Genomic DNA, 51396 nt, shown 5'->3' on the forward strand with positions numbered 1-51396 from the left:
AGATCACCGTGTACGTGTCCGCCGAGGAGCTCATGGACCTGGAGCACGCCCGGCTGGTGCTGCGCGGTGAGCACGGCCTGGCCGTGGACCGCGGGCGGATCGTCCGGGAGGCCATCGCGGTCGTCCTGGCGGACCTGGAGCAGCGCGGTGAGGCCTCCATCCTGGTCCGGCGGTTGCGCGGCCGCTAGGCCCCTTCCCGGGCGTCGGCAGTGCCTCTGGTGCTGCCGGTGCGGTGCCTCCGGTGCGGCGGTCCCGGTGTGGCATCCCCGGCGCGGCATCCCTGGTGTGGCGTGTCGGCGTCCTGCGGTGTCGACGGCGTGTCGACGGCCCCGGGGGCGGGGCGGGCGGCCGGGCCGGGTGAAGATGGACCGTCATGCCGAGCACCGCCGAACCACCCACCACCGCCGTGAACGCGACCGAGGAACAGCCGCGGGGCGGTTTCCGGGTGCGGCTGGACAACTTCGAAGGCCCCTTCGACCTGCTGCTCAGCCTGATCGCGAAGCACAAGCTCGACGTCACCGAAGTGGCGCTGGCCACCGTCACCGACGAGTTCATGGCACACATCCGGGCGATGGGCCCGGACTGGGACCTGGACGCGGCGACCGAGTTCCTGGTCGTCGCCGCGACCCTGCTCGACCTCAAGGCCGCCCGGCTGCTGCCCGCCGCCGAGGTCGAGGACGAGGAGGACCTGGCGCTGCTGGAGGCCCGCGACCTGCTGTTCGCCCGGTTGCTGCAGTACCGGGCGTACAAGCGGGCGGCGGCTCTCTTCGGCGAGCGCTGGGCCGCCGAGCTGGCCCGACGCCCGCGCACCGTCGGGCTGGAGCCCCGGCATGCCGGGCTGCTGCCCGAGGTGGTCATCACCATCGGCCCGGAGCGGCTCGCGGAGCTGGCGGCCAGGGCCATGGAACCCAAGCCGAAGCCCGTCGTGTACGTCGACCACATCCACAGCCCGCCGGTCAGCGTGCGCGAGCAGGCCGGGCTGGTGGTCGGGCTGCTCACCGAGCTCGGCGAGGCGTCGTTCCAGCGGCTGGTCGCGGACGCGCCGGACGAGCTGGTGGTCGTCGCCCGTTTCCTGGCGCTGCTGGAGCTGTACCGGGAGCGGGTGCTGGCCTTCGAGCAGCCGGAGGCGCTGGGTGAACTGCTGGTGCGCTGGGTGGCGGAGGCGGACCGGGGCGCGGTCGAGGTGACGGACGAGTTCGACCGGCCGGTGGGCGAGCGGGAGCGGGAGGAGAGCCGATGAGTGGTGGGAGCGGGAGCCCGAGTGGGAGCGGGAGCCTGAGTGGGAGCGGCGGGGGCGGCGGGCGGCCGGTGCGGCGCCCGCTCGGGCTGCCGGGGCGGCCGCGGGCCGGGGAGTGGCTGGAGCCGGCCTTCGAGCTGCTGCCGGAGCCGGTGGCGGGGCCGGTGAAGCCGGTGGCGGCGTCCGTGGGTGTCTCGTCGGAGGGCGAGGCCCGGGTCGTCCACCAGAAGTCGGCCCCGTCGACTTCCGGCGTCGCTGATCTGGTCGGCGTCGCCGATCCGGCCGAGGGTGCTGACCGGGCCGAGGGTGCTGATTCGGCCGAGGGCGAGGAGGTGGCCGGGGCCGGACTGAAGGCCGAGCTGGAGGCGATCCTGATGGTCGTCGACGAGCCTGCCGGGGAGGAGCGGCTGGCCGGCGTGCTGGAGCGGCCCCGGGCGCAGGTGGCCGCGGCGCTGCGCGAACTGGCCGCCGAATACACCGCCCAGGGCCGCGGATTCGACCTGCGGCTGATCGCCGGCGGGTGGCGGTTCTACAGCCGGGACACCTGCGCTCCGGCCGTCGACCGCTTCCTGCTGGACGGCCAGCAGACCCGGCTCACGCAGGCCGCACTGGAGACCCTGGCGGTCGTCTCCTACCGGCAGCCGGTGTCCAGATCGAGGGTTTCCGCCGTCCGCGGTGTGAACTGTGACGGCGTGATGCGTACCCTGGTACAGCGAGGACTGGTGGAAGAGGCCGGATCCGAGCCCGAAACAGGTGCGATCCTGTATCGGACGACGAACTACTTCCTGGAACGGATGGGGCTCCGCGGCCTGGACGAGCTGCCGGAGCTTGCTCCCTTCCTGCCCGAGGTCGACGACGTGGAAGCGGAGTCCCTGGAGGGCACGATGATCGCGGAGGCGGTCGCCGCCGCTGCCGTGAAGGCCGTGGACGGCAGTGGCGAGGCCGGTCGGGCTGCGCCTGATCGGTAGGGGGCGGTGAGGTCGGCCGAAACGACCGCACATCCCAGACGGTAACGACGTACGGACACTTTGATGCGTAGCAGTGGCAACGGCAGGAACGGCAGCGGCGGCGGCAGCGGTCGCAGCGGACAGGGCGGGGGCCGGGGCGGCGGCTCCTACGGCGGCAGCGGCAGCGGCAGCGGTCGCAGCGGCTCCGGCTCGGGCTCCGGCTCGCGTGGGGGTTCGTACGGCGGCGGGTCCGGCTCGGGTTCGCGGAGCGGCTCGTACGGCGGCGGGTCCGGCTCGGGCTCCGGCTCGCGCGGCGGCTCCGGCTCGGGCTCCGGCTCGTACGGGCGTGACAGCCGCCGGGACGACCGGCGTGACGACAACCGGTACCCGGACCGCCCGCTGCGGCCCGAGGAGCGGCGCTACGACCGCCCCGAGTACGGCGGCGGCCCCAACGCCACCCCCGCCCGCGGCGGCTTCTCCGGGCGTCGCCCCAGCCCGGCCCCGCGCCCGCGCCGTGAGGGCCAGGGCGCCCCGGGCGACCCGCGCCGCCAGCCGCAGCGCTCGCGCGAGCTGCAGGCCAAGATCGAGGACGCCGTCCTCGCCCGGCACGACAAGCCGGCCGTCAAGCTGCCCAAGACCTTCGGCGAGCCCGAGGGCGAGCGCCTGCAGAAGGTGCTGGCCCGGGCGGGCATCGGCAGCCGCCGCGCCTGCGAGGAGCTGATCGAGCAGGGCCGGGTCCAGGTCAACGGCAAGCTCGTCACCGAGCAGGGCAAGCGGGTCGACCCGCAGAACGACGAGATCAAGGTGGACGGCCTGACCGTCGCCACCCAGTCGTACCTGTTCTTCGCGCTCAACAAGCCGGCCGGCGTGGTCTCCACCATGGAGGACCCGGACGGGCGCCAGTGCCTCGGCGACTACGTGACCAACCGGGAGACCCGGCTGTTCCACGTCGGCCGTCTGGACACCGAGACCGAGGGCATCATCCTGCTCACCAACCACGGCGAGCTGGCCCACCGTCTCACCCACCCCCGGTACGGCGTGACCAAGACCTACCTGGCCGCCATCCAGGGCCCGATCCCGCGCGACCTGGGCAAGCAGCTGGCGCAGGGCATCGAGCTGGAGGACGGCTTCGCGCGCGCCGACAGCTTCAAGGTGATCTCCAACGTCGGCAAGAACTACCTGGTCGAGGTGACCCTGCACGAGGGTCGCAAGCACATCGTCCGCCGGATGCTGTCCGAGGCCGGCTTCCCGGTCGAGAAGCTGGTGCGCACGCACTTCGGCCCGATCGCGCTGGGCGACCAGAAGTCGGGCTGGCTGCGCCGTCTGACCAACCCCGAGGTCGGTCAGCTGATGCGCGAGGTCGGTCTGTAGACCGGTCGGTATATTCCGTTCGGGCTATATAGACCGGTCGGTATATTCCCGCTGGAGTCTGTAGACCGGTCGGTATATTCGGGCTTCTGTCGAGGGCCTCCCCGTCGAAAGGCGGGGAGGCCCTCGGTCGTCCGGCGGGGGTGGGCGGGGTGCGAGGCGGGCCGCAACCCCTGGTCACGGCCTTGTCAGTGCCATGATCTGTGGCAGAGGATTGCCACCGGACCACCACCCGCCCAGTGGCGGGACTGCGCCAAGGCCGGCGCCGGTGGGGGGCGAACGGGGGAGACGGCGTCGTGTCGGATGCACCACTCAGCGCACTGGGACTGGCCGAGCCGGACGGACAGGTCTACGCGGCGCTGGTGGCCAATCCGCAGTCCACCGCGGAGGAACTGGCCGAGGGCTGCGGCCTGACGCTCCAGCAGAGCGTGCGCGCCCTGGACCGCCTGGCGCAGCAGGGCATGGCGACCCGGGCGCCGGTGGACCGGCAGCGCTACCTGCCGGTCGCCCCCGACGTCGCGATCGGCACCCTGATCGGCCACCGAGAGTCCGAACTGCGGCACGCCCGGGCCGAGATGCACCGCCTGATGGACGCCTTCCGGGAGGCTTCGCGGTACACCGATCCGGCGCACTCGGTGGAGGTACTGACCGGTGGCGAGGCGATCGCGCAGCGGCTGGAGCACATCACCGAGACCAGCCAGTACCAGGTCCGTGGCTTCGACCGCCCGCCGTACATCCAGGATCCGGTGACCCCGATCCCGTTGCAGCGGCGGCGGTTGCGGGAGGGGCTGCGGCTGCGGACCGTCTACGACCGGGACGCGGTGGCCTGGCCGGGCCGGCTGGAGCGGAACATCCTGGCCGGGGTCGCGGACGGCGAGGAGGCCCGGGTCCGGCCGTCGCTGCCGATGAAGATGATCATTTCGGACGACCGGATGGCGATCATCCCGATCAGCGTGGGCGACAGCGTCCTCGACGCCGCGTACGTCATCCACCCCTCCGCGCTGCTCCAGGCGCTGGACACGCTGTTCGAGGCGGAGTGGGAGCGCGCCGTCCAGTTGCAGGCCGCGATCGGCACCGGGGACGCGACGCTGGAGCCGGAGGCCGACCACCGCAAGCTGCTGGGCCTGCTGGCGGCCGGCCTCACCGACGAGTCGATCGCCCGGTCGCTGGGCTGGAGCGCCCGCACCACGCAGCGCCGGTTGCAGAGCCTGATGCGCTCGCTGGGCGCCACCACCCGCTTCCAGGCCGGTATGGCGGCCCGGGAGCGGGGCTGGTTGTGAGCTGGCTGACCGGCTGGTTGTGACCGGGGCTGGTTGTGCACCGGGCCGGGTGGGCCGTCGGGGTCGGCCGTCGGGGGTGGGCCGTCGGGGGTTGGGCGTCAGCTCCAGGGGGTGAGGGTGGCCCAGCGGCCGTCCGGGCCGCGTTCGACCTTCAGCAGGCCCTTGACGGCGGAGCGGTTGAGCCGTCCGTAGACGTGCGGGAACAGCAGGCCGGGGGTGGCCCCGGGCGGCGGTGCGCCGTGCGGGGCCTCCCACTTGACCATCGGTTCCACCTGTGACTCCTCGATCAGCAGCGCCATCAGTGGGTCGGGAGTGTCGGCGAAGAAGGCGTTGGCCACCGCGAGCGCCGTCTGTTCGTCCGCCGAGCAGTGGATGAACCCGTCGGTGAGCAGCGACGCGGTGGTGTACGGCCGACCGGGGTCGGACAGCCAGTCGTCCAGGGGTGCGAGGTGGAGGATCATGTTCCTGTTCTACCCGGTTTGGTCCTGAGCGGTCGTCACGAGCGGACCGGTGTTCGGACGGCGGCGGAGGCCGGGCTCCTCAGAGCCCGGCGACCTTGGCGGTGGCGGAGACCTCGTAGACGAGCGTGACCGTCCGACGGGCGCCGGGCCCGAGCGGGACGTCCCAGCGGAGGATGCCCTCGGCGTCGAAGGCGTCCGGCGACGGGGAGCACTCCTCCTTGCGCAGCCGCACCTCCACCGCCGACACCTCGGAGACCGGCACCCGCTCGCGGACCGCGACGACCTGCTCGTCCCGCTCCTCCGGGCCGGAGAAGCGGGAGAGGTGCAGCCGCACCGTCCGGGTGGTCGTCTGGCGGCCGGTGAGCCCGGCGGTGGCCTGGCGCTCCTCGGCCTCGCGGACCACCCGGTAGCCGTCCGAGCTGCCGAACGCCAGCTCGGCGTCGGCCCCGGCGGCGGTGAAGCCCAGCTCGCCCCGACCGGTGAAGCCGCTGCCGCGGACCAGTTCGACCGGACCCGCCAGCAGCGGGTGCCCGGCCGCGTTGCGGAACCGGACCACCTGGGTCACCAGCGGGGACAGCTCCGGCGCGCACGCGTACTCGCTGCTCGCCTGCCCGGTGAAGGTGCCGAGCGGCACCCGGTGCGCCCGGCCGTCGGAGGGCACGGTGGCCGGGGCGGGCGCGGGCAGCACCCGGACCTCCCCGCCGTCGTCCACCCCCGGTACCCCGGCGGCCGGGCCGAGCGCGCTGATCGCCTCCTCGCGCAGCTCCACCTCGACCGTGCGGCGCTCCTCCGCGGTGCGCTCGCGCAGCATCAGGACGTCCTCGGCGACGGCGGGCGGGTCGGTGGCGAGGGCCGAGCGGGCGGTGGAGAAGGTGAGCCGGACGCCGGTCCAGTCCTCGCCGGTGCGCTGCCAGACCACCGCCTCCGACTCCAGCCGCAGGCTCCCGTCGTCCAGGGTGGCCCGGTACGAGGGGCGCCAGAGGGCGCACGGCACCAGGTGGGTGACGGCCAGCCCGCTCGGGCCGGGCTGCGCCGCCTCGACGGTGAGCTCCAGGTGGGCGACCAGTTCGGCCGGTTCCTCCTCGGCCTGGTCGAGGGCGATCAGGGCCTGCGAGCGCTCCTGGTCCAGGCGGCGCAGCCGGGAGTGGGTGGTCCGCAGCTCCTCGCCGTGGCGCTCGCGTTCGGCGTCCACCCGGTCCAGTTCGCGGGCCCAGCGGGTGCGTTCGAGCTCGCCGATCCCGGCGCCCTCGCCGATCTCGCGCAGCAGGTCGGCGGAGAGCTGGGCGAGCAGCGCCAGCCGGGCCTCCAGGCGGGCGCGGGTCTGGCCGGCGAGGCGGCTCGCGGTCTCCAGCTCGTGCAGCCGGTGGCGCAGCCGGGAGTCCTCCGGGCCGGGCGGCAGCGGGGCGCGGGGGATCCAGTCGCGGACGATCCGGGCGTCCAGCACGCGGGTGCCGGGGGCGGTGGTCTCGACGCGCAGGGTGCGGTCGACGGCGAGCGCGGTGAGCGGGCCCAGGCGCAGCCGCTGGACGCCCGCGGCGAGGTCGACGCTGGCGGTGCGTTCGACCTGGCTGCGGTCCTCCAGGCAGGTGACGGCGGTGACGGGGAGGGGGATGGTCGTTCCGGTCATCGTTCAGTTCCTCCGGTTTCCACCGACGATGGCCTTTCCGGCCGGGATCTTGATCTGGTAGCCGCCGTCCAGGTCGGTGCGGCCGCCGGGCGGCAGCTCGACCCGCCAGAGCCGGGTGCTGGGCGGGCAGTCCGGCGTGGAGACCGCCGGGGCCTGCCAGTCGGCCCGCTCCTCGATCCGGATCTCGGCGTCGGAGGTGACCGGCACGCGCTCGCGGACCTCCACGGTGACGGTGCGGCCGAGCCGGTTCGCCAGCTGGACGTGCACCCGGTGGTCGAGCACGGTGCTGCTGCTCAGCATGCCCGCGGTGGACTCGTGCAGCTCGGTGCGGCGCGCCACCTCGATGCTCTCGGTGACCCCGATGCCCAGGCTCCGCAGCCCGCCCGGGGCGAGGGTGGGCAGGGCGGCGGTGAGCAGGAACTCGTCGTCGACGGTGACCTCGACCGGGCCGGCCAGCACGGCGCGGTCGGTCCGGTTGGCGAGCACCAGGGTGGCGTACACCTTCTCCTCGACGGCGGGGACGGTGACGTACTCCGGGCGGACGGACACCGGGATCTCGTCGATCGTGACGGTGTGCCAGGTGCCGTCGGACGGGATGTCGGCGGGGGCGGCGGAGTCGAAGCGGTGGTCGAAGGAGCCTGCCGACTCGCGGGGCGGGACGGCGTGCCGGGGGAGCGCCAGGTGGCGTACCCGCTCGCCGCCGGTGCCGCCCGGGACCATCGCCGCCGGCCCGTAGTGGTCGGCCTGCTCGGCCTGGGGGTGCAGGGTGCCGCGGTGGGTGGCGGGTGCGTCGGGGCCGGCCAGGACGAGGCCGGGGTAGTCGAGCAGGGAGGCGTCCGGGGCGAAGCCGATGCCGGGGGCCTCGGTGCCGCCGCCGCTTCGGCGGGAGCGGCGGGCGAGCGGGTGCAGGTCCGGCGGGGGTGCGCCGCCCGGCGCCACGGGGGCGGGCGGCGGCGCGGAGGCCTGGGGCATCGAGGCTTGGTACATCGAGGCTTGCGGCAGGGGGGCTTGGGGCATCGGGGCGGCGGCTGGCGCACCGCCGTATCCGGCGAAGCCGCCCGGGGCGGGCGGGGGCGCCGGGACGGGTTCGTCGATGTCCAGGGTGCCGCCGCGCCCGGCGGGGGCGGCCAGCCGGGCGGCGTCGGCCACGAGGCCGGCGTCGGCAGGCCGGGGACCGGCGGGCCGGGCGCCGCCGAGGCGGTTGAGCCGGGCGGCGGATCCGTACGGGCCGGGCGCCGAGGCGGCGAGCGGGGCCTTGCGGCGCGGGGCCGAGCGGGCTCCGGCGCCGGCGTCGTCGTAGCCGGTGAAGAGGTCGGCCAGGCCGGCCGGGGGCTCGCGCCAGCCGGACGGCGGCGGGGCGGGCTGGCTGCGGCCGATCCGCAGCGAGCGGAGCCGGGGCAGGTCGGTGCGGCGGTCGAGGTCGGCGGTGGAGAGGGCGAGCCGGACGCCGGTCCAGTCCTCGCCGGTCTGCTGGGCGACGGAGGCGCGCAGGACGAGCCGGCCGGTGTCGGCGCCGTGGCGGTAGGAGAGGCGGTAGGCGGGCACCCAGCGGGCGGCGGGGACGCCGTACTCCAGCTCGATGTCGAGCCGGGCGGGGGGCTCCTCGGGGGCGGGGGCGGGGGCGGGGGCCGGGGCCGGGGCTGGGGCGGGGGCGACGGGCTCCCGGGCGGGTTCCGGGGCGGGCTGTGTGGTGAGTGCCGGGGCGGGCTGTGCGGTGAGTGCCGGGGCCGGTGCGGTGGTGAGGGTGAGCAGGACGGTGGCGGCGGTCCCGACCGGGTGGGCGGGGCCGGCGGTGGACGCGCGGTCCAGTCGGTCGGCGGCCAACTCGCGTTCGTGGTCAGCGAGTTCGACTTCCCGGGTGAGCTCCTCGGCGCGCTGCTGGAGCCGGGTCAGGCGCTCGTCGACGAAGTCGGCCAGCTCCAGCCAGGCGTCGGCGGGCGTCCGCCGCAGCGGCTCCTCGCGCCGCCGCTGTGGCGGTACGGCGCGCAGGGCGGAGGTCTCGGCGATCGCGGTCAGGACCAGTCGGCGGCGCTCGTTGAGTGCGCCCTGGCGCTCCATGGCCTCGTCCAACTCGCGGCGGAGCCGGGGGAGTTCGGTCGGCTCGTGGAACTCGGCGAGCAGCTCCAGCCGGGCCTCGGTGACCGCCGTCCCGCTCGGGCCGTCGAGCACCCGGGCGCGCAGCGAGCGGCCGTCCAGGGAGGAGGGCAGGCCGGTCAGCCGCAGCCGGCCGTCGGCCGGGAGCGGGACGCTGGCCCGGCGGCGGCACACCGCGCCCTCGGCGTAGACCACGACGGAGTCCAGGACCGACGGGTGGGCGGGGACGGCGGGGGGCTTCGGGGGCCCGGCCTCGCTGACGTGGCGGTCCTCGCCGTTCTGCTGATCGTCGCCGCTGTGCTGATCGTCCATGCGCAACCCCTTCGTTCGCGTGCCGTGTTCCGCGTGTCGCCCGCGCCGTGCCCGGGCGGCCAGTCTGCCCCGCTTCGGTGCGGGCGTCGCCGGATTTCGCGGGGTGCGGCGTGTGTGCCCGTTGGCGGGTCTGGCGGGCCTGACGGGTCTGGCGCGTTCGTGGTGCCTGTGGTGCCCGCCGTGCCCGCCGTGCGTCCGCATGGTGTGGGACGGGGGCGGGGCCGCCGTGGTTGCCCAACGGGTGGGCGGTGGGGGCGTGGGTGGGGCGGATGCGAGAGGATGGGGCGCGGGTGCTCCCGGCCCGTGCCGGGGCGCCGACCGGACCGAGAACCGCGAAGTCCCGCGAGGCCGGGTGGCCCGGGAAGTCCCGCGAGGCCGGGCCGCCCGGGAGACCCGGAACGCGAAGCCCAGAACGCGAAGCCCGAGAATTCGAGAAGGAGCGCGACCCGCCATGCGCACTGCCGTCGTCGTCGGTACCGGACTGATCGGCACCTCCGCCGCGCTCGCCCTGGCCGGCCGCGGGCTGACCGTCCATCTGGAGGACGCCGACCCGGACGCCGCCCGGACCGCCGCCTCCCTCGGCGCCGGCATCACCGAGCCGGCCGACGGCCCGGTCGACCTGGCGATCATCGCCGTGCCGCCCGCCCTCGTCGGCAAGGTGCTCGCCGACTGCCAGCGCCGCAACCTGGCCCGCTGGTACACCGACGTCGCCAGCGTCAAGGCCGGCCCGTGCATCGAGGTCGCCGCGCTCGGCTGCGACACCGTCCACTACATCGGCAGCCACCCGATGGCCGGCCGCGAGCGCTCCGGCCCGCTGGCCGCCCGCGCCGACCTGTTCGAGGGCCGCCCCTGGGTGCTCACCCCCACCGACGACACCGACACGGAGACGCTCAACGCCGCCCTGGAACTGGTCGCGCTCTGCGGTGCGATGCCGATCGTGATGGACGCGGCCGCGCACGACCGGGCCGTCGCCCTGGTCTCGCACGCCCCGCAGCTGGTGTCCTCGTTGGTCGCCGCCCGGCTGGAGCACGCCGACGAGACCGCCATAAGGCTCTCCGGGCAGGGCGTCCGGGACGTCACCAGGATCGCCGCCTCCAACCCCGGCATGTGGGTCGACATCCTCTCCGCCAACGCCGGCGCGGTCGCCGACATCCTGGAGGAGGTCGCCTCCGACCTCGGGGAGACCGTCACCGCGCTGCGCGCCCTGGACGCCCCCGAGGAGGGCGAGCGCCGGGCGGGCGCGGCCGGGATCGAGGCGGTCATGCGGCGCGGCAACACCGGCCAGGCCCGCATCCCCGGCAAGCACGGCGCGCCGCCCACCCGGTACGAGACGGTGGCCGTGGTGCTCGGTGACCAGCCCGGCGAGCTGGGCCGGCTGTTCGGCGAGGTCGGCGCGGCCGGGGTCAACATCGAGGACGTCGTCATCGAGCACTCGACCGGCCAGCAGGTGGGCTTCGTCCAGCTGTCGGTGGCGCCGGGGGCGGTCAAGCCGCTCACGGTGGCGCTGCGGGCGAGCGGGTGGAGCGTCCGGGACTGATCGGGCTGCGGGGGGCCGGTCGGCTTCCGGGACTTCGGGTGAGGGGTTCGGCCGAGCGGTTCGGTTGAGGGCTTCGGGTGAGGGGTTCGGTTGAGGGGGGAGCAGGGGTGATCATCGAGTTGCCGCTGGGCGAGACCCGGCACGGGTCCTACGGCCGGCCGGTGGACCTGGGGAACGAGCGGTTCCTGCGGGCGGTGGTGGGTGGGGACTTCCGGATCCACCACCGCAGCGTCGAAGCGCTGGTCGAACTGCCCCGGCCGACGCCGCCGGGCCCGGAGCCCGCCGAGCCGGAGCCGACCTGCAGCCTGCTGGTGCGGGCGGTCCACGCCGCGTTCGCGGAGCACCTGCCGCTCAGCCTGTCGCCGGACGTGCTCTGGTACGCGGTGGTGCACGAGGTGGCCGTGCACGCGCGGATGTACGCGCCGAGGTACCGGGCGCTGTTCGGCGGCGCCGAGGGGCGCCGGGAAGCGATCGTGGTCCGCCACGACACCCTGGCGGCGCCCGGGCCGGACTGGTCGCGGTCGATCCGGCTGGTGCGGGAGCCGCTGGCGGCGGCGGTCGGGGCCGAGCTGGTGGAGCTGTTCCAGCCGGCGTTCTCGACGACCACGCCCGACGACGCCTCCTGCGCGCTGGTGGCGCTGATGGACGTGGTCAGCCCCTACTACGCCTTCCGCTGGGAGACCCGCTGCGGCATCCCGCGGATCCGGCTGGAGGGCACGGCCGAGGACTGGGCGCTGCTGGTGGCGCGGGTCGCCGGGCTGGCGGAGCGCTTCGACTGGCTGGCGCCGTGGTTCGCCGAACTGCGCCCGGTGCTCGACGAGATCGCGGCGACCGCGGCGGGCGGGGCGGTCGACGACGAGTTCTGGCGCTCGCTCTTCAAGTGGCGGTCGATGTCCGGCGGCCCACGGGTGACCGGCTGGCTCACCGCCTTCCTCGCGCACACCCAGACCCCCGACGGGCCACGGCTGCGCCAGTCCTTCGGCTGGCGGGAGGCGGACGCCAACCCGTACCACCGGGACTCCTTCGCGGTGAACGACTTCCCCTCGCACGTCTCCAAGGTGCCGTTCGTCTGGGACCTCCTCGGCCGCGAGATCCCGATGGCCTTCACCGCCGGCATCCTCGGCATCGAGTGGGACGGGGAGTACCTGCGGCCCCGGCTGGGCAACGCCGTCCTGCAGGTCCTGGGCCCCGACCAGGGCTGATACCGGGCCTGGAGCCGGGGCTGAAGCCCGGGGCTGATACCGGCGCCGGTACCGGGGCTGATCCCGGGGCCGAGGGGGGCTGGCAGGGGGCTGGTACTGGGCTGATCGGGTGGCGGAGTGGGTAGGGCGGCGGTCCATTAACCTTGAGGGAGACAATCCCCTGCCGTCTGCCTTCCCAGGCCCCGGCTTTCACGCCCAGAGAGAGGTTCGGCCCCGTGGACACTGCCGACCGAGCGCACGCCCCGGTCGTCGTCGCGATCGACGGACCCTCCGGTTCGGGCAAGTCGACCGTCTCGCGGGCGGTGGCGGCCCGGCTGGGTCTGAGCTTCCTGGACACCGGCGCCATGTACCGGGCGATGACCTGGTGGATGCTGGCCAACGACGTCGACGTGGCCGACCCGGAGGCGGTGGCCGTCGCGTGCGGCAAGCCGGTGATCGTGTCGGGCACGGACGCGGACGGTCCCACCATCACGGTGGACGGCCAGGACGTCTCCGGACCGATCCGCGGCCCCGAGGTGACGGCGCAGGTCAGCGCCGTTTCCGCGGTGCCGGCGGTGCGGTCCCGGCTGGTGGAGCTGCAGCGCGGCTGCGCCGAGGTCGCCGAGCGCGGCATCGTCGCCGAGGGCCGGGACATGGGGACGGTGGTGTTCCCGAACGCCACCGCCAAGGTGTTCCTGACCGCCTCCGAGCAGGCCCGGGCCGAGCGCCGGGCGGCCGAGCTGCGCGCCAAGGGCGTCGACGAGGCGACCATCACCGCGATGGCCGCCGACCTCGCCCGCCGGGACGCCGCCGACTCCTCCCGGAAGACGGCCCCGCTGGCCCAGGCCGCGGACGCCGTCCTGGTGGACACCAGCGAGCTCACCCTGGAGCAGGTGATCGACCGGATCGCCGCGCTGGTGGAGGAGCGGGCCGGGATGTCGTCGGTCTGAATGGACGGACAGGCCTGAAGGACGGACCGGTCTGAAGAACTGACCGGTCTGGACGGCCACAATGGTCTGAACGGCCGGAACGACCGAAATGGTCTGAACAACCGGAACGACCGGAACGACCGGAACGACCGGAATGGTCGGAACGGCCGAATGAGCTGCGGTGCCGCCGAGGTGCCGCGGAGACAACCATCGCGCTGCCCCGAGCGGGGCAGGTACGCACGGCGCGCCCCTGGGAAGGGCCGCGCCGGGAAACGGAACAGACGAACATGACCGCAGAGCACTCCGACACCGGCCACGGTGGACTGGACGCCGCCGACTACGCCGAGTTCATGGCCATCGCCGCCGAGGAAGGCTTCGACGTCGACGGCGTGGACGGCTTCGACGGCGCCGAGCACGTACCGCTGCCGGTGCTGGCCATCGTCGGCCGCCCGAACGTCGGCAAGTCGACCCTGGTGAACCGCATCATCGGCCGCCGCGAGGCCGTCGTCGAGGACAAGCCGGGCGTCACCCGCGACCGGGTCACCTACGAGGCCAGTTGGAACGGCCGCCGCTTCAAGGTCGTCGACACCGGCGGCTGGGAGATCGACGTCCTCGGCCTCGACGCGATGGTGGCCGCGCAGGCCGAGCTCGGCATCGAGCAGGCCGACGCGGTGCTGTTCGTGGTCGACGCCACCGTCGGCGCCACCGACACCGACGAAGCCCTGATCAAGCTCATCCGCCGGGCCGGCAAGCCGACCGTGCTGTGCGCCAACAAGGTCGACGGCCCCTCCACCGAGGCCGAGGCCGCCTACCTGTGGTCGCTGGGCCTGGGCGAGCCGCACCCCGTCTCCGCGCTGCACGGCCGCGGCTCGGGCGACCTGCTCGACGCCGTCATGGACGCGCTGCCCGAGGCCCCGCCGCAGACCTTCGGCGACGCCGCCCCCGGCGGCCCGCGTCGCATCGCGCTGATCGGCCGCCCGAACGTCGGCAAGTCCAGCCTGCTGAACAAGGTCGCCGGCGAGGAGCGGGTGGTCGTCAACGAGCTGGCCGGCACCACCCGCGACCCGGTCGACGAGATGATCGAACTCGCCGGCAAGACCTGGAAGTTCGTCGACACCGCCGGCATCCGCCGCCGGGTCCACCTGACCGCCGGCGCCGACTTCTACGCCTCGCTGCGCACCTCCTCCGCGCTGGAGAAGGCCGAGGTCGCGGTCGTCCTGGTCGACGCCAGCGAGACCCTCGCCGAGCAGGACACCCGGATCATCTCGATGGCCGTCGAGGCCGGGCGCGCCGTCGTCATCGCCTACAACAAGTGGGACCAGATGGACGAGGAGCGCCGCTTCTACCTGGAGCGCGAGATCGAGCGCGACCTCGTCCAGGTGCAGTGGGCCCCCCGGGTCAACGTCTCGGCCAAGACCGGCCGGCACATGGAGAGGCTCGTCCCGGCGATCGAGACCGCGCTGGAGGGCTGGGAGACCCGCATCCCGACCGCGCGGCTGAACGCCTTCCTCGGCGAGCTGGTGGCCGCCCACCCGCACCCGATCCGCGGTGGCAAGCAGCCGCGCGTCCTGTTCGGCACCCAGGCGGGCATCCGTCCGCCGCGGTTCGTGCTGTTCGCCTCGGGCTTCCTGGAGGCCGGTTACCGGCGCTTCATCGAGCGCCGGCTGCGTGAGGAGTTCGGCTTCGTCGGGACGCCGATCTCGATCTCGGTGCGGGTCCGGGAGAAGCGCAAGCGGAAGTAGGACGTCGTGATCCACCGGCAGTAGTCGGTGGGTGCCGGCAGTAGGTGTGGGCGAGGGCCCCGTCACGGTGGTGGCGGGGCCCTCGTCGTGTGTGCGGGGTCGTGCGGGTGGTGCGCAGGCGGGCGGTTCAGTGGTGGTCGCCGTTGCGGCCCGGGGGGAGGGAGAGCATCTGGCGGTGGCGTCCGCCGGTGGGCGCGGCGGTGGCGACGCCGGTGGCGGTGCCCATCGCCGGGGCGGGGGCCGGGGGCGGCGCGGGCATCGAGTGCGGGATCGGGCCGAGGTAGCCGGCGGCCACCCAGCCCTGGCCGTTGGTGAACTGGGGCGGCGGGGGCGGGGTGTGCTGAGGGGCGGTGGCCGCCGGGGCGGCTTGGCCGAAGCCGTCGCTGGTCGGGGCGGCGGGCTCGGAGTGGGGGTGCGGCTGAGGCTGAGGGGCGCTGTGGCCGGTGTGGCCCATCGCGCTGTGGTGGGTGTGGCCGGTGGTGCTGTGGTGGGTTTGGCCGGTGTGGCCAGTGTGGCTGGTGGCGCCGTGGCCGGAGTGGCCGGTGGCGTGCCCTGCGGAGTGGCCGTGCTGCTGGCTCGGCATGAACTGCGGCAGGCCGGGCGGCTGCCCCCCGTAGCTGTGGAAGGCCTGGTGCTGGGGCGGGTACGGGCGCGGTTCGCCGAGCACCGGGTAGCCGTCGCGGACCGCGAAGCCGGTGAACTTCAGGTCCTCCTCGCCCGAGCGGTCGCCCGGGAGCGCGCGGAACAGCCGCCGGTACTCGGAGTACAGCTCGTCGTAGATCGGCGTCGTCGAGTGCGGGTGCTCCGCGTCGTACGACGGGCGCATGCCGGGGATCGAGCGGGGGGCGGTGGTGGACCGGCCGGGGGACGCGGAGACGTCGTAGCTGTACACACAGGGGCCAACGAGTGAGGGGTCACGGGGATGCGGGGTGCCGGGGACCGGCCGGAAGGCGGCTTGTGCTGAGGGAGAGGCCGCCTTCCGGCGGGTGCTCCGGCGGGTGCTCCGGCGGGTGCGGAGCCGGGGTGCGGAGCCCGGGCGTGGAGCCCGGGTGCCGACGGGTCGGGGCGCGGTTGGGGCTGGGTGCTGAGGGGGCGGGGGCGGGCGCGCGCCTGGGTCGGGCGCGCGGCTGGGGCTGGGTGCCGACAGGGCGGGTGTCGGCGGGCCCGGGTGCCGAGGGGCTCAGGTGCCGGCGAGGGGGAGGGAGGCGGCGACCACCTGGCCCAGTGCCACCGCCCGCTCCAGCGCCTGGCGGAGCAGGTCCTCGCGCGGCTGGCGGCCCACCATCCCGGCCGGGACGGCGTACATGGTGACCTCGGAGAGCTGACTCGCGGCCATCCGCCAGGCGTCGGTGACCTGGAGCGGCTGGTGCGCCTGCCACCAGCCGGTGCTGCCGCCGGCGGCAGCGGGCTGCAGGATCGCGTGCAGCTTGCCCATCGCCACCAGGACCGACCAGCCGCCCAGTTGGTCCGGGGTCTCGTCGAGGTCGGTGATGGCCTGGAAGCCGGCGTCCTGGAGCAGGTCGAGGAACTCGTCCTCGCCCGAGGTGCTGCCGGGGCGCCCGACCGGGCCGGTCGGCTCGACGACCAGCGAGGCGTGCCCGACCTTGCCGTGCAGCACCAGCCCGCAGGTGATGCCGAGGATGGCGGCCTGGCCCGGTGCGCTGGGCTGGGCGGTGGGGACGGTCGCCGGGGTCGGCGCGGGAATGGGCACCAGCGGGTGCGCGGGCGCGGCCGGGGCGCCGGTCTGGGCCTGGCTGATGCTGCGGACGGCGCCGACCAACTGCTCCTCGGCCACCGGCACCACCTGGGACGGGATGCAGCGGGCGTGGGCGAAGGCGAGTACGGCGGTCTCCTCGCCGACGAACAGGACGGTGCTGGTGGGCTCCGCGTGGGTGTCGCCGGAGGTGCGGCAGGAGGTGCATTCGTAGCTGTCGGGTGCGCGGTCGCCGCCGAGGAGGCGGTCCGCCTCGTCGTCGCCGATCTCGGACCGGACCTCGTCGCTGACGTCGAGCATGCGCGGCACGGGTTCTCCTCTGGTGGGTGCGGTTGGCGGTCGGGGGCGGATACGGGGAGGTCGCCATGACCAACGGGCCCTTGTGTCAGGCGTCACGGGTGGTCGACGAGGCTGACGGGAATTGCCTCTGATCCGACCGCGCCGCGTGTTCTCGTGGTCGCAATGTGTCGATGTCGGTGGCAGGCCTGCCGGAATGAAACCGTGAGGTGAGTCACGCCACCGTGATGTTTGATCTACGAATCGACGGCTAAAACGGGCATTTCGGGCAGGATTGTGCGGGTACTACCGCCGGTAACCCTTGGCTGAGCTGGGCAGACCGGTGGAGTTTTGGTTTCCCCGCCGACCGGCTCGTAGCTTCATTGGCGGCGCAACGAGCGCCACCCGGGTTCACCCCCGACGCACCGCCCTTCCGGCTCCCCGCCGGATGCGGCAGGTGCCCGCCGACGCGATCGCTCGAAAAGGTCGCCGGTGAGCGGCTGGGTGGCCGGGGCGGCAAGCGGCACGTCCGACACGTGCACGGTCGCCCGACGGACGCGGCAAGTGAACGCGGCCCTCTCCAGGGCCTGGTTCCGCATGCCCGCCCGGGGCTTTCGAGAGGAACCCCATGACCTTCCGTCACGAGACCGCCGCTGCCACCACCTCCACGGCCACCAAGCGCAACCGCGTCCGGATGGCTGTCGTGGCGGGCGCCGCTGTCGCGGCCCTGCCGGTGGCCGGCCTCGTCACGGCCACCTCGGCCTCCGCCGCCTCCGTCTCCACCTGGGACTCCGTCGCCCAGTGCGAGAGCGGCGGCAACTGGGCCATCAACACCGGCAACGGTTTCTACGGCGGACTGCAGTTCACCTCCAGCACCTGGGCCGCCTTCGGCGGCACCGCCTACGCCTCGCAGGCCAACCAGGCCACCAAGGCGCAGCAGATCGCCGTCGCCGAGAAGGTCCTCGCCTCGCAGGGCCCGGGCGCCTGGCCCGTGTGCTCCGTCAAGGCCGGCCTGACCAAGGGCGGCACCCCGGCCGCCGTCGACACCTCGGCCGGTTCGACCGCCGGCTCGACTGCCGGTTCGACCGCCGCCAAGCCGGCTGCCCCGGCCGCCAAGCCGGCGCAGACCCAGGCTCCGAAGGCCGCCGCTGCGCCGAAGGCCGATGTCGCGCCGAAGGCCGCTGCTCCGAAGGCCGCCGCTGCGCCGAAGGCTGACGTCGCGCCGAAGGCCGCGCCGAAGAACGACGCCGCCAAGGGCGCCAAGGGCTGGACCGGCTCGAACGACGCCAAGCCGGCCAAGGGCGACAGCTACACCGTCAAGTCCGGTGACACCCTGAGCTCGATCGCCGCCGCGCAGGGCCTGGACTGGCACGACCTGTACAAGAACAACGCCAAGGTCATCGGTGGCAACCCCGACCTGATCCTCCCGGGCCAGACCCTGAGCGTCTGAGCACCTGAGCACCTGGGCCTCTGAGCAACTGAGTGTCTGAGCGTTTGACACCGGCTCTCCGGGGTCTGCCGCCTGATGTCGGCTGTCCGACGTCCCCGGCCTGAGGTCGGTTCAGCGGGCCTCCCGGCCCCGGCGGTGTGCTGACACCACGGCCGCTTCTCCGCTGTGCGGGGGAGCGGCCGTTGGCGTTTCCGGTGCTTCCGGTGTTCCCGGCGTTTCTGGTGTGTTCGGCGCGTTCGGAGTGTCGTTGGGGAGGGCCGTGAGGAGACCGGCCTAGGGTCGGCTGCTGTGCCGCTTCCCTGTGACGAGCGTATGTGCCGGGTCGTGCTTCGACTGGGCGTCGCCGTGGTGCTGCTGGCGGGGGCGGCGGCGATCCCCTGGGAGCGGGCCGGTGCGGCGGCCCGGGTCGCGGACGTCGTGTGGGACGGCCTCGCCGAGTGCGAGAGCGGCGGCGACTGGCAGGCCGACACCGGCAACGGCTACTACGGCGGCCTGCAGATCTGGCCGCCCACCTGGGAGGTCGCCGGCGGCTTGCGCTTCGCCGACCGGCCGGACCACGCGAGCCGCCGGGAGCAGACGACCGTCGGCGAGGAGATCCTCCGACGGCAGGGCTGGGAGGCGTGGCCGGACTGCGCGCGGGAGCTGGGGCTGATCGGCGGATCGCCGACCCCCAGTGGCGGTCCGGGCGCCGGTGGCGGTCCGACCTCCGGCGGCAGCCCGACCCCCGGTAGCGGTCCGGGCTCCCGAGGCCGGCCGGGTTCCTGAGGCCGGCCGGGCTTCGGCCGTGGCGGTGCGGGAGGATGGTGGGGTGATCCAGGGCGAACTGTTCGGTGACCTGCCCGGTGCCGTCCCGGGCGGCCGGTCGGGGTCCGCTGCCGCACGCGGGCGCGCCGAGCCCGCCCCCGGTGCCGTCCTCCTCCCCGGCTGGCTGGACGCCGATGCCCAACTGCGCCTGGTGGCCGCCTGCCGGGAGTGGGCCCGCCCACCGGCGGGCCTGCACGCCGTGCGGATGCCCACCGGCGGGATGATGTCCGTACGAATGGTCAGCCTCGGATGGCACTGGTATCCGTACGGTTATCGGAAGGACGTGGAGGACGGCACGCCCGTCAAGCCGTTCCCGCCCGAACTCGACCGCCTCGCCCGCCGGGCCGTCGCCGACGCCTACGGGACGGACGCCCGGCAGATCGCCGGCGCCGTGTCGTACGAACCCGACATCGCGATCGTCAACCACTACCCGCACGGCGCGAAGATGGGCCTCCACCAGGACCGCGACGAGCGGACCGACGCGCCCGTGGTCTCACTCTCGCTCGGCGACGCCTGTGTGTTCCGGCTCGGGAACACCGAGACCCGGACCCGCCCGTGGACCGACCTGGAACTGCGCAGCGGTGACCTGCTGGTGTTCGGCGGCCCGGCCCGGTTCGCGTACCACGGTGTGGTGCGCACGCTGCCCGGCACGGCGGATCCGGCGCTGGGTCTGGTCGGCCGGCTCAACATCACCGTGCGGCAGTCGGGGCTGGCGGCGGGGGAGGCCTGAGTCCGGGTGGGCGTTCGTCCGTCCGCCTGGTGACCGCTCTTCCGCTCTTCCCCTACTGCTCGCTTACTCGTTCGAGTGAATCGGCTCCTTCGGCCCGGTGAGCGGGAATGACCCCGGTCGCCGGAGAATTCCAGTGGGTTGGAGAATTCGATCAGGACGGGCGCCGGAGCCGGGCGGAAGACCTCCGCCGGGGCCGTGGGCCTGGAGAGGAAGCGCACGCATGGGTACCCCCGTCGACGACCTTGTCGACCTGCTCGACCTGGAGCAGATCGAACTGAACATCTTCCGCGGGCGCAGCCCCGAGGAGGCGCTGCAGCGGACGTTCGGCGGCCAGGTCGCCGGGCAGGCGCTGGTCGCGGCCGGGCGCACGGTGGACGGCGACCGCCCGGTCCACTCGCTGCACGCCTACTTCCTGCGCCCCGGGGTGCCCGGCGTGCCGATCGTCTACCAGGTCGACCGGATCCGCGACGGCCGCTCCTTCACCACGCGCCGGGTGCTCGCCATCCAGGGCGGCCGGTCGATCTTCGCCCTCACCGCCGACTTCCACCGCCCCGAAGAGGGCGGCATCGAGCACCAGCACCCCATACCGGACGTCCCCGCGCCCGAGGACCTGCCCAGCGCGCTGGAGGAGGTCGGTTCCCGGCTCGGCGAACTCCCCCCGTTCATCAGCCGCCGCCAGCCCTTCGACATCCGCTACGTCGACCGGCTGCGCTGGACGAAGGAGGAGCTGGCCGGGGTCGAGGCGCGCAGCGGAGTCTGGCTGCGGACGGACGGCCCGCTGCCGGACGACCCGCTGATCCACGTCTGTGCCCTCACCTACGCCAGCGACATGACGCTGCTCGACGCCGTCCGCGCCCCCGTCGAGCCGCTCTGGGGCACCCGGCACTTCGACATGGCCTCGCTCGACCACGCGATGTGGTTCCACCGCCCGTTCCGTACGGACGACTGGCTGCTGTACCAGCAGGAGTCCCCGATCGCCCACGGCGGGCGCGGCCTCGCGCGCGGGCAGATCTTCGACCGGAGCGGGCGGCTGGTGGTGTCGGTGGTGCAGGAGGGGCTGTTCCGGCCGCTGGGCGCCGGCAGCTGACGGGGTGGGCGCGTGGGCGAGTGAGCGCGTCGGGTGCTGGGTGCCGGCGGCAGGGTGTCGGCGGCCGGGTGTCGGCCGAGCGGGCCGGCCGTCGTCCTGGCGGGCGTCGTGTCCGCGGTGTTGCCGTCGTGACGCCGTGTTGCCGCCCTGTGGCGGTTCCGGCAGGCGGGAATGATCCGTCCGGGTGCGCGGCGTTGTGGTGGGTGACCGAGGTGGACGGCCCGAACAGCGGGCCGCCCGAGGACCGCAGTGGGAGGGTGTACCGATGACGGCTACGGCCGCGGAGGACTGGAAGCGCTGGAGCGATGGCCGGGCGGCGTCGGTGAGCTCGCCACACGGCCAGCTCGCACTCACCGGCACGCACTGGTTGGAGCCCGGACCCGTCGAGATCGTCGGCCTGCCCGGGAGCTGGTGGGCCGACGCCGAGGGCGTCCGGGTCCGGGCGGCGGCCGCGGACGGCATCACCGTCGGCGGCGCCGACGGGCCGGTCGACGGCGAGGCGCTGCTCCGTCCCGACACCGATCCGGCCGCCGACACCGCCACCCTCGGCGACCTCCTGCTCGTCCCGATCGAGCGCGAGGGCGAGCTCGCCCTGCGGGTCTTCGATCCGGCCGCGCCGCGCCGGACGGCCTTCGCGGGCATCTCCGCCTACCCGTACTCGCCGGAGTGGGCCGTCCCCGCCGTCTTCACCCCGTTCGAGGAGGACGGCGCCCAGTCCGTGCTCGTCCCCAATGCGGACGGCAAGGAGCGCCCGCTCGCCGTCACCGGGCAGATCGCCTTCACCGTCGCCGGCGAGCACCGCGAGCTGACCGTCAGCCGCTCCGGCGACCGCCTCACCGGCGTCATCGCGGACGCGACCAGCGGCATCGGCACCTACTGCTTCCGCTTCATCACCCTCCCCGCCCCGGACGCGGACGGCCGCACCGTCCTCGACCTCAACCGGGCCTACCTGCCGCCGTGCGCCTTCGCCGACCACTTCATCTGCCCGTTCCCGCCGCCGGGCAACCGGCTCGACTTCGCGGTGGAGGCAGGGGAGAAGCAGGTCCTGACCAGGTAGGACGGGCCGCTGTCCGGCCCCGGTGCGGGGAGCGGGGAGGCCGGGGCGGACCATGGAGGGTTGTGTCGACCAATCATCCTGCCAATCCCGCCCCGGCGTCCGATCCCGCTCCGACGCCTGCCCCTGCCTCGGCGCCTGCCCCTGTTCCGGCGTCCGATGCCGCCCCTGCCCCTGCCCCTGCTCCCGCGGAGGAGCCACCCTCCGACGTCTCCGCTCCGTCGGCCGGAACCGAGAACCTCCCCTGGTACCGGCGGGCCTTCGCCGACCTCAGCCCACTGCGCGACCACCCCGACTACCGCCGGGTCTGGTTCGGGCAGGCGGTCTCCTCCATAGGCCAGCAGATGACGGCCGTCGCCGTCTCCGTCCAGGTCTACGACGAGACCGGCTCCGCCTTCGCGACCGGCCTGGTCGGCCTCTTCTCCTTCTTCCCGATCGTCGCCTTCGGCCTGTACGGCGGCGCGATCGCCGACACCGTCGACCGGCGCAAGCTCGGCCTGATCGGTTCGGCCGGGCTCGCCGTCGTCTCCGCCGTCCTCGCCGTGCAGGCACTGGCCGGCCTCGGCCAGGTCGCCGTCCTCTACGCCGCCGTCGCCGCCCAGGCCGGCTTCTTCGCCCTCAGCTCGCCCGCCCGCTCCGCGATGATCCCCCGGCTGGTCCCCAGCCACCAGCTCCCCGCGGCGAACGCGCTGAACACCGTCAGCATGAACCTCGGCCTCACCGTCGGACCCATGCTCGGCGGCGTCCTCATCGGCGCCTACGGCACCCAAGCCGCCTACCTGGTCGACACCGTCGCCTTCGCCGGCACCCTCTACGCGATGTGGCGCCTGCCCGCCATGCGCCCGCTCGGCGACCGCAAGGGCCGCGCCTCCGTCCTCGACGGCCTCCGCTTCCTGCGCGAGCAGCCCAACCTGCGCACCAGCTTCCTCGCCGACCTGGCCGCGATGATCTTCGGCATGCCGCGCGCCCTCTTCCCCGCCATCGCGGTCACCTTCTACGGCGGCGACGCCCGCACCGTCGGTCTCCTGGTCGCCGCCCCCGCCGTCGGCGCCCTCACCGGCGCCCTCTTCTCCGGCTGGGTCGGCCGCATCCACCGCCAGGGCGCCGCCGTCCTCGTCGCCGTCGCCGCCTGGGGCCTCGCCATCGCCGCCTTCGGCGCGCTCCACAACCTCTGGCTCGGCCTCCTCCTGCTCGCGGTCGCCGGCTGCGCCGACACCGTCAGCATGATCTTCCGCAACACGATGATGCAGGTCGCCGCCCCCGACGAGATGCGCGGACGCCTCCAGGGCATCTTCATCGTCGTCGTCGCCGGCGGCCCCCGCCTCGGCGACTTCGAGTCCGGCGCCGTCGCCGCCCTCACCAACCCCGCCACCTCCGTGATCACCGGCGGCCTCGCCTGCGTCGCCGCCGTCGTCCTCCTCGCCGCCCGCCGCCCCGCCTTCCTCACCTACGACGCCCGCCACCCCACCCCCTGACCCGCCCCTGACCCGCTCCCGACCCACCCACCCCCAACCCGGCAGCGAGCACCCCTCCACGTGCTGTATTGTTTTCCACGTCGCCGGGACAATCGGAGACAAGGTCGAGAAGCCCACAGCAGAGCCCCCCAGGCCCTGCTACCGGGTACCGAGACCACGGGACGTGGCGCAGCTTGGTAGCGCACTTGACTGGGGGTCAAGGGGTCGCAGGTTCAAATCCTGTCGTCCCGACCGGCGTTTTCGCAGGTCGGAGGTCGTTCCTACCGCATGGTAGGGGCGGCCTTTTTGTTTTGGTGGTCGCAGTGTGGTCGTGAACGCTCGTTCACGTCGCCTCGGGGGGTGTTTTCGGCGTATCGCCGCATTCCTGCATGCCCGTTGTGCGCCTTTTGTTCGCTCGACTGTAGTGACTGAGCGTGTTCATCGGGCGATTGAGACCTTGTCCGTCGTTGAAGCGGGCGTGGTTCCGAATTGGGCATGGCTGTGGGGCCCGTGGCACCAGTTGTTGTGACGGGCCGTGTGGCTGGGTGTGTGTCAGTTACGGATCGTGATGCCGGGCAGTTCGAGTGGCATCGGTGGGCCTTCGGTGGCTTCGGTCGTGCGGGTGTCAGGCTGCGTGGCTGAACAGCGGGTTCGGCGCGGGGCTGTTCCGGGCGATGGCGTCGGTGCCGGCTCGGGAGCGGGCTTCGACGAGGCGGAGTCTGGCTTCGATGGTGTGGACGGCGGCCATGGCGACGTCCCAGGTCAGGTGGCTGTAGATGTTCGCGGTGGTGGAGAGTGTGGAGTGCCGCAGCGTCTTGGAGATGACGGCCATGGAGACGTTGCCCTCCAGGGCGAGGGTGGCGGCGAGGTGGCGCAGGTCGTGGATGGTGACGTGGGGCAGTCCGGCCTGCTTGCGCAGTTCGTGGAATCGCCGGCGGACCGCCGCGGGGTGGAGGGGCTTGCCGTCGGCGTCCTGGAAGACGTGGTCGTTGTCGGTGGAGGTGTTCCTGGCGATGGCGCGTTGGAGGGCTGTGGCGACGCGCTCGGACAGGGGTACCCAGTTGCGGCTCTTCTTCGTCTTGGGCGCGGTCAGGACGAGTTCGTGGTTGTCGATCGCGGAGAGCGTGTGGCGGATGAACATGACGCGGTCGTCGATCCGTACGCACGCGCGCTGGAGGCCGAGTGCCTCGCCCTTGCGCAGGCCGGTGCCGATGATCACCTCGATGACATCGGCGAAGGCGGGGTCCTCCTCGCGGCAGTGGGCGAGGAAGGCGACGGCCTGCTCGGCGCTCCAGGGGACGCGTTCGTCCGCGCGGGGTCTGCGGATCGGCATGGGCTGGGCGGCGTTGAACGGGAGCCGGTGGGTGCGCACGGCAGTCCCCAGGGCGCTGGAGAGGGTGGCGAGGCAGTGGTAGACGGCCTGGCGTCCGCGGCCGGCTTCGAGCTGCTGGTGGGCGTAGGCGGCGATGTGGTCGTGGGCGAGTTCCTCCAGGCGTATCTCTCCGAAGACGGGGATGAGTTCGCCGTGTACGTAGGTGCGGTAGCGGGCGTAGGTGGTGGGCTTGAGCAGGAACTCCATGCTCTTGAGCCACCGGGTGAGGTAGGCGGCCACCGTCTCGTGCGGGTCGGCGTCGAACCCCAGCCGGCGGCCTTCGAGGAAGCGCCGCAACGCGCCCTCCGCCGTCCACGCGTCCTCGAACCCTCCCCGGCGCACGGTGCGCCGCCGTCCGCTGAGGGAGGGGATGTCGACGGCGAACGTCCACGTACCGTGCCCCTCCTCGGCAAGACCCGGGCACCCGGCGCCGAGCTGGCGCCGATCCGTGTCACGGCACCCGCACCGGCGGTAGACCCGTCCACGTCCACGTCGTCCTGAACTGCGCACTTCCTCGGCCTCCCGTAGTCCCGGTTCCTTGATCAGCCGTGGAGGCTACAGGTCGCACGTGCGGGTGGCCGGGTGCGACCACCATGCGATCACCAATGCAGAACCAGACCTGTGACCTGCGTACTCTCGGTGAGAGCCCCCACCTGAACATGTGACTTGTGGTTCTCCCTTGGCCGGCGGCGAAGGGAGAAGCGGCCGGTCGCCGGTCGGTGGCGTGTCCCGCCCGTGGGGCCGCAGGTCAGATGAGGCGGTCGTGGTGGTGGGCGGCGGTTTCGCGGACGAGCTGGGCGAAGCGTTCACGGCTGCGCCTCTGGTGTTCCTCGGCCTGGTCGTCGTCCCAGTCCTCGGCGTCGCCGAGGTCTTCGTCCGTGTCGAGGTCCTCGTATTCGCTGTGGAGGAGCCAGCAGGCGTGGATGCCGGTGAGGAGGTCTTCGAGGAGGTCGCGGGCGGGGCGCTTGGGGTCGAGCGGGGTGAGGCGCAGGGCGATGTCGGCGAGGTCGGGTTCGTCCTCGCCGGTGTATTCGGCGACGGTCTCTTCCAGGTCGTCGAGTTGTTCGCGCAGGGCGGTGGGGTCGGGGAGCAGGCCGTCGGTGATGTGCATGGCGTGGCGGACGAGGCCGGTGACGGCATCGTGCGGGGTGGCACCGTCCTCGATGAGGCCGAGGACGAGGGTGGGGGTCTCGTGGGGGAGTGCCTCGATGTTGTCGGCCTCCAGGACGACCTGGGTGGAGTCGTGTCCCGAGGTCTCGGCGGTGACCTCGGCTGCGGCGGCGAGCCAGTGGGCGGCGGCGACGGCGGCGGCGGTGGGGTCGATGGTGGAGAAGAGCTCGGCGGGGCCGAACGGGTCGTCCTGGAGGAGGCGGTCGGCGGCGGCGACCTGGACGGGGGAGGCGTCCTCGCGGCTGAGGAGGACGGCTTGCTGTGCGCGGCCGGTGAGGTCGCCGAGCTCCGCGCTCTCGACGGCGGCGAGTTCGGCGGTTGCCTCGGCGAGCACGGCCGCGGTGAGGTCCGGGGTGTCGAGGTGGTGCAGGGCGCGTCCGACGCGGTTCGCGGACTCCAGCAGGCGGCTGTAGGAGATCATCATCGTGCCGCCGCTGGGGAGGGGCGGTTTGGTGATCGCGTCGGCGACCTCGGCGAAGGTCTTGCGTTCCTCCTCGCGGCGCCAGCCCTCGCTGTTGGGCCCCAGGGAACCGGCGGTGCTGGCGGGGTGGGTGTAGGTGTGCCAGGCGGCGTCGGACAGTTGGGTGAGGGAGCGGGCCAGGCTCAGGAGCGTACTGGTGGCCGTGTCGGTGGGGAGGCCGGCGACGTGGGTGGCGAGGTCGCCCTCGCCCGTTCCCCACGCAGCGATGAGCTCACGCCGGTCGGGGTCGATGCTGTGCCGGGTCACGGATTCGTACCTCCAGGACTGTCGCGGCGCCACAACGCACCGGCGTGGCCCATTCTTGCCGCCCGGCAGGGTGGGCAGACACGAGAGCGGGTCGGTGTGTTGCGGAGGCGGCAGGGCGGCGTGAAGTTTGCCGTCTCGATGGTCCGGTCAACGGCCAGCCGACCCGGGGGTGCACCGGTTCACCCGCACGGGCGAACAACCCGCCGCTCGGGCCCTGCTGGTGCCCCGTCAAGGAACAGGATTCGGGCCCTCGGCCGGCTGCGGGCCGACCTCACGTGGAGCGGACGGCTTCGACGTCGGGGCCGTCGCCCCGGTAGGTTCCCGGCGGGTGAGCCACGCCTGGCGTCGCATGGTGAGCAGGCCGAGGAGGTCGAGGTTCTTCAGGGCGAGGTCGATGGCGAGCTGGGCAGGCACGTGCCACCGCGGAAGGGCCCGCCGGCGAACGAACCTACGTGCCGCGCGGGCCCGGTGCTGGACACACCAGCCCGCGGCGATCGCCGGCACGAGCACATGCCCGTTGACGGCCAGCACGACGAGGTAGGCCTCGCACAGCCAGAACCCGCTGCGGGCGATGACGTCGGCAAGGGTGCCGAAGGCCAGGTAGGGGTGACGCCAGACCCAGCCCGTGACCAGGGCGGTGAGTCTCACCCGCCAGAAGTTGCGGGCGTTCCTCAGTCGCTGGCCGAGGAATTCCCGGCCGGTTCCCGGATACCGTGACCGCACCGTGGCGTTGCCCTGGAAGACGGTGCGGTAGCCGGCGCGCAGCGTCAGCTCGGTGAGCCGGGTGTCGTCCCCGACGACGCACCGGCGGCCGAGGAAGGTCTCGTCGACGAAGGCGTCGGCGGCCTCCACGAGTACGGATCGCCGGTAGACCGCGGTGCGTCCGATGAGGCACATCTGGGCCCGGCCCGCGACCGTGAACGCGGGGAGCCGGCCCTCCCCCTTGAAGCGGTCCCCCGCGAACTCCCAGATGCTGTGGGGGTCGAGGGCGCTCTGGGAAGTCGCCACGCCGCCCACCTCGGGGTCGGTGAACGGGGCGCGGACCGAGGCAGCCACGCCGGGCGCCCAGACGACGTCGGAGTCGACCAGTGCGACCAGGTCGGCGGACACGACCTGCCACCCCTGCCGCAGCGCCTCCCGCTTGTCCGCCCGGTCGGTGGTCAGGACGCGGACGGGACAGCGGCGTGCCACGTCGAGGCAGGCGAGGTCGTCCTGGTGGATGACGCAGACGATCTCGGACACGTCGTCGGCCAGCCACGATTCCAGCGCCCGCCGGAAGAGCACTGGATCCTCGCGGTAGACGGGCGAGACGACGGCGAGTGGCTGGTGGCACGGGGCCGTGACGGGCCGGTAGCGGCGGCCCACCCGCCGGTGGACCAGGTGCACGGCCCTGCTGAAGCCGGCGAGGGCGGCGAACGGCACGCCGGCCAGGAGGTGCGGTACGAGCGATGGCACAGAACGGTCCTCCGGCGCCCCGGCCGTGACGACGGCCGGCCGTGATCAGTTGGCCTACTCCGCCGTCAACGGTGCCCGTTCTCCGCGGGGTTCAACGCACTGTCGGTCCTCATGGCCGGATCTCGTCGACGGAACGGCCAGTAACCTTTGAACAACTGAGAGTCATGGGTCGGCGGCCGAACTTTCTGCCATGCTGGCGGCCATGGTCGGCATCTCATCCTCGCCCGGGCCGGAAGCGGACGGTGTTCCCGGGCCACGGGAACCGCGAGCGGCAGCCCGTATCGTGCTTCACGCCATCAACGGCATCGGAGCCGGTCACCTGGCCCGCCAGACCGCGCTGGCCCGGCATCTGCGGGCGGGGCAAACCGGGCTGGACCCGGTCATCCTCGGTTCCGGCCCCGCCGTGGACGAGGTCTGTGGCGAAGTACCGGTGATCGAGGTGCCGTCGATGGGAAGGGCAGGGCGGTACCGCAGCGAACCGGCCCATCCCGACATGCTGACCGCCATCACGGCGATGACGCACGCGGCACTGGCGGGCCTGCGACCCCGGGTGGTCGTCCACGACACCCTGGTGTGGCCGACGGTCGAACGGGCGGCGGCGCTGCTCGGCGCCCGCCAGGCGATCTGTCTGCGACCGCGCCGGGACCTCGCCGACTACCTGGCCCGACCGGACTGCCCGCTGCCGCGGATGGACCTCGTCTTCGTTCCCGACGACCCGGCCGCGCACCCGGAGTTCAGGGACCGGCTCGAAGCGGCCGGAATCGACGCGATCTGGACGGGACCGGTCTTCCGGACCGCAGCAGCCGATCCGGCGGAGACCCGGGAGAAGCTGGGCGTCTCCTCCGAGGAGCGGATGGTGGTGGTGATGTCCGGCGGGGGGCGCGGCAACGGGGCCGAGGCGCGCGAGCACTTCGATCTCGCTCTGGCCGCGCTGTCCCGGGTCACCGAACCGGGGCTGTCGGTCATGCTGGTGCTCGGGCCGATGTTCCGCCCCTGGGTGAAGATCCCCGTGGAATTCCCGCACCGCCTCACCGTGCTGCGCGGAGCACGGAACCTGCCGGACATCCTGTCCGCGGCGGACGTGGTGATCTGCCGCGGTGGCTACGGCTCGTTGCACGAGGCCACGGCGGGAGGCGCCAGGGTTCTCGCCAATCCCGCCCAACGGAACTTCGACGACCAGCGGGGCCGGATCGAACAGTTCGCCGCCCACCACGCCTGCGAGCTGGTGCGGAGCACTGCGCCGGAGGACCTGGCGGAGCAGATCGGCCGGGCGCTCAAGGCCGGCCCGGTCCGGGACCTGCCGACCCGCCCCCGCACCGAGTCGCTCGACCAGGTAGGAGAGCGCCTGCTGGATCTCGCCCTCCAGGACGGGGCCGTTCCCCGGGGCCTGGCCGAACAGTTCATGTACCGCTGAGCCGCAGGACGCATCAGGAGGCACGATGCCGGAATCCACGGGAAGGCTCTCCTACTGCACGACGTGCAAGAACCGCCTCTGGCAGCTGCGCGAGACCCTCCCCGACAACCTGCGGCGCGTCGCCGAGGACGGGAACAGCGAGATCGTTCTCGTCAACTACCACTCCGACGACGAACTCGACACCTGGGTACGCCAGTTCCAGCCCCACATCGACAACGGCACACTGCGCTACCTCCACCAGCGCACCGAACCCCACTTCCACGCCTCCAAAGCCAAGAACCTCGCCCACCTCGCCGCCACCGGCACCCACCTCGTCAACCTCGACGCCGACAACCACATCGGCGACACCATCCCCACCTGGCGCACCCACTGGACGGCGGACCCGGACCTGCTGATCCACGGTTTCAGCCCCGACAGGAACCGCCCGAAACGCTCCGCCGAAGAGGCGGCGCGGCTGCGCCCGGACAGCGGCAACGGAACCTACGGACGGATCGGACTGCCACGCACCCGGTTCCTCGCGCTCGGCGGGTACGACGAGCAGCTCCTGCCGTCGGCCCACGAGGACCGGGACCTGATGGACCGGGCCGAAGCCGCCGGTCTGCCCACCGTTCGCCGCCCGCAGCCGGGGAGCGCCGCGATCCGCAACAGCCACCGGGAGACCATGCGGTACTCCGGGATCGCCCTGGAGTGGTGGGACGCGAGGAACCTGAACAAGCAGAGGTCGGAGGAGAACCTCCGCCTCGGCAGACTCATCGCCAACCCCGGCCGGTCCCCGGTGAAGGTGCTGCTGAACTTCACCGAGGAGGCCGCGTTCTGATGCCGGTCACCTCGTCCCCGCCGGGGCGGCTCTCCTACTGCACGACGTGCAAGAACCGCCTCTGGCAGCTGCGCGAGACCCTCCCCGACAACCTGCGGCGCGTCGCCGAGGACGGGAACAGCGAGATCGTCCTCGTCAACTACCACTCCGACGACGAACTCGACACCTGGGTACGCCAGTTCCAGCCCCACATCGACAACGGCACACTGCGCTACCTCCACCAGCGCACCGAACCCCACTTCCACGCCTCCAAAGCCAAGAACCTCGCCCACCTCGCCGCCACCGGCACCCACCTCGTCAACCTCGACGCCGACAACCACATCGGCGACACCATCCCCACCTGGCGCACCCACTGGACGGCGGACCCGGACCTGCTGATCTGGGGCTTCAGTCCCAACCCCGACGGCAGACCGGACGGCGGCAACGGGTCGTACGGCCGCATCGGACTGCCCCGCGCGCATTTCGACGCACTCGGCGGGTACGACGAGCGGCTGCTTCCGATGGGCTGCCAGGACCTCGACCTGATGGACCGGGCCAAGGCCCGCGGAATGCGCGTCGTCCGAGCGCCCCAGCAGGCTCCGTTCGCCATTCGCAACACGGATGCCGACAAGGTCCGGCATACCGGAAGTCCACTGAGCTGGCACGACATGTGGCAGCAGAACCTCCGCCGGACCGAGGAGAACCTGCGCTCCGGCCGGCTCACGGTGAACCACGACCGCACGCCCGCCGCGGTCCTGCTCAACTTCACCCAGTGGGTGGAAGTCTGACCCGGGCGCGTCCCGCGTATCCGGCCGTCGGCAGCACCGGGGGCGGGGACTTCTGGGTCCAGGAGCGGGGCTTGTAGAAAACCTTGCCGAAAACCCTGACGCAGGGCTTCGGGCAGATTGAACAAACGCCCTGGTCAGGCGGTGGGCTGGCGCTCCGGGCGACACCTGGAGAAGGGTGGCGACCGTGTCCGCAGAGGGACAGCCGACTGACCGATGGCAGACTAGCGGATCGGACCGCCGGGATCTCCTCTGATCCGGGCAGGGCCATGGACCGAATGTTCGGTGCGTCCTGGACCTGCACCTATGTCGGCTTGCTCGGAGGCAGCCGGCCCTTCAGGCTCGACCATCCCCGGAACGCCCGCCGCCCAAGATATCCGTTCTGGGCGGATTGCCCGTACTCCACCGTTCCTCGGTCCTGACACCCGGGAGAAGGCACCCGTCAGTGCAGAGCCGCCCGTCACGGGCACTTCGCAGAAGTCCGGCGGAACGGACCCTCGCAGCAGCCGAGGCACCGTCCGGGGAGGGACTCATCGCACTTCGCTTCGGAGCCTGCCCCGTGCGGGTTGTCCGCTTCCCGTGCCCGGCAGGTCGGCACGGATGCGGACTGCGCACCGGCGATGATCCGGGTGTCCCGGGGCCGCTGGGCCCGGCGATCCGACCGATCGGAGTAGTCCGTGCACCTGTCCCTGCGCCGGGCGTCAGCGGCTCTACTGCTGGCCCTCATGCCCGTCATCACCCCCGCCTCGCACGCCGCCGCCGAGCCACCTGCTGCTGTGGTCGTGGAACACTCCGCCAGGGCCGTGCCCGGGCAGTACATCGTCACCCTCAAGCACGGCCGCGCCCCCGGCGAGGTCCTGCGGGCGCTCGGTATCACCCCGAGGTTCACCTACACCGACGCGCTGAACGGCTTCGCCGCCACCCTCGACCCGCTCCTGCTACGGGCCGTGCGCACCAGCCCCGCCGTCGAGGCCGTCGAGGAGAACACCGCCATCAGCGTCCCCGAACCCGCCCCCGAATCCGCCGTCCAGCCCGAGGGCCGGGCCGGCCGCGCCACCCGGGCACCGGCCGCCACCTGGGGCCTGGACCGGATCGACCAGAGATTCCTGCCCCTGGACGGCGAGTTCACCACCCGCGGCCACGGCGCCGGCGCGACCGCCTACATCCTCGACACCGGCATCGACTACGGCCACCCGGAGTTCGGCGGCCGGGCCGTTCTCGGTTTCGACGCCGTCGGCGACGGCAGGAACGGCCTGGACTGCCACGGCCACGGCACCCACGTCGCCGGCACCGTCGCCGGCCGCACCTACGGCGTCGCCCCGCAGGCGAGCCTGGTCGCGGTGCGCGTCCTGGACTGCACCGGCAACGGCGACAAGGCCCAGACGATCGCCGGCCTGGACTGGGTCGCCCACAACGCCCAACGCCCCGCCGTCCTCAACGCCTCCATCGGCGAGGAACGCTCCCGGGCCCTCAACGACGCCGCAACCGCCCTCTTCGACAAGGGCGTCCTGCCCGTCGTCTCCGCCGGCAACGACGCCGCCGACGCGTGCACCGCCTCCCCCGCCTCCGCCGACCGGGTCGTCACCGTCGCCGCCACCAACCGGCAGGACCAGGAGAGCGGCTTCTCCAACTGGGGCCCCTGCGTCACCCTCCACGCCCCCGGCCAGTCCACCGAGTCCGCCGGACTCGGCGGCGGCAGCACCACCCTCAGCGGCACCTCCATGGCCGCACCCCACGTCACCGGCGCCGCCGCCCTCTACACCGCGCAGCACCCGAACGCGGACCCTGCCGAGACCGCAGCCTTCCTCAAGCGCACCGCCACCGCCGGCGTCCTGACCGACGTGCGCGAGGGCACCCCCAACCTGCTCCTGTTCACCGACGGCCTGTAGCACCGCCCCCGTCCCGACGGCACGGCGTGCTCTCCGGGTCTCGGCCCGGGTCTGCCGATCCACTCCGGCACTCCTGCCCAGCTTCACCGGCAAGGTCACCTGCCGAGGATCGACCTCAGCACGGCCAGGTACTCGGGGCCGGTGTTGAACGGTGCGAACACGGGTGGATCGGTCGGACCGGTGAGCGCGTCCAGTGGCCGGACCACGACTGCGTAGTCCGGCCGGTGCTTGTACTGGATCGACATCCGGTCGCGGCGCACCGCGCGGACCCGGTGCGGTGCCGCCCGGTGCCGTCCGTTCGACCATCGCTGCACGTAGTCGCCGAGGAAGAGGAACAGGGCGCCGGGAACGGTGGGGACCTCCAGCCACCGGCCGTCGCGGTCCCGGACCTCCAGGCCCGGTTCGTCCTGGTCCAGGACGGTCAGCAGGGACAGGTCGGTGTGCGGCGACATCGCGTGGCCGGCCGTGGAGCCGATGGCGGCGGGGCGGCTCGCGCCGTAGTGGTTGAGGCCCAGGCGGTGCAGCGGGCCGCCCGCCAGGTAGGGCGTGAACGAGTTCTCCTCCAGGCCCAGGTCCAGGGCGCAGGCGGCGAGGATCCCGTCGCCCAGGTGGGTCAAGTGCCGGAAGAGTTCAAGGGACTTCGGGAAGTGCTCGTGATAGAGGTCCACCGCGGCGGGCAGGGGGAGTTCGTCGGTGGTGTTGCCGACCCGGTACTGCTCGCACGCCTCGGTACCGGCGTGGGTGCGGCTTCGCTCCCTGCCGAGCCTGCGATACCCAAGGAACTGGGACTGCTCGGTGGCGTCGTAGCGGCCCTTCTCCGTCAGGGGCAGCCGGTAGAAGCGCCGGGTCTCCGCGTAGACGTCCCCGATCAGGTCGGCGGGGATGCCGTGGCCGTGGACGAAGAAGAACCCCTTGAGCCGGCAGTGGCCGCCGATGTCGGCAGCGAGCGCCGCGCGGTCTTTCGGGGTCCAGCCGGCCGCGTGCCCCGGCAGCTGTACGTGCGGTATCACCCGTGTCCTCCCGTGCCGTCGCCGATCGCAGTGCGCCGAGCCGCCTCCCCGGCCGCCTGAGGACCGCGAGGCAGGTCCGGGGCCGGACGCCCGAGCCGCGGTGTCATCGTGGGAGGCGTCGCAGTATCCGCACAACCCCGCGGGATCGGGTTCCGGCCAGCAGGAGGGCGCCGCAGTGCGCGGGGGCTTGGTCAGGTGAGGATCTTCTCGAGGGCGGTGAGGTAGTTGGTGATGAAGTGGTCGCGCACCCCCTCGCCGGTGGGGGTGAAGGCAGCGGTGGTCAGGCCCTTGGTGCGGTTGGCCAGGCTCGGGAGGAGGCCGGTGCTTTCGTGGATCCGTCCGGCGGCGTCGATGTGGCGCAGGGTGCCGGTGTGGGTGAAGGCCGGCTCCGGGGGCAGTTGGGGGACGACGTCGTTGTTGTTGACGAAGCGGTAGGCGCGGTTGGTGAAGGCCTTGTCGTAGGCGGCGGCCAGGAGGCGGTCGCAGGTGCGGGGTTGGCCGAAGGTGATGACGCCGTCGGCCAGGAGGCGCGGGTCCTCCAGGTGGAGGCGGGCGGCGGCGAGCACGGCCAGGGCGCCGCCGAGGCTGTGGCCGGTGAACCAGAGGGTCTGTCCGTCGGTGCGCAGTTCGGCGATGGTCTCCCGGACGGCGGGGAAGACGGTGTCGAGTGCCTCGGCGAAGCCGTAGTGGACGTAACCGGTGCGGGCGGGGCCGCGCCACGGCGGGGTGGTGGCGTCGGTGAGCCAGTCGCGGAGCTGTGCGGGTTCGGTGCCGCGGAACGCGGTGACGATCATGTGCTCGCCGGCCATGGTGTAGGCCTGGGTGTCCTGGAGCGGGAAGGGCGGGGTGAAGGCCGTCCGGTGGTGGCGGACGGTCTCAAACTCGCCGATCTCAACATCCGCGACAATCTTATCGACCGCATCGCCGAGGCCAAGCGGGAAGGCTGGCTCGGCGAAGTCGAAGGCCTCGAAACCAGCCTCGCCGGCGCCAACGACAAGCTCGTCCAGATGGACGCCGCCACAGCCCGCGCGGCTTCGGCGGTCGATCTCGGGATGCCCACCTTCAACCAGATCGCGGGACGCGCCACCGACAGCTGACGGCCGACACCGTTCTCCGCGTCATGAGCGACAGGTCAAGCGTCCCAAGGCCCGCACCATGCGTCGATCGCTGCTCGGGAGCTGTCCGCCCACGCGGTCGCGGTCCCGCGCGTATGCGGAAGCGCACCGACCCACCGTTCCCAGAGGCCGTCCGGAGCAACGAATCGCGCGGAGTGACTTGTGCCCAGCTGGGAATCCAGCCTCATGAGAGCTCCAAGGGCGGGTCCCTGGTCATACCGGCATTCCAACTGCGGAAGATACCGGTCTAAATAGGACACAAGGATGTCCGCATCATCTTGGCTGCCGAACCGGGCGAGCGCAAGGCAGTAACCCTGACCTGCATAGGTGAGTTCACTGGCCAGCAGAAGGCCGCCGATGCGTTCACGCCACTCAACCCGCCGAGCCACGCCGACCAACCACGCAGCGGTCAGTCGGGAACGCCATTCATACGCAAGGAGCGCTCTGATCTCCTGGTCGCTCAGCTTGTTCTTTATGCTCCGACCTCGAACGATGGCTCGAACGGGATCGCTCATCCGGGTGTTCACCGGACGTGGGCACGGCCTTCGTCTGATCATGTGCTCCGACCAAGGACGCACCTGAACTCGACGAAGGCTGTGGGGGAATGAGTCTGCTGCACCACGATGTCCGGCGGGAGCCGTTCGCTGAAGCGTCACACTTCCGGGAGGACTTCTTCGCGTGTCTGACCGCGCGGCGGGATGAGCTGTTCGAGCTTGCGGACGCGTTGTTGTGCGCGGACGGGCCGGTGACAGCGCCGGTGGCCCTGACGCTGCTGGCCGAGCACCGCCGCGGGCACGGCGCGATGTACGACGCGCTGAACCGTGGCCGCCTCGACCCGGTGCGGCTGCGGCGGACGCTGGCCGCGCTGCCCCAGCCGAAGGCAGCCGACAACCGGCTCGTCCTGGCCGTGGACGTGAGCAACTGGCTGCGGCCGGACGCCGAGTGCAGCCCGGACAGGCTGTTCTGCCACACCTACGGCCGTGGCCGGGACCAGCACCTGATGATCCCGGGCTGGCCGTACTCGTTCGTCGCCGCTCTCGAATCGGGCCGTACCTCGTGGTGCCAGCTGCTGGACGCGGTGCGGCTCGGTCCCGAGGACGACGTCGCCAAGGTCACCGCCCGCCAGGTTCGCCGTGTGGTCGAGGACCTGGTCGCCGGCGGACAGTGGCGCGAGGGCGATCCGGACGTCCTGGTCGTCTTCGACGCCGGCTACGACGCCCCACGCATGGCCCACCTTCTCGACGGACTGCCCGTCGAGGCCCTGGGGCGGATGCGCTCGGACCGCGTGATGCGCCTGCCGACACCCACGCAGCTGGAGTACGCCCGGGTCTATCCCCAGGGCGGGCGGCCGCCGAAGCACGGCAAGGAGTTCCGCTTCGCCAAACCCGAGACCTGGGGCGAACCCGACACGGCCACCGTCCAGGTCACCGACCGCTACGGCACCGCGAAGGCGATGGCCTGGGACCGTCTCCACCCCCGGCTCACTACTCGCTCCGCGTGGATCGACCACGACGGCGAACTACCCATCATCGAGGGGACGTTGATCCGCCTGGAGGTCGACCGCCTGCCCGGCGGCGGGGATCCGCTCCCGCTGTGGCTGTGGTCCTCCGCCACCGGCATGAGCACCGGCGACGTCGATCTGCGCTGGCAGGCGTTCCTGCGGAGATTCGACCTGGAGCACACGTTCCGGATGATCAAGCAGACCCTCGGCTGGACCCGCCCCAAGCTCCGCACCCCGCAGGCGGCGGACCGGTGGACGTGGCTGATCATCGTCGCGCACACCCAGCTCCGCCTCGCCCGGCCGCTCGCCGAGGACATCCGCCGGCCCTGGGAGAGACCGGTCGAACCGAACAAACTCACACCTGCCCGGGTCCGCCGGGGGTTCAGGAACCTCCGCCCGACCTTGCCATGCCCGGCCCGTGCGCCCAAACCCACCCGACCTGGCCCCGGCAGGCCGCTCGGCTCGAAGAAGCAGCGGCCAGCCACCCGCTACGACGTGGGCAAAACCGTCCGGCGCCCCGAGACCATCATCGAACGCGACCGGATCAAACCACCACGGCAAGGCTCGTAAGACACGGGACCCTGACCTGCATTGACAATGCGCAGGAAGGAGCAGCGGCAGCTACGCGCTCGGCCGCCGGGTGGCCTTCCGGGTCGGGGGCTGGTTCTTGACGGCGCTGCAGGCCAGCAGTTCGGTGCCGGTGGCGTCGAGGTAGAGGGTGAAGAACCAGGACCGGTCCGGCGCGTCGAGGAGGCCGGTACGCAACGATACGTCCCGGTGCCGGGAGAGGATCTCGACCGACTCGTCGAGGCCGAGGGTGACCAGGCCGACCTTGCGTGCCCAGCCCAGCCGGGTGGCGGCGATGCCGCGCACCATCCAGTCGGGCGCGACCCCGCCAGAGAACCGCAGCTTGCCGCCGGCCAGGAGGGCCTCCCGCGCCGGGGCGCAGGCGGCGGTCTGGCCGGTGAGCATGGCGGCGAGATCGGGCCGGGCTGGGTGCTCGCTCTGGCTGGTCATGCCGAGACCGTAGTCACCGGCCGCTGGGCCGTGCCACCGGATTCGGGCAGCGGACTCCCCATGGCCGGAGCAACCTACCTTGAAATCAAGGAAGTTGAGCGAAATCAGCAGAGGCTGGTGACACCTCTGGCAGCGAAGACCGCTCCAGTGGTTAAAGAACAAGCTGAACGAGGTGCGCGAGCGGGGGGTCGCCGTCGCAGAGGTCACCCTGTTCCTCGCGGCCCGAACGGGCCGCGAGGTGCGCCGGATGTTCCGCCGATGGTCGCGCGGGGTGACGCCGGTGACCCGGCGGCCGAGGGCCGCACCGACGCGAGCTGCCTCGACGACGCAACCTGTCTCGACGGTACGACCTGTCTCGGCGCCGATTCCGGCTTCCCGCCGGCCGAACGCTACGAGATCACCGAAGAGGCCGCCGACCTGATCAATGAGCGCCGTGCGAGCGGCGGCCGGATCCTGGTGGTCGGCACCTCCGCACTGCGCACGCTGGAGACCGCGACCGGCGCCGACGGGCGTGTCCCCGCCGCGACCGGCCTCACTCGCCTGCGTATCACCCCGGGACACCGTGTCCGGGCCTGCGACGCCTTCATGACCAACCTCCACGAGCCCCGTTCCTCCGAACTCGTCCTGGCCGCCGCCCTCACCGGCCGGGACTTCCTCATGGACACCTACCGGCACGAACTCGTCCCCCGCGGCTACCGCTTCAACTACTTCGGCGACTCCATGCTGGTCACCTGAAAGGCTCTTCCGACACTCCACAGGCCCCCAGTGATGAGGGCGTCGCCCCGGGTACGTACGGTCCTGGGGCAACGCCCTCGTCACTGCTGGACCGGGCTCAGCACACCCCCGGTACTGCCTCGACGGTCATCAGTCAGCCAGGTCGCCGATGGAGTCCGCGCCGAACTCCCCGGTGTCGTCCGTCTCCTCGGCCTGGCCGTTTCGGGCCTCCTCGTCCTGGTTGCCCTGCGCGGCCTTGTCCTGGGGTTCATCCTTGGCGCCCATGAGCGTTCTCCGTTCAGTCGAAGGGTGATTGCCCTCGAATTATCCTCAGATCACCGAGGGTGTCCCGTATTTCGGTGATACGTCACCGGATCTGGTGACTCCTCAACAGTCGCTTACGTGCGGCGTATCCGCGCCGTGCGAACCGGCGAACGGCGATTCGCTTCAGGGCAGTCGGGTGCGTGCGCGCGGTCACCGACGCGCGGGGGTGCTCACAGCCCGTCGGTGTAGAGGAGGCGGTTGGGTGAGCCGGGGCTGATGAGGTTGACGACATCCTGGGTGGAGGTGTCGGTGAGCCGGCCGCTGATGTCCTGCGGACTGCCGGTTGGGTAGCGCTCCTTGAGGAGGGCGGCTGCTCCGGTGACGTGCGGGGTGGCCATGGAGGTGCCGCTCATGGCGACGGATCCGCCGCCGAGGCGGGCGGAGACGATGTCGACGCCGGGGGCGAAGGTGTTCAGGCAAGCGCCGAAGTTGCTGAAGCGGGCTTGCTGGTCGTCGCGGTCGGTGGCTCCGACCGTGAACGCCTTCGCCGCGCGGGCGGGTGAGGCGTCGCAGGCGTCCTTGGCCTTGTTGCCGGCCGAGACGACAGGCAGGACGCCCCGGTCCGCGACGGCGCTGACGGCCTCGTCGACCGACGCGGAGGCGCCGCCGCCGATGGAGGCGTTGAGGACCGCGGGCTGCCGGGCGTTGGCCGCGACCCAGTCGAAGCCGGCGAGGACACCGGCCGTGCTGCCCCTGCTCTTGCAGTCGAGAATCCGGACGGACACGAGTGAGACGTCGCGTGCCACTCCGTAGGTGGCGCCGCCGACGGTGCCCGCGACGTGGGTGCCGTGGCCGTGGCAGTCCTGCCCGTTCCGGCCGTCGCCGATCGCGTCGTACCCCGCGGTGGCCCGACCGCCGAACTCACTGTGGGCGAGGTCGATCCCGGTGTCGACGATGTACGCGGTCACGCCACGGCCGGTCCCGGTGACGTCGTACCGGCCGTCCAGCGGAAGGTGGCGCTGGTCGATCCGGTCCAGTCCCCAGCTCGCCGCGGGCACCGCCCGGCCACCGGACCGCGCCTGCGGGGCCGGTACCGCTACCGGCGGCGCGGAGTCGGCGCCGACCGTGGCGTTCTCCTCGACGGCCCTGACCGAGGGAAGAGTACGCACGGCGGTGAGCTGGGCCGGGGAGAGCCTGGCGGCGAACCCGACCAGAGCGCTCTGGTAGACGAACATCGGCTTGACACCGATCCGCTTCAGAACATCGGCCGGTGACACGGCCGGCTTCAGGCTGACGACGTACTCACCGGGGATCGCCCCCGAGGAACGCTCGACCGGCAGAGGGCTCGCCGCGGTGTCGGCCGCGGCCTCGGCGCCGGTGGCGGTCAGGGGGGCAAGCAGTAGGAGGGCCGTCGAGGCCCAGCGTGCGCGCAGGCGCATGCAAGCTCCAAGAGGTGCGGGTACGGAGCCGTTCACGGCGCGCAGTGTCCGCGAACGACGGACACCTCTTTGTTTCGTCCATGAGCTGCGGTGACTTGAACGGGGAACGCGGACGTCACCGCGCGCACGGCAGCGGGGCTCCGGCGTGGTCGCGAGATCGAACGCACCTACGGGCCGGTGGCGCGGACGGTGCCGGTGAAAGCAGCCGGGTCCCACCGGCGCATGGAGGTGGAGTCGGCCGGCCCGCCCCGGGCCTCACGGTACCCGACGGTGACGCCGGGGCTCGGATTGTACGTACGCAGGCACCACCCGGACCTCGCCTCGCCCCTGTACTTGTTTCGGACGGTGGAGAATCCGCCCGCGGCCCGTCCCTCCGGGAACCTCTTCGGAGCATACGATCTCGTTGATGTGGTGTGCGAATATCCGACGAGGTTCGGGGTCAGCTGGCGCGACGGTTCGAGGTCCTGCTCCCGCATTTGAACGAGCGTCAGCAGCGGTTGGCGCTGGCGGCCGAGGCCCGACTGCTTGGCCACGGGGGTGTGCGCCTGCTCGCGCGGACGGCCGGGGTCAGCGAGACGACGGTCCGCAAGGGCGTCTTCGAGCTCGAAGCCGGTGTCGATCCGCTGCCCGAGGGGCGCGCCCGACGCCCCGGCGGTGGGCGGATGCGGGCCGAGGCCGTTGACCCGTCTCTCGTCGCGGCGCTGATGGCGCTGGTCGAACCGGATGAGCGCGGTGATCCGATGTCGCCGCTGCGCTGGACGACGAAGGCGCTTCGGCACTTGGCCGCTGAGCTGTCCCGGCAGGGGCATCGCATCACCGCGCCCACGGTGGGCCAGCTGTTGAGGGAGCACGGGTTCAGCCTGCAGGGCACCGCCAAGACCCTGGAGGGCGATCAACCTCCCGACCGTGACGCGCAGTTCCGCTACACAAACGAGCAGGTCAAGGAGCACTAGGCCGCGGGTGAGCCTGTGATCAGCGTGGACGCAAAAAGAAGGAAAAGCTGCCTGACTTCCGCAGTTGGAAGGCATGTGGAGGCGTCCGATATGGGGTCTGAGCTGCGGGAACATGCGGGACGTGGCCGGGTGGGCGTGTGCCCACGCGGTTGCGTTGTGGCTGGTCAGGCGGGGTCTGCGGCGGTGACCGGGGTGGTGGTTTGATGCCGCAGACGCGGTAGATCGTGGCCTGCTCGCTGGTGAGCGGGGTGGTCTGGGTCAGCTGTCCGGCGTCGCCGGTGAGGGTGACCTCGTGGACGCGGCCCAGTTCGGTGCTGATCCGGTTCCAGGTCTGGCCGGTGTGGCGTTCGGCGACGCGGATCAGCAGCAGGGCGAGCCAGCAGAGCAGTACGTGCGCGCGGATGCGGTGTTCCAGGTGATGGAAGACCGGCCGCAGTTCCAGCACCGTCTTCAGGCCGCGAAATCCGCGCTCCGCTTCCAGGAGCGCCTTGTAGCCGACCGCGATCTCCTCGGCGGTCAGGTGCGGGTCGGAGCTGGTCAGCAGGCGGCCACGCCTCGAAGAGGTCCGGGTCAACCTCGTCGCGCGGATCGCCGAAGCGCACCGCGAAGGCTGGCTCGGCGAAGTCGACGGGCTCAGCATCAGCCTCGCCGCCGCCGAGGACAAGCTCACCCAGCTCGACACCGAACTCGCCCGCCGATCCGCCGTCGTCCACCTCGGCCTGCCCACCTTCACCCCGATCGCCACCAGAACCTCGCAGTTCAGAGAAGAGGGTCTGGGAGCGCAGGTAGTTCAGCTCGGTCCAGAACAGGCGGTCGCGGCTGAGGGCTGCGACGCCGTCGTGGACGATCGGCTCCATGCGACGTTGGTGGCCTCCGCGGTGAGCACGGCGGCCACCGACAGTTCCAGGTCGTCCATGCGGGACTCGGCTTCGGAGGCGTGGGTGAAGTCGGCGAGGTACACGCTGCGGCCCCTGCGCGACCCCGGTGCCGGCGAGGACTGAGCCCCTCCTGGCACGCCGAAGGGGCCGGCCCGGCCGGAATGATAAAAGTTCGAAGACGATCTTTTTCTCTTGCATAAACGATTCTTTTGATGACTGGCTTGCGCGCCGGGTTGCAATTATCTAGAGTGGAAGAGGCGGACATTCGCACTCGCGATAATGTGTATCCGCATCTAATCCACTGGAGGAATAGTGGCCCTGGAAGATGTCGTCCTGAAGTCGGCCGACGTGCTCGCCTACAACGAGAAGTCCGAGCACACCGGAATTCTCGTCTTCTTTGCCGAATATAATACCGCAGGAGCGGGCGGGAGCACCTCGGACATCATCTTGAAGGTGGATGGCGAAGAGAAGGTTAATCGCACGATCACCTCAAAGGAAGGTGGCCCGTACGCGGTCCACTACGTCGGTCACGTAAAGACCGGCCAGCAGGTGACGGTCACGGGCAGTGGTGACGATTACACGCGCGGACGTGCGACCGCCGATCTCTCGGTCGTCATCGAAACCAGCTGAGACGGCGTGCTCTCGCAGCGCCCCCTATCCTTTCCGGTGAGAGCGCAATGGCCTTGTGCGTGAAGTAGTTCCGGTACAGGTTTTGGCGCTGAGAAGGATCACGGCCGTGCGCTGGGGCCCTCAGCCCTCCGGCGGGATCGGAAGGGTCGGCAGTGTGGCTGCTGATTGTGCGGCATCACCCGGGTTCTCCCGATGCCCAATCTCCTCGGCAGGTGGCTGCCCAGGCGATTCGCGGCCCAGGGTCCGTGATTCGGCATTTTAATCATGATGGGTCTTCAGAACCCCTGAAGACCCATCATGATCAGTTAAATCTGTTTGCTCCTGGCGTAACCGAGCCGACCTCGGACAACACGGTCATTTCCGGAGCGGGACGCGGAGGTGAGCCCACGACATATCGCACACCTGGCCGAGGCCCCGTCCGGGCAAACTGCCCAGTGGGGGCCACCACGTGATGGGGCATAAGGCAAACCGGACGCAGCGATCCAGGAACTCTGCACTTCCGATGCCAGGGTTATGGGCTGTGAGAAGCAGGCTCGCGGGAACCGCTTGGGCTACATGACCTCGCCTTATCTACTCCAGTATGCTGAGAATCCGACCGCCTGGTGGCTCTGGGGGCGGAGGTCGAGCATCGAAATGTACCGATTCTGCTGTTGGCCGGGTACTCCTCTCATGCCTGGTGCCACGTGATGGCACACAAGTTGGATTGCTCGGGGTTCGCGAGCCGAGGTCGATCCGGTACGCGCCGGGTGTACATGACGAGCTCTCGGCTTCTGAAGGGAAGCTCCGGAGGTCGGCACCGGGAGGGTCGCACTCCGTCCACCGAGCCAGATGCGTGGGCGCTTACGAGGGTGCGAGCATGTTCGTTGAACACGCTCGGGCGCCGCTGTGCCATCCAGAACTGCAACCTCGGTGCGCGGCGACCACGAACCGCTATGGGAAGTCCTGGTCCAGCACCCGGGGTAGGTACGGCGGTCGGCCCGGCACCGGAACCCCAGGACCAGCCCGGCACAGGAATGACCTTTCAGGTGGTTTGGCACTGCAACCAAGCACTGCGGTGGTCTGATGACCGTAGGTTGACCCCGTGTAGTGACGTACCCGGCGGGGGTGTTGCGAGGTGGCCACGGCAGTTCCTGACGGATGTAGTGCGGCGAAGGGACGCGGTGCCGGATCGGCTGCGGGATGGTCTGACCCCCTCGACCTGGCCGGCTTCGCGCACCTTCACCGTGGCTTCGGCGGCTGCACGGAGAAGCTGAGTCTTGAGGCGGGCTGGACCGATCGCTGGACCGCGGCGCGCGGAAGCCGTCACCGTACGTGACTGCCTGGGGCCTTGATCTGGAGGCACGCGCGGGCGGCAGGGGGCTGTTTCCTGCCCCCGACGCGGCTACGCAGCGTGAACGGCCTGTCGGGTTGGCCGGCCGTGCGCGGCCCTGGGCTGAAGTGGGCGGGCCGCCGAGGTCAGGGTGCCCTGATCCGCGATGGGTGGTTGCGGCAGGCGATTCAGATGAGCCGGTTGCGGTGGGCGGCTGCGGCTTCGCGAACGAGTTGGGCGAAGTCGCTGCGGCTGCGGTCCTGCTGCTGGCCGGCCTGTTCGTCGTCGTCCCAGTCCTTGTCATCGCCGAAGTCGTCTTCGTCGTCGAGTTCGTCGTATTCGTCGTGGAAGAGCCAGCAGCCGTGGATGCCGGCGAGGAGGTCTTCGAGCAGGTCGGGGGCGGGGCGTTTGGGGTCGAGCGGGGTCAGGCGCAGGCCGGTGTCCTCGGGGTCGGTGTCCGGGCCGGTGTGCTGGGCGAGGTCGTCGTCGAGGTCTTCGAGTTGTCGGCGCAGGCCGGCGGGGTCGGGGAGGAGTCCGTCGGCGATGTGGAGGGCATGGCGCACGAGGCCGGTGACCGCGTCGTACGGGGAGGCGCCGGTTTCGAGGAGCTGGAGGACGAGGGTGGGGGTTTCGTGGGGGAGGGCTTCGATGTTGTCGGCTTCGAAGAGCACGGTGGTGGGGGAGTGCCCGGTGGCTTCGGCGGTGACCTCGGCTGCTGCCGCGAGCCAGTGAGCTGCGGCGACGGCCGCAGCGGTGGGATCGATGTCGGTGAACAGTGCCGCGGGGCCGAAGGGATCCTGTTCGAGGAGGCGGTCGGCGGCGGCGACCTGGACAGGGGAAGCACCTTCGCGGCTGAGGAGGACGGCCTGACGGGCGCGGCCGGCGAGGTCGCCGAGTTCGGCGTTCTCCACGGCGGCGAGCTCGGTGGCGACCTCGGCGAGGACGGCGTCGGTGAGGTCCGCGTAGTCGAGGGCGTGCAGGGCGCGGCCGGCGCGGTGCGCGGACTCGACCAGCGGGCTGTAGGAGACGTCGAGCATGCCGTCCTGGGGGAGGTTGGGCCGGGCGATGGCACCGGGAACCTCGTCGAATGCCTTGCGTTCCTCCGCGCGACGCCAGCCCTCGGAGTTGGGCTCCATGGAGGAGGCGGCGCTGGCCGGGTGGGTGTAGGTGCGCCACGCGGCCTCGGACAGGTGCGTGAGGGCGCGGGCCAGGCGCATCAGCGCGGCCGTGTCCGTACCGGCCGGGACGGCGGCGATACGGGTGGCGAGATCACCCTCGCCCGTTCCCCAGCTGGCGAGCAGCTCGAGCCGTTCGGGGTCGATGCTGTAGCGGGTCATGAAGCCGTACCTCCGGTGATCTGCCCGGCAACGCCGCCGGGCATCGAGCCATTCTGACGCATCGCCAGAAAGCGCCGGATCGTGCAACCGGCAGCGGTACGACCGCGAGAGAACGAGGCTTCCTCAGGGGCCGAGGCGTTTGAACCCGAGTTGCAGGCTTCTCGACGGGTTCGGATGAGACCAGCGGCGCGGTGGCATCACGGAGACCGGCGTGCTCGAGAGATCGCCGGACGCCGAGCCTGCCCGTTCCGCCGGTCAGGTACCTCGTCGAGGGGCTTCCGGGGAACCGGGTCAGCAGGTCCCCGGCCTGGTGCAACGATCACGGCGGTGTGCGGTCACGTGGGTGCCGAGGCCTACGGGCCGCAACGGTGTTCGTGAGGTGCCTTAGGATTCTGATGCACAGTCAGACATCGCTCGCCTGCCCGACCGGGGTGGGGACAGCGGCGGCCGGGGTGTGGAGGGCGAACAGGCAGCTCTTGAGGTGGTCGCTGAGCCACAGGGGCGTGGCGTGTTGCAGGGCGGTGCCCAGGTGGGCGTCAATGCCGACGGTGTACCTGCGCGCGGGCGCCGGACGCTCAGAGCCCTGGCGATGGTGCGGGCCACCGGCCGAGCGCTGGATGCGGGTGAGGAGTCTCGCGACACGGTCGTAGGCACCGGCATCGGCGGCGCGGAGGGCAGGCAGGTCGTCCTGGGCCCGCTGCCAGAAAGGGGTCGCGACGGCGCCCGGCTCGATGAGGATCACCTGTACGCCGTTGCGGCGGGTCTCCATGCGCGTCTTGAGGAGCTGGCCGGCCCGCAGGAATTCGACCAGGTTGTTGATCTCGGGTGTGTTACGGGGCCGGCGCTTCGGGCTGTCAGCCGAGAAGCACCGCAGGACTGCCTCATTGGGGTCGACCGTTCGGCGGAGTCGCTGCACCAGGCCCACGCGGCTCTGACAGGCCACAAGGGGCGACGCCCGCGTCACCGAACAGGCCGGGGCCCCTTCGTCCTTCCAGCCTGCCTTCGCCCTCATGCCGGGGCCCGCCGGGTGAGCGGTGCTGTGCGCGCCAGGGCTCGAATCCGGACTGGGTGAGTCACCAGGTGACGGGCAGTGATCGCATGCCGTAGATGAACGACTCCGTACAGAACGCCAGTTCGCTGCGGGGGATCGCCAGTCGTAGCCCGGGCAGTCGCCTGAACAGGGTGGCCAGGATGATCTGCAGCTCGGCGCGGGCCGGCGGCTGGCCGAGGCACTGGTGCACGCCGAAGCTGAAGGCCATGTGCCTTCGGGCCTCCCGGTCCAGGTCTAGCTCGTCGACAGAGCGGGAGCCGGCGCCGCCGAACACGCCTTGTCCCGGTTGGCGGTGGAGAGCAGCGCCATTACGGCCTCCCCGGCCCTGATCGTCGTATCGCCCAGCTCCACATCCTCCAACGCCACTCGGGGAAGCCCGGTGTGCACGATCGTCAGGAGACGCAGCAGCTCCTCCACCGCGCCAGGCACCGCGGCCGGGTCGGCTAGCCTGGCGGCCTGCTCAGGCTGATCCAGCAGCAGGGCAGTCGAGAGCGAGATCATGTTCGCAGTCGACTCGTGCCCGGCAACCAGCAGCAGGGCCCCGGTGTTGGCCACGTCGTCCAGGGTCAGGTTGTCGCGCGCGGCGAGCCGGCTGAGGATGTCGTCCTCCGGCTGCTCCAGCTTGCGCGCTGCCAGGCCGCGCATGTACTCCAAGATCTCTTCCTGGGCTGCGGTGAGTTCCTCCAGAGTGTTGAGCAGCGTCCGGCTCAGGTTCTGGAAGTGGTCCCTGTCGTCGTACGGCACGCCGAGAAGCCGGCAGATGACCAGCGAGGGTACCGGCAGCGCGAAGTCTGCGACCAGGTCGGCCTCCGCCCGGCCCTCGGTCATACGGTCCAGCGCCTCGTCCACGATCCGCTGGATGTCCGGCCGCATCGCCGCCACCCGCTTGACCAGGAAGTCCCCGGAGCACGCCCGGCGCAGCCGGGCGTCTCCGGGTCGTCCAGTCGCAGGAAGCTGGGGTCGGTGGCAATGAGCTCCCGGCGGCCCGGGACCCGCATCGGGAAGGCCGGGTAACGTGCGTCCGCGCTGAAGCGGCGGTCGGACAGGATGGTGCGGACCTCGGCGTGACCGGTGGCCAGCCAGCAGGACTCGCCCCCGGGCAGGACCGCCCGGGTGACCGCGCGCGCGGCGGCGGCCTCGGTGTACGCGGGTCTCCGCAGTCGGCCTGGGATGCAACGAGTTGGGAAGGTCCGTGGGGCTGGACCGCGGCCGCCCGATGGTCACCGCGGCGCTGGACGCCGGGGTGACGCTGTTCGACACGGCCGACGTCTACGGGGACTCCGAGTCCGTGCTCGGCGAATGCCTCCGGGGACAGCGCGAGAACGTCGTCCTGGCAACAAAGTTCGGCCATCAGAAACTGGCGATGGCGTACGGCCCCGCAGCCGGCGCCAAGGGTGGGCGTGCGTACATCCGCCGCGCCGTCGAAGCGTCCCTCAGGCGTCTCCGTACGGACTACATCGATCTCTATCAGATCCACACACCCGACCCGCACACTCCGGTGGAGGAGACCCTCGCCGCCCTGACCGAGCTGGTCCGGGAAGGGAAGGTCCGCTATGTCGGGAGCTCCAATTTCGCCGGCTGGCAGATCGCCGAGGCCGCGTGTACGGCCCGTTCCCAGGGATTCGAGCCCTTCGTATCCGCCCAGAACCACTGGTCACTGCTCAACCGGGATGTCGAGAACGAGGTCCTCCCGGCCGCACGCCGTTTCGGCCTCGGGGTACTGCCCTATTTCCCGCTGGCGAACGGACTGTTGACGGGCAAGGTACGGCGCGGCAGGGCCCTCCCGGAGGGAACCCGCATCAAGGAGAGCGCGTACCAGGTGACGGAGGCACGGCTCGACACCGTGGAGGCGCTGACCGCCTGGGGCGCGAAGAACGGTCGCAGTCTCCTGGAGATCGCGATCGGTTGCCTCGCCGCGTTCCCGGGTTGCACTTCGGTGATAGCAGGGGCCACGAATCCGGACCAGGTGCGGGCCAATGCGGCAGCGGGGCAGTGGATTCCCACCGCCCAGGAGATGAGCGAGATCCTGGAGCTGTTGTAGCAATGATCGTACCAACACCGTTCCGTGGGGCGGGTGGCGTCAAGGGTGGCCGAAAGCCGGACACCCGACAGCAATCTCGGCGTGAACGGGTCTATGCACAACTCTCGATCTCCCAGACCCTGGGGTGTCATGACCCCAATCGAACGGTCCGGCGCGGGACAGTCATCGGCTGGGCACGAGCCGACCGGCGTCCCGTCCGGGATGGCGGGTGAGGTGGCACCGATCCTTCGGGCGGCCGGGCTCACGGTCCGGCCCGTCGAACGCGCGCGTGTGGCTGATGTGGGCGCCCTCCGCCGGAGCGTCGCCGCCCGTTCCGGTCCGCTGGTCTGTTCCGGTCTGATGGATGACTGGCCTGCCGGCACGGCCTGGAACCCGGCGGAGCTCACGAAGCGGAACCCCGAGCGCCGGGTGACGGCCCTGATGGACCTCCCCGCCACCGGCGTGCTCTTCCCCCAGGACCAACGACGGTACGAACGGGAGCTGCCCTTCGGCGAGTTCCTCGACCGGATGACCACCGCCGGACCCGCCGCTCCCTGCTACCTCGCCTACCAGCGTGCCCACGAGATCTTCGATCCCGCCGACTGCGACTTCGCCTCCCTCCTACCGCCCGACGGCCACGGCACCGACACCCGGGTGTGGATCGGCTCCGCCGGGACGCGCTCCATGCTGCACTCCGACCTCAAGGACAACTTCTTCTGCCAGGTCTGGGGCGAGAAGAGCGTCATCCTGGTGTCCTGGCAGGACAGCAGGGCCGTCTATCCGTTCCCCGGCAATCTGGTGAACAGCCGGATCGACCTGGCAGACCCCGACCTGTCCCGGTTCCCCCGGCTTCGGAACGCCGTCCTGCACCATGCGCGGATGCGGCCGGGCGACCTGCTCTACATCCCGCGTGGCTGGTGGCACGACATCCGGGCCCACACGCCGTCCGTCTCGGTCAACCACTGGTTCGGCGAGCCGCTGGGACTGCCGGACTATCTGCGCCTGCTCGGGTTGCTCGGGCCCGCGTACTGGGGCGCCACCGCCCGCGACTTCGTGGTCCACGGGCTGCTGCGGCGCCAGGAATCGACGCGGTTCTTCTTCAGCCCCGCGTCCACCGGTCGGCGTCTCTACGACGCGCTGCGCACCGGCGACTTCTCCCGCGGCAACGACCCGAGCTCCGGCGCCCAGTAGAAGGGATCGCATGGCCGACATGCCTACAGAGTCAGTGAGTTCGGACAGTCCGCCGCGGCGGCGCGTCCTGGTCACCGGCGGCGCCTCGGGGATCGGTGCGGCCATCGCCCGCCGGTTCCTGGCGGACGGCCACCGCGTGGCCGTCCTGGACCGCGACCGCGAGGCGCTGGAATCCTTCGCGAAGGACTCGCCCCGGGTCGAACTGCTGCTGGCCGCCGACGTCGGGGACGAGGCCGAGCTGTGCGAGGCGCTCGCCGAGGCCGACGACGCCTGGGGCGGCGTGGACGTGGTGTGCAACAACGCCGGCATCAGCATCCGGAGCCCGTTCCTCGACACCTCGCTGGAGGACTGGGAGCGGACGCTGCGGGTGAACCTCACCGGGGCCTTCCTGGTGGCCCGCGAGACGGCCCGTCGGATGGTTGCCGGCGGGGGCGGGACGATCGTCAACACCGCCTCGGTCAGCGGACTGGTCGGCATGCCCGACTACGCCGCGTACAACGTCAGCAAGGCCGGGCTGATCGAGCTGACCCGGACGATGGCCCTGGAGCTGGCCCCACGCATCCGGGTGAACGCCGTCTGTCCGGGCTACGTCCTCACCCCGATGCAGCGGGCCGAGTACACCGATGAGCAGCTCGCCGACCAGGAAGGCCTGTTGCCGCTGGGAAGGCTCGGCCTGCCGGAGGAGATCGCCGCCCTGGTGGCCTACCTGGCGTCCCCGGAGGCGGCGTTCGTGACCGGGCAGTCCTTCGTGATCGACGGTGGGGAGACGGCGGGCGGGCTGGCCAGCCGGCCGACAGGCGAACCGTGGCGGGGGGCCGGCCGCGGCAACGACGTACCGGGGGCGCCGAACCCCGGTCGGGCTGAGGAACGGGGAACATGACGAGCGACGAATCACGGCCGTTCGGGGACCGGAGCGGCGCGGCGGGACCGGCGGTCAACTCGTACACCGAGTGGGACCCCCTGCGGGAGGTGGTGGTGGGGAGCCTGCTGGGCGCGGTGTTCCCCACCTGGCACGATTCGCTGGAACACACCATGCCGGAGTCCGCCTGGCCGGTCTTCCGGGAGCACGGCGGCTCGCCGCTGCCGGAGCGCCACCTCAAGGCCGCGGAGGCCGAACTCGACAACCTGGCCGAGGTGTTGACGGCCGAGGGCATCCGGGTGCGGCGGCCGGACGCCGCCCGGCACCACCGCCCCTTCCGCACTCCGGAGTGGGAGTCGGACGGCGGGCTCTACGCGGCGATGCCCAGGGACTCGCTGATCGTGGTGGGCGACGCGATCGTCGAGGCGCCGATGGCCTGGCGCTGCCGGTACCACGAGGCCGACGCCTTCCGCCCGCTGATCAAGTCGTACTTCCGTCGCGGTGCCCGGTGGCTGCCGGCGCCGCGCCCGCAGCTGACCGACGAGCTGTACCGCGGCGCGCACGACCCGGGGCGCTGGGCCGTGACCGAGTTCGAGCCGGTCTTCGACGCCGCCGACTTCCTGCGCTTCGGCCGGGACCTGATCGTGCAACGCAGCCACGTCACCAACGAGTTCGGCATCGACTGGATGCGCAGCGCGCTCGGCCCGGAGTTCGCCGTCCACACCGTGGAGACCGACGACGCCCACGCCATGCACATCGACGCCACCATCGCCGCGCTCGCCCCCGGCAAGCTACTGGTCCACCCCGGGCGGTACGTGCACTCCGAGCTGTTCGACGGCTGGGAGATCCTGCCCGCCCCTCCGCCGGCCCTGCCCGCGGACTGGCCGATGTACTTCTGCAGCCCGTGGGTGAGCATGAACGTGCTGTCCCTGGATCCGGAGACCGTGGTGGTGGAACGCCAGGAGCGGCCACTCATTGAGGCGTTGACGGCCTGGGGGTTCCGCTGCGTCGAGGTGGACTTCCGGCACGTCTACAGCTTCGGCGGGTCGTTCCACTGCGTCACGCTGGACACCGTGCGCGAGGGCGGTCCGGGCCGGTACCTGTCGGTTCCCGGGAGCTGAGTCCGGGTGCGGGGGGGGGGGGGGGAGCGACACCCCCCCCCAAAGACCAAAAAACCCCAACACAAACCCACACAACCAACCACAACTCTTCTCCT

At 71.9% G+C, this 51396-nt stretch carries 45 protein-coding genes, 1 tRNA gene and 4 pseudogenes; 30 read left to right on the top strand and 20 right to left on the bottom strand.

Annotation, left to right across the window (positions count from 1 at the left end; genetic code table 11):
• The 5 genes and pseudogenes from ACFVX9_RS14665 to ACFVX9_RS14685 all read left to right on the top strand — a co-directional run.
• Nucleotides 1–188 (top strand): annotated as a pseudogene (locus ACFVX9_RS14665) (hypothetical protein); the annotation flags it as partial.
• Between the two features lie 185 nt (nt 189–373).
• Nucleotides 374–1240 carry a ScpA family protein gene (locus ACFVX9_RS14670; RefSeq protein WP_079135939.1) on the top strand — a complete coding sequence of 289 codons (867 nt, stop codon included), beginning with the start codon at nt 374–376 and terminating at the stop codon, nt 1238–1240.
• A gap of 329 nt (nt 1241–1569) precedes the next feature.
• The gene (scpB, locus tag ACFVX9_RS14675; protein WP_380481624.1) at nt 1570–2205 is read left to right on the top strand and encodes an SMC-Scp complex subunit ScpB; all 636 of its coding nucleotides are present in this window, start codon (nt 1570–1572) and stop codon (nt 2203–2205) included.
• Between the two features lie 63 nt (nt 2206–2268).
• Nucleotides 2269–3555, top strand: a complete 1287-nt coding sequence (locus tag ACFVX9_RS14680; protein WP_387981885.1) for a pseudouridine synthase — start codon at nt 2269–2271, stop codon at nt 3553–3555.
• A 293-nt stretch (nt 3556–3848) separates the two neighbouring features.
• Entirely contained in the window at nt 3849–4832 is a 984-nt protein-coding gene (locus tag ACFVX9_RS14685; RefSeq protein ID WP_159398525.1) for a helix-turn-helix domain-containing protein, read from the top strand.
• A gap of 98 nt (nt 4833–4930) precedes the next feature.
• On the opposite strand, the gene ACFVX9_RS14690 is transcribed toward ACFVX9_RS14685, so the two are convergent.
• From ACFVX9_RS14690 to ACFVX9_RS14700, 3 genes are all read right to left on the bottom strand, one after another.
• On the bottom strand, nt 4931–5293 hold the full coding sequence (locus ACFVX9_RS14690; protein WP_063349658.1) for a DUF952 domain-containing protein: 363 nt from the start codon (nt 5291–5293) through the stop codon (nt 4931–4933).
• 79 nt (nt 5294–5372) lie between these two features.
• Nucleotides 5373–6920, bottom strand: coding sequence for a mucoidy inhibitor MuiA family protein (locus tag ACFVX9_RS14695; RefSeq protein WP_387981887.1), 1548 nt, complete (start codon nt 6918–6920; stop codon nt 5373–5375).
• Nucleotides 6921–6923: 3 nt separating this feature from the next.
• On the bottom strand, nt 6924–9326 hold the full coding sequence (locus tag ACFVX9_RS14700) for a DUF4139 domain-containing protein (RefSeq protein ID WP_387981889.1): 2403 nt from the start codon (nt 9324–9326) through the stop codon (nt 6924–6926).
• Nucleotides 9327–9777: 451 nt separating this feature from the next.
• Between ACFVX9_RS14700 and ACFVX9_RS14705 the strand changes: the two genes are divergently transcribed.
• The 4 genes from ACFVX9_RS14705 to der all read left to right on the top strand — a co-directional run bounded on the left by ACFVX9_RS14705 (nt 9778) and on the right by der (nt 14715).
• Nucleotides 9778–10863 (top strand): prephenate dehydrogenase, encoded by a 1086-nt coding sequence (locus tag ACFVX9_RS14705; RefSeq protein ID WP_380371739.1) that lies wholly within the window; start codon nt 9778–9780, stop codon nt 10861–10863.
• Between the two features lie 107 nt (nt 10864–10970).
• Nucleotides 10971–12065 (top strand): DUF4419 domain-containing protein, encoded by a 1095-nt coding sequence (locus tag ACFVX9_RS14710; RefSeq protein ID WP_387981891.1) that lies wholly within the window; start codon nt 10971–10973, stop codon nt 12063–12065.
• Nucleotides 12066–12280: 215 nt separating this feature from the next.
• The gene (gene cmk, locus ACFVX9_RS14715) at nt 12281–12994 is read left to right on the top strand and encodes a (d)CMP kinase (protein ID WP_380371734.1); all 714 of its coding nucleotides are present in this window, start codon (nt 12281–12283) and stop codon (nt 12992–12994) included.
• A gap of 266 nt (nt 12995–13260) precedes the next feature.
• Nucleotides 13261–14715, top strand: coding sequence for a ribosome biogenesis GTPase Der (der, locus tag ACFVX9_RS14720; protein WP_063349663.1), 1455 nt, complete (start codon nt 13261–13263; stop codon nt 14713–14715).
• 127 nt (nt 14716–14842) lie between these two features.
• Here the strand turns inward: der and ACFVX9_RS14725 are convergent, their stop codons facing one another.
• Nucleotides 14843–15607 (bottom strand): hypothetical protein, encoded by a 765-nt coding sequence (locus ACFVX9_RS14725; protein WP_380481605.1) that lies wholly within the window; start codon nt 15605–15607, stop codon nt 14843–14845.
• Nucleotides 15608–15895: 288 nt separating this feature from the next.
• Nucleotides 15896–16729, bottom strand: coding sequence for a hypothetical protein (locus tag ACFVX9_RS14730; RefSeq protein ID WP_380481622.1), 834 nt, complete (start codon nt 16727–16729; stop codon nt 15896–15898).
• 604 nt (nt 16730–17333) lie between these two features.
• Here ACFVX9_RS14730 and ACFVX9_RS14735 point away from each other — a divergent pair.
• The 7 genes from ACFVX9_RS14735 (at nt 17334) to ACFVX9_RS14765 (ending at nt 23536) form a co-directional block, all read left to right on the top strand.
• The gene (locus ACFVX9_RS14735; protein WP_380371725.1) at nt 17334–18155 is read left to right on the top strand and encodes a transglycosylase family protein; all 822 of its coding nucleotides are present in this window, start codon (nt 17334–17336) and stop codon (nt 18153–18155) included.
• Nucleotides 18156–18479: 324 nt separating this feature from the next.
• A complete protein-coding gene (locus ACFVX9_RS14740) occupies nt 18480–18920 on the top strand; it encodes a transglycosylase family protein (RefSeq protein WP_387981896.1) in 441 nt (146 codons plus the stop codon).
• 70 nt (nt 18921–18990) lie between these two features.
• Entirely contained in the window at nt 18991–19689 is a 699-nt protein-coding gene (locus tag ACFVX9_RS14745; protein WP_387981957.1) for an alpha-ketoglutarate-dependent dioxygenase AlkB family protein, read from the top strand.
• Nucleotides 19690–19909: 220 nt separating this feature from the next.
• Nucleotides 19910–20776, top strand: coding sequence for an acyl-CoA thioesterase II (locus tag ACFVX9_RS14750; RefSeq protein ID WP_063349667.1), 867 nt, complete (start codon nt 19910–19912; stop codon nt 20774–20776).
• A 265-nt stretch (nt 20777–21041) separates the two neighbouring features.
• Complete coding sequence (locus tag ACFVX9_RS14755; protein WP_387981898.1) at nt 21042–21833, top strand: DUF1684 domain-containing protein; 792 nt, start codon at nt 21042–21044, stop codon at nt 21831–21833.
• Between the two features lie 275 nt (nt 21834–22108).
• On the top strand, nt 22109–23305 hold the full coding sequence (locus ACFVX9_RS14760; protein ID WP_387981959.1) for an MFS transporter: 1197 nt from the start codon (nt 22109–22111) through the stop codon (nt 23303–23305).
• 157 nt (nt 23306–23462) lie between these two features.
• A tRNA-Pro gene (locus ACFVX9_RS14765) sits at nt 23463–23536 on the top strand.
• A 373-nt stretch (nt 23537–23909) separates the two neighbouring features.
• On the opposite strand, the gene ACFVX9_RS14770 is transcribed toward ACFVX9_RS14765, so the two are convergent.
• The 3 genes from ACFVX9_RS14770 to ACFVX9_RS14780 form a co-directional block, all read right to left on the bottom strand.
• Nucleotides 23910–24998 (bottom strand): tyrosine-type recombinase/integrase, encoded by a 1089-nt coding sequence (locus ACFVX9_RS14770; protein ID WP_380371715.1) that lies wholly within the window; start codon nt 24996–24998, stop codon nt 23910–23912.
• A 406-nt stretch (nt 24999–25404) separates the two neighbouring features.
• Complete coding sequence (locus ACFVX9_RS14775) at nt 25405–26553, bottom strand: hypothetical protein (protein ID WP_380510114.1); 1149 nt, start codon at nt 26551–26553, stop codon at nt 25405–25407.
• Between the two features lie 228 nt (nt 26554–26781).
• A complete protein-coding gene (locus ACFVX9_RS14780; RefSeq protein WP_380371711.1) occupies nt 26782–28008 on the bottom strand; it encodes a glycosyltransferase in 1227 nt (408 codons plus the stop codon).
• Between the two features lie 283 nt (nt 28009–28291).
• On the opposite strand from ACFVX9_RS14780, the gene ACFVX9_RS14785 reads away from it, so the two are divergent.
• The 4 genes from ACFVX9_RS14785 (at nt 28292) to ACFVX9_RS14800 (ending at nt 32892) form a co-directional block, all read left to right on the top strand.
• Nucleotides 28292–29422 (top strand): glycosyltransferase, encoded by a 1131-nt coding sequence (locus ACFVX9_RS14785; RefSeq protein WP_380371708.1) that lies wholly within the window; start codon nt 28292–28294, stop codon nt 29420–29422.
• Between the two features lie 25 nt (nt 29423–29447).
• Nucleotides 29448–30239, top strand: a complete 792-nt coding sequence (locus ACFVX9_RS14790) for a glycosyltransferase (RefSeq protein WP_380424872.1) — start codon at nt 29448–29450, stop codon at nt 30237–30239.
• On the top strand, nt 30239–31006 hold the full coding sequence (locus ACFVX9_RS14795) for a glycosyltransferase (protein WP_380371702.1): 768 nt from the start codon (nt 30239–30241) through the stop codon (nt 31004–31006). Before ACFVX9_RS14790 ends, ACFVX9_RS14795 begins: the two co-directional genes overlap by 1 nt.
• 674 nt (nt 31007–31680) lie before the next feature.
• A complete protein-coding gene (locus tag ACFVX9_RS14800; RefSeq protein ID WP_380371700.1) occupies nt 31681–32892 on the top strand; it encodes a S8 family serine peptidase in 1212 nt (403 codons plus the stop codon).
• 95 nt (nt 32893–32987) lie between these two features.
• Here the strand turns inward: ACFVX9_RS14800 and ACFVX9_RS14805 are convergent, their stop codons facing one another.
• Nucleotides 32988–33902 (bottom strand): 2OG-Fe(II) oxygenase family protein, encoded by a 915-nt coding sequence (locus ACFVX9_RS14805; protein WP_380371697.1) that lies wholly within the window; start codon nt 33900–33902, stop codon nt 32988–32990.
• A gap of 191 nt (nt 33903–34093) precedes the next feature.
• Nucleotides 34094–34783: pseudogene (locus ACFVX9_RS14810) on the bottom strand (lipase family protein); the annotation flags it as partial.
• Here ACFVX9_RS14810 and ACFVX9_RS14815 point away from each other — a divergent pair.
• The gene (locus tag ACFVX9_RS14815; protein WP_380371694.1) at nt 34697–34999 is read left to right on the top strand and encodes a hypothetical protein; all 303 of its coding nucleotides are present in this window, start codon (nt 34697–34699) and stop codon (nt 34997–34999) included. The pseudogene ACFVX9_RS14810 and the gene ACFVX9_RS14815 overlap by 87 nt on opposite strands.
• Nucleotides 35000–35034: 35 nt before the next feature.
• Here the strand turns inward: ACFVX9_RS14815 and ACFVX9_RS14820 are convergent, their stop codons facing one another.
• A complete protein-coding gene (locus ACFVX9_RS14820; protein WP_387981902.1) occupies nt 35035–35574 on the bottom strand; it encodes a DUF6000 family protein in 540 nt (179 codons plus the stop codon).
• Nucleotides 35575–35621: 47 nt separating this feature from the next.
• Here ACFVX9_RS14820 and ACFVX9_RS14825 point away from each other — a divergent pair, with 47 nt between their 5' ends.
• Nucleotides 35622–37088, top strand: a complete 1467-nt coding sequence (locus ACFVX9_RS14825) for an NF041680 family putative transposase (protein WP_380371689.1) — start codon at nt 35622–35624, stop codon at nt 37086–37088.
• A 51-nt stretch (nt 37089–37139) separates the two neighbouring features.
• Here ACFVX9_RS14825 and ACFVX9_RS14830 read toward each other — a convergent pair whose 3' ends face one another.
• Nucleotides 37140–37535: a hypothetical protein gene (locus tag ACFVX9_RS14830; RefSeq protein WP_380371687.1), complete on the bottom strand. Its 396-nt coding sequence runs from the start codon at nt 37533–37535 to the stop codon at nt 37140–37142.
• Between the two features lie 258 nt (nt 37536–37793).
• Here ACFVX9_RS14830 and ACFVX9_RS14835 point away from each other — a divergent pair, with 258 nt between their 5' ends.
• Entirely contained in the window at nt 37794–38270 is a 477-nt protein-coding gene (locus ACFVX9_RS14835) for an S-adenosylmethionine:tRNA ribosyltransferase-isomerase (RefSeq protein ID WP_380371684.1), read from the top strand.
• 129 nt (nt 38271–38399) lie between these two features.
• Here the strand turns inward: ACFVX9_RS14835 and ACFVX9_RS14840 are convergent, their stop codons facing one another.
• Together ACFVX9_RS14840 and ACFVX9_RS14845 are read right to left on the bottom strand one after the other, a co-directional pair.
• Nucleotides 38400–38534, bottom strand: a complete 135-nt coding sequence (locus tag ACFVX9_RS14840; protein WP_380371681.1) for a hypothetical protein — start codon at nt 38532–38534, stop codon at nt 38400–38402.
• A 209-nt stretch (nt 38535–38743) separates the two neighbouring features.
• Complete coding sequence (locus ACFVX9_RS14845) at nt 38744–39952, bottom strand: S8 family serine peptidase (RefSeq protein WP_380371678.1); 1209 nt, start codon at nt 39950–39952, stop codon at nt 38744–38746.
• A 413-nt stretch (nt 39953–40365) separates the two neighbouring features.
• Between ACFVX9_RS14845 and ACFVX9_RS14850 the strand changes: the two are divergent.
• Nucleotides 40366–40902: pseudogene (locus tag ACFVX9_RS14850) on the top strand (ISAzo13 family transposase); the annotation flags it as partial.
• Between the two features lie 22 nt (nt 40903–40924).
• Here the strand turns inward: ACFVX9_RS14850 and ACFVX9_RS14855 are convergent.
• Complete coding sequence (locus tag ACFVX9_RS14855; protein WP_380503286.1) at nt 40925–41650, bottom strand: hypothetical protein; 726 nt, start codon at nt 41648–41650, stop codon at nt 40925–40927.
• A gap of 45 nt (nt 41651–41695) precedes the next feature.
• Nucleotides 41696–41866, bottom strand: coding sequence for a hypothetical protein (locus tag ACFVX9_RS14860; RefSeq protein ID WP_380371673.1), 171 nt, complete (start codon nt 41864–41866; stop codon nt 41696–41698).
• Between the two features lie 229 nt (nt 41867–42095).
• Between ACFVX9_RS14860 and ACFVX9_RS14865 the strand changes: the two genes are divergently transcribed.
• Both ACFVX9_RS14865 and ACFVX9_RS14870 read left to right on the top strand, forming a co-directional pair.
• Nucleotides 42096–42413 carry a hypothetical protein gene (locus tag ACFVX9_RS14865; protein ID WP_380371670.1) on the top strand — a complete coding sequence of 106 codons (318 nt, stop codon included), beginning with the start codon at nt 42096–42098 and terminating at the stop codon, nt 42411–42413.
• Nucleotides 42414–42926: 513 nt separating this feature from the next.
• Nucleotides 42927–43111, top strand: a pseudogene (locus tag ACFVX9_RS14870) (DUF255 domain-containing protein); the annotation flags it as partial.
• 799 nt (nt 43112–43910) lie between these two features.
• Here ACFVX9_RS14870 and ACFVX9_RS14875 read toward each other — a convergent pair.
• The 4 genes from ACFVX9_RS14875 to ACFVX9_RS14890 all read right to left on the bottom strand — a co-directional run bounded on the left by ACFVX9_RS14875 (nt 43911) and on the right by ACFVX9_RS14890 (nt 46983).
• Nucleotides 43911–45059 (bottom strand): hypothetical protein, encoded by a 1149-nt coding sequence (locus tag ACFVX9_RS14875; protein ID WP_380371667.1) that lies wholly within the window; start codon nt 45057–45059, stop codon nt 43911–43913.
• Between the two features lie 403 nt (nt 45060–45462).
• Nucleotides 45463–45984, bottom strand: a complete 522-nt coding sequence (locus ACFVX9_RS14880; protein WP_380371664.1) for a hypothetical protein — start codon at nt 45982–45984, stop codon at nt 45463–45465.
• A 148-nt stretch (nt 45985–46132) separates the two neighbouring features.
• Nucleotides 46133–46318 (bottom strand): cytochrome P450, encoded by a 186-nt coding sequence (locus ACFVX9_RS14885; protein WP_380371662.1) that lies wholly within the window; start codon nt 46316–46318, stop codon nt 46133–46135.
• Between the two features lie 26 nt (nt 46319–46344).
• The gene (locus ACFVX9_RS14890) at nt 46345–46983 is read right to left on the bottom strand and encodes a cytochrome P450 (protein ID WP_380371659.1); all 639 of its coding nucleotides are present in this window, start codon (nt 46981–46983) and stop codon (nt 46345–46347) included.
• Nucleotides 46984–47302: 319 nt separating this feature from the next.
• Between ACFVX9_RS14890 and ACFVX9_RS14895 the strand changes: the two genes are divergently transcribed.
• The 4 genes from ACFVX9_RS14895 to ACFVX9_RS14910 all read left to right on the top strand — a co-directional run bounded on the left by ACFVX9_RS14895 (nt 47303) and on the right by ACFVX9_RS14910 (nt 51301).
• Nucleotides 47303–48151 (top strand): aldo/keto reductase, encoded by an 849-nt coding sequence (locus ACFVX9_RS14895; protein WP_380371656.1) that lies wholly within the window; start codon nt 47303–47305, stop codon nt 48149–48151.
• Between the two features lie 279 nt (nt 48152–48430).
• Nucleotides 48431–49321 carry a cupin-like domain-containing protein gene (locus tag ACFVX9_RS14900; RefSeq protein WP_380358927.1) on the top strand — a complete coding sequence of 297 codons (891 nt, stop codon included), beginning with the start codon at nt 48431–48433 and terminating at the stop codon, nt 49319–49321.
• 19 nt (nt 49322–49340) lie between these two features.
• Nucleotides 49341–50201, top strand: coding sequence for an SDR family NAD(P)-dependent oxidoreductase (locus ACFVX9_RS14905; protein ID WP_380371652.1), 861 nt, complete (start codon nt 49341–49343; stop codon nt 50199–50201).
• Nucleotides 50198–51301, top strand: coding sequence for an amidinotransferase (locus ACFVX9_RS14910; RefSeq protein WP_380371650.1), 1104 nt, complete (start codon nt 50198–50200; stop codon nt 51299–51301). Before ACFVX9_RS14905 ends, ACFVX9_RS14910 begins: the two co-directional genes overlap by 4 nt.
• The last annotated feature ends 95 nt before the right edge of the window (nt 51302–51396 follow it).

The sequence above is a fragment of the Kitasatospora sp. NPDC058243 genome, assembly GCF_042882025.1.
In the GTDB taxonomy this organism is placed as follows: Bacteria; Actinomycetota; Actinomycetes; order Streptomycetales; family Streptomycetaceae; genus Kitasatospora.

Excerpts from the sequence above, each read along its gene's own strand:
- der (WP_063349663.1), top strand. The coding sequence starts at position 13,261 with ATGACCGCAGAGCACTCCGACACCGGCCACGGTGGACTGGACGCCGCC.
- ACFVX9_RS14910 (WP_380371650.1), top strand. The coding sequence starts at position 50,198 with ATGACGAGCGACGAATCACGGCCGTTCGGGGACCGGAGCGGCGCGGCG.
- ACFVX9_RS14820 (WP_387981902.1), bottom strand. The coding sequence starts at position 35,574 with ATGATCAGACGAAGGCCGTGCCCACGTCCGGTGAACACCCGGATGAGC.
- ACFVX9_RS14825 (WP_380371689.1), top strand. The coding sequence starts at position 35,622 with ATGAGTCTGCTGCACCACGATGTCCGGCGGGAGCCGTTCGCTGAAGCG.
- ACFVX9_RS14755 (WP_387981898.1), top strand. The coding sequence starts at position 21,042 with ATGACGGCTACGGCCGCGGAGGACTGGAAGCGCTGGAGCGATGGCCGG.
- ACFVX9_RS14790 (WP_380424872.1), top strand. The coding sequence starts at position 29,448 with ATGCCGGAATCCACGGGAAGGCTCTCCTACTGCACGACGTGCAAGAAC.
- ACFVX9_RS14885 (WP_380371662.1), bottom strand. The coding sequence starts at position 46,318 with ATGGCCTTCAGCTTCGGCGTGCACCAGTGCCTCGGCCAGCCGCCGGCC.
- ACFVX9_RS14705 (WP_380371739.1), top strand. The coding sequence starts at position 9,778 with ATGCGCACTGCCGTCGTCGTCGGTACCGGACTGATCGGCACCTCCGCC.
- ACFVX9_RS14795 (WP_380371702.1), top strand. The coding sequence starts at position 30,239 with ATGCCGGTCACCTCGTCCCCGCCGGGGCGGCTCTCCTACTGCACGACG.
- ACFVX9_RS14905 (WP_380371652.1), top strand. The coding sequence starts at position 49,341 with ATGCCTACAGAGTCAGTGAGTTCGGACAGTCCGCCGCGGCGGCGCGTC.
- ACFVX9_RS14690 (WP_063349658.1), bottom strand. The coding sequence starts at position 5,293 with ATGATCCTCCACCTCGCACCCCTGGACGACTGGCTGTCCGACCCCGGT.
- ACFVX9_RS14890 (WP_380371659.1), bottom strand. The coding sequence starts at position 46,983 with ATGCGGCCGGACATCCAGCGGATCGTGGACGAGGCGCTGGACCGTATG.
- ACFVX9_RS14695 (WP_387981887.1), bottom strand. The coding sequence starts at position 6,920 with ATGACCGGAACGACCATCCCCCTCCCCGTCACCGCCGTCACCTGCCTG.
- ACFVX9_RS14750 (WP_063349667.1), top strand. The coding sequence starts at position 19,910 with ATGGGTACCCCCGTCGACGACCTTGTCGACCTGCTCGACCTGGAGCAG.
- ACFVX9_RS14830 (WP_380371687.1), bottom strand. The coding sequence starts at position 37,535 with ATGACCAGCCAGAGCGAGCACCCAGCCCGGCCCGATCTCGCCGCCATG.
- ACFVX9_RS14670 (WP_079135939.1), top strand. The coding sequence starts at position 374 with ATGCCGAGCACCGCCGAACCACCCACCACCGCCGTGAACGCGACCGAG.
- ACFVX9_RS14700 (WP_387981889.1), bottom strand. The coding sequence starts at position 9,326 with ATGGACGATCAGCACAGCGGCGACGATCAGCAGAACGGCGAGGACCGC.
- ACFVX9_RS14835 (WP_380371684.1), top strand. The coding sequence starts at position 37,794 with ATGGTCGCGCGGGGTGACGCCGGTGACCCGGCGGCCGAGGGCCGCACC.
- ACFVX9_RS14680 (WP_387981885.1), top strand. The coding sequence starts at position 2,269 with ATGCGTAGCAGTGGCAACGGCAGGAACGGCAGCGGCGGCGGCAGCGGT.
- ACFVX9_RS14875 (WP_380371667.1), bottom strand. The coding sequence starts at position 45,059 with ATGACCCGCTACAGCATCGACCCCGAACGGCTCGAGCTGCTCGCCAGC.
- ACFVX9_RS14845 (WP_380371678.1), bottom strand. The coding sequence starts at position 39,952 with ATGCGCCTGCGCGCACGCTGGGCCTCGACGGCCCTCCTACTGCTTGCC.
- ACFVX9_RS14840 (WP_380371681.1), bottom strand. The coding sequence starts at position 38,534 with ATGGGCGCCAAGGATGAACCCCAGGACAAGGCCGCGCAGGGCAACCAG.
- ACFVX9_RS14730 (WP_380481622.1), bottom strand. The coding sequence starts at position 16,729 with ATGCTCGACGTCAGCGACGAGGTCCGGTCCGAGATCGGCGACGACGAG.
- ACFVX9_RS14735 (WP_380371725.1), top strand. The coding sequence starts at position 17,334 with ATGACCTTCCGTCACGAGACCGCCGCTGCCACCACCTCCACGGCCACC.